The sequence below is a fragment of the Afipia clevelandensis ATCC 49720 genome, from assembly GCF_000336555.1.
GTDB lineage: Bacteria > Pseudomonadota > Alphaproteobacteria > Rhizobiales > Xanthobacteraceae > Afipia > Afipia clevelandensis.
The window spans coordinates 1-57,671 of record NZ_KB375281.1; the positions used below are offsets into that span (position 1 = coordinate 1).

Sequence of the window (57,671 nt, forward strand, 5' to 3'; positions counted from 1 at the left end):
CGATTCCGCCGGTCTCGGCGGAAGCGGAGGCAACGGCGGCGAGGGCGGTCACGCCAGCGCGGTTGCGGTCACGCTCAACGGGTCCGTCAGAACCAGCGGTTCAGACGCAAACGGCATCAGCGCAGTGAGCCGCGGCGGCGCGGGCGGATCGGCAGGCGATTGCGCCGGAATTTATTGCGGATCGAGCAGCGGCGGCGGCGCGGCCTACGGCTCCAGTGTCAATGTCACGACGCTGTCCGGCTCGGCCATCGAAACCTTCGGCACCTATTCCAACGGCATTTACGCTGCGAGCATCGGCGGGTTTGCCGGGAGCGGCGGCAGTTCGTATGGCGTTGTCGCGTTCGGCAGCAGTGGCGCCAGCGCCGGTGATGGCGGCACGGTTACGGTCAACAATGCCGGCTCGATCACGACACATTCGGCAAGATCGTACGGCATCTTCGCACAGAGCATCGGCGGAGGCGGCGGCGGTGGCGGCAGTTCCGGCGGCCTTGTGTCGCTCGGCGGCAGCGGATCGAGCGGCGGCAATGGCGGCAATGTCTCGGTGACCAACAGCGGCGCCATCACCACCAGCGCCGCGAATTCGATTGCGATTTTTGCCCAGAGCGTCGGCGGCAGCGGCGGCGATGGCGGAAACTCGGGCGGGCTTGTTTCATTGGGCGGCAACGGTGCATCCACCACCCCCGGCGGCATCGTCACGGTGAGCAATACGGGCACTCTCAGCACTCAGGGCGCGGATTCGCAGGGTATTCTTGCGCAGAGCATCGGCGGGGGCGGCGGCAATGGCGGAACGTCGAGCGGCACCTTTTCCTTCGGCGGCACCGCCGGCGGCGGCGGGAACGGCGGCAACGTCACCGTGAGCAATGGCGGCTCCATCACGACGCTCGGCGTGAATTCGATCGGCATTCAGGCCCAGAGCGTGGGCGGCGGCGGCGGCAACGTCGTGTCGGGAGGCATTGGACTTTCGATTTCGGTGGGCGGCAACGGTGCATCGTCCGGCAACGGAGGCGCCATCACTATCGACAACTACGGTGCGATCCGCACGAATGGTGCGATTGCCCTTGGCATCTTTGCACAGAGCATCGGTGGCGGCGGGGGCAACGGCGGCACCTCCGGAAGCTACGGCCTCGGTGCACCGGTGGGAATCGGCGTTGGCGGCGGCGGCGGCTCGAGCGGTGACGGCGGCGATATCACGATCACCAATCGTTCGACCGGCACGATCACAACCACGGGCGCTGGATCGACCGCGATTTTCGCTCAAAGCGTCGGCGGTGGCGGCGGCAACGGCGGCGCGGCGCTGACCGTTTCCGGCACCGCGGGCGGCGGCACGGTTGCCGTGGGTGGCACGGGCGGCAACGGCGGTAACGGCGGCACTATCACGGTCACGAACGATGGCGCTATCACCACAACGGGCATCAATTCGGTTGCGATCTTCGCGCAAAGCGTCGGCGGCGGTGGCGGCTCGGGCGGCTCGGCTATCGCGGCGACGATCGGCGCCGTGGTTCCGATCGGTGGCGGAAGCGGTTCGATCGGACGTGGCGGCGATGTGACCGTCACCAACACGTCGACCGGAACGATCATCATGACAGGCGCGGGCTCTGTGGGACTGTTCGCACAGAGTGTCGGTGGCGGCGGCGGCATCGCAACCGCGGACAGCGCCGCGACCTTTGCGCTTCAGGCGCAGGGCAACGGCAATGGCGGCACAGTGAGCGTTGTCAATCACGGGTCCATCATCATGACGGGCGATAATGCTGCTGGCGTCTTCGTGCAGAGTGTCGGTGGCGGCGGCGGTGTCGTCGGAAAGTCAGGCGATCTGCTCGGCCTCGATCCGATGTTCCAGGGCACGGCGGGCGGCACGGGCACCGGCGCGAGCGTGTCGCTGATTCAGGACCGCGATGTTGCGGCCATTGGCCTGAACTCGGTCGCTTTGTTGCTGCAGAGCGCGGGCGGCACGGGCAATGGCAACATCGACCTGACCGTAACAGCCGGCACAACGATTACCGGCGGCAGCGGCACCGGTGCCGGTGTCGGGTTCCTTGACGGTGTGACCAACACCCTGACCAACTACGGGACAATCACGTCGATCAACCAGATCGCGGGTAATGCGATGACAGCGACCGGCGGCAACGACACGGTCGATAACTACGGCATTATGACCGGCTCGGTAGACCTCGGCGCGGGTCTCAATGCGATCAACAACAAGGCGGCTGCACTCTTCAACATGGGCGCCAATGTCATGGTCGGCACCGGAAATGTCTTCACCAATGACGGAACGATGTCGCCGGGCGCAATCAACAACGTCTTCACCAGCGCGGTCACCGGAAAAATCGTTCAATCGTCCGGGGCGTCCTATCAGCTCGATCTCGATTTCGGGCCGAGTACTGCGGACCGGATCAATGCGACGGGCACAGGTTCGATTTCCGGAAAAGTCGCCATCAATTTCCTGAACAAGTATCTCGTGCTGCCCGGCGACCATCAGATGACGATTGTCTCTGCGGCTGGCGGCGTTGCCCATCCGGGATTGAGCCTCAACGTGGCGCCGTCAGCAATTGTCTCTTATGGGCTGATGTATCCGAACCCCAACGACATTGTGCTCGGTTACAGCGTTACGTTCAATCCGGTCGGTCTTCCGCCGCAGTTTGCTTCCATCGGCAACGCCATCAACGCGATCCAGACCGCGCGCAGTTCGCCAGGGTTTGCGCCGATTGCATCCGCGTTGTTCGACTTGCCGGATCAGAAGTCGCTGTCGACGTTCTACAATGCAGTGGGTGGCGGTGGCGCGGCCGCCGTGCAGCAAGCCGCGTTTACGGCCGGTACAGCCTTCACGTCGGCCATGTTCGATCAGGTCGGATCGTGGGTCGCAGGAGCAGCAGGCGGCAATGGTGTCGTTTTCGATGACAGGGCGCTGGCGTATGCGGCCGTATCGCCCGCGGACGTTATTGCCAATTCGGCTTTCCGAACGCCTGCGCCTCTCGCATTCTCCGATCGCTGGCGGGCGTGGGGCGCGCCGTTCGGCTCAAGGCAAACAATCGACGGCAACACAACGCTCGGAACGCCGGGCGCGGCCATAACCAGTGTCGGCGGCGGCTTCGGCGTTGAACGGCAATTCGGCGACAACGCGGTTTTCGGATTCAGCGCAGGCGGCAGCGGCGCGACCTACTCCGTGCCCGATCGCTCGACCAATGGCCGTACCGAAGGCGGGCATCTGGGCGTCTACGGCGCCTATCGTGACGGTCCATGGTATCTCAGCGGCAGCGTGGCTTATGGCCGGTTTGATAACAGCACAACGCGGTCGATCAACGCAGCCGGATTGCCGAGCGAATTCGTCATGGGGCGATTTGCCAGCGATCAGCTCTCCGGACGCCTCGAACTCGGATGGCGGCAGACCATTGGCCGTTTCGCGTTCACGCCCTTCGCGGCGATGCAATTCGCAAGTACATGGCAGCGCGGCTACACCGAGACGCCGGTTTACGGGAGCCCGGCCAGCCTGCTCGGGCTGACCTATCAGGCGCAGGCGACGACGTCCTTGCCGTCGTCGCTCGGCCTGCAATTCGACAGCAAGTTCATGCTTGAGAACGGGATGACCTTCGCGCCTTATCTGCGCGCCGCCTGGGTTCATGACTTCATGCCGGACAGACACATTACTGCGTCGTTTAATGTTGCACCGGGTTTTCTGTTCAGCACGGTAGGGACGCCCGCTCTGGCGGATTCGGCTCAGATCGTCATTGGAAGCGAACTCGCCATCGATCGTAAGTTATCGCTGTTCAGTTCGCTGGCGACACAGGTCGCCTCGCAAAGTCTGGCTTATTCAGGAATGGCCGGTATGAAGGTTGCGTGGTAACCATGCGCCGTGGCTGCGACAGAACATCCGGCGGGGAGATCATGAGCAAAGTAGCGCGAGCGTTCTTTCTGATGTCGGGCATTGTCGCAATGGCTCTGCCGGTTACGGTCAAGGCCCAGCAGCCGCAGCACAAGCAGGTCAAATCGGCACCGAAAGCAGCAGCTCCGGCTGCTGCATCGGGCAACACCGCACAGGCCGCACCCGCCGATGGCCACGCGCCGCCGCAACCGGTCTGGACCTCGCGTTGTTCCAGCGAGGGCAGGAAGGCCGCGTTGCTGTGCGAGATCGAACAGAGCCTGTTCATCACCAAGACCGGTCAACTGGTTGCGTCCGTGAACGTCAAGCTCCCGCCCGAAACACGTCAGCCGGTGATGATGATCCAGCTTCCGGTCGGGTTGTTTCTGCCGGGCGGCGTCAATCTGCAGATTGACGAGAGCAAGCCGCAGGCACTTGTAATTCAGACCTGCGACCTGAAGGGATGCTATGCCGCGACGACCGTTTCGCCGGAATTGCTGGGCGCGATGAAGGGCGGGAAGCGGCTGTTGGTGACCTTTCAGAATCTCAACAAGGAAAACGTCAATCTTGCTTTCGTGCTTTCCGGCTTTGCGGAAGGCTACGACAAGATCAACTAGCTTGCGGGAACGCGCGCGGGTGGTATCGACCAGAAGCCGCGCGTGATCGTTCGCGTTCAGCGGTCACTACGGCGCGATGCGATTAACGGGCCGCGCTTTTCCGCCGGCGCGCGGCCGGTGTTGCAGGTGCCGAGGTGGCGGTCGCGTCGTTGTCAATCGTTCCGGCGAGGTGTTCCGCCAGCTTGACGGCGTGATCGCCGCCAGCGGCGAGCCGGGCAAGCAGTTGCGATAAGAGCTTGAACTCCTCGCGGCTCAACGATCCGAACAGCGCATCGTTGACCGGCCGTTGGAACGCAGCGAGGCGTTTCAAGCGATCGAGGCCTTCCCGCGTGGCGGTCAATTGCACGCGGCGGCCGTCGTTTGGATGGACGCTCTTTTCGATCAGGCCACTGGAAACCAGTTTGTTCACTTCGATCGTGACAAACGCGCCGCTCAGATACAGCCGCGCGGCGATCTGGTTGATTCCCATCGGCTCCTTGTCCGTCGAATGCGCGACGGCGATCAGGATCAGATACTGGGTCGGCGACAGGTCGACGTAGCTCGCGAATTGCGCGCGCGCCGCCTCCAGGCTGCGGCCAAAGGCAAAGTAATCGTACAGAAGGCCGCGCAGCGTGCGGTCGCTGTCGCCGTCGAGCAATTCAGGTTTCGACGCCGTCAACAGTACGTCAAGCACCGCAAGCCTCTCATTCTCTTTGATTTCCATAACCGTACCACAGTGCGTCAAACAAGCCACGGCCGCCTTGACGGATTCGGTTGACAGTGCGTAATAGCTTTGTCATAAAGCTAAATAACAAAGATAAAAAGGGTTGGGATCGTCAAATGTCGGGTGCTTCATGGACGGCCGTGCTTTCAGACAGTCTCTTGGGGAATTTGCCACCGGGGTTGCGGTTGTAACCGCGCGCGGGAAGGGCGGCGAGCTTGTCGGCATGACCATGAGTTCGTTCAACTCGGTCTCGGTCGATCCGCCTCTCGTGCTTTTCAGTGTCGACCGAAAGGCTCTGAGCCTCCCGGCCATGCAGGAAGCCAAGGGCTTTGCGGTCAATGTGCTGGCCCGCCAGCAGGAAAACGTTTCCAACCAGTTTGCGCGCGCCCTGGCCAACAAGTGGGATCAGGTGAAGACCAGCGTCGGCCATGCCGAAGCACCCCTGATTTCCGGCGCACTCGCGCACTTCGAGTGTGAGCCTTACGCAAGTTACGACGGTGGCGATCATGTCATTTTCGTCGTCCGCGTCGTCCGCCACACCGTTCATTCCGATGCGCCTGCGCCGCTGATCTTCTTTCGCGGCCGATACCGCGACCTCGTCGACGAAACCGAACGCGAGCCGACCTGGCCGCTGCCCATTCACTATTGATTTCACCGGAGGATTGATGATGCGCTCTGCAAAGGACTATCTGTCGAGCCTGAACGATGGCCGCACGATCTACATCAATGGGTCTGCGGTGGACGATGTCACGACGCATCACGCATTCCGTAACGTCGCGACCTCGATGGCGGGCCTGTTCGATTTCGCAAGCGCGCCGGCCAACCAGGAACTGATGACGTTCGACAACGACGGCGCGCGGGCAAATCGCATCTGGCAGTTGCCGACGTCCTACGCGGAACTGGTCGAGCGGCGCAAGGCGCTCGAAGCATGGGCGTCGCTCCATGGCGGCTTCATGGGCCGCGCTCCGGATCACGTCGCATCCTGTATCTCCGGACTTTACATGGGTCTCGATGTGTTCAAGGCATATGATCCGGCGCGCGCCGGAGCGCTCGAATCCTACTATCGCTACGCTCGCGATAACGACCTCTATTTGACCTATGTCATCATCAATCCGCAGGCGGACCGCTCGAAGGGCGCGGCGGAGCAGGCCGATCCGTTCCTGACGGCCGGCGTTGTCGACAAGGACGCGGAAGGAATCACCATCCGCGGCGCCAAGATGCTCGCCACCGGCGGCGTCGTTGCGGACGAGGTGTTCGTCACGACGATCCAGCCGATGCGTCCGGGTGAAGAGCGCTACGCGATGTCCTTCGCCATTCCGATGAACACCAAGGGCCTCAAGATGCTCTCGCGCAAATCCTACGAGGATGCTGCCGGAGCTGTTTTCGACAACCCGCTCTCAAGCCGCTTCGACGAGAACGACTCGGTACTCTATTTCGATGACGTGAAGGTTCCGTGGGATCGCGTGTTCATCGAGGGCAATGTCGAGATGTGCCAGAAGCAGTTCCATGCGACGCCGTGCCATGTCTATCAGAACTATCAGGCGATGGTCCGTTTGAGCGTGAAGCTCAAGTTCCTGGCGGGCCTCGCGCATCGTACCGCCGAGATGAACGGCGTGACGCAATTTCCGCAGGTGCGCGAAATGCTCGGACAGCTTGCGGCGGAGACCGGGATGGTCGACGCGCTTGTGGCCGCGATGGAAGCCAAAGGCGCGCATATCGGTCCGTACTTTATTCCGCACCGTCACACCCTGTATGCGGCCCAGGTTCTGACCCAGCAACTCTATTCCCACATCGTGAATACGCTGCGCGAGCTGGCCGGGGGCGGCATGATCATGCTGCCGTCGTCGATCGCGGATTTCGCGAATCCCGAGATTGCGAGCCTGATTGAGAAGACGCAGCAGTCGCCGAAGGCGAATTCGCACGACCGCGTGAAGTTCTACAAGCTCGCCTGGGATGCTGTCGGATCCGAGTTCGGATCGCGGCATCAGCAGTACGAAATGTTCTATGCCGGCGCGACCTTCGTCACCAAGGGCCACTCCTACCGCACCTATGATTGGGCGGGCTCGGATGCGCTCGTGCAGCGGATGCTCGACTCCTATGACATGAGCGGTGGAATCGTCTCTCCAAGCAAAGCTGCCTGACATATCGAAGAAGGAGATAGAAGATGCCAGTAAACAAGAAGCACGATGAATTCTACACACTCGATATGAACTCCGGCTGGGAAGTCCCTGCGGGCTATCCGGCAGGCATTCAGCAGAAGATTCTTTCCGGCGGACTGGACGAAGAGAACAGGCGCGGCACGCGCACCCGGCTTCTCCGCTTCGAGCCCGGTGTCTATACGACGGCACCGTTTTCTCACGAGTACTGGGAAGAAGTGTATCTCGTCTCGGGTGACCTGATCGTTGGCAACGATGCGAAGGGCGAGGGCGGCAAGAGCTTTCCGCCGAACACCTATGCATGCCGTCCGCCTCACGCGCAGCACGGCCCGTTCAAGTCGGTGAATGGCTGCATGCTGATCGAAATTCACTACTTCGATCCGGTCTGATCCAGCGGCACTACCAGAATTCCATAGCCAACAGCGCACCATAAGACGGGGGATGTCATGAAAATCACCACTTGTATGTCTGCACTTGCACTGACTGCGGGCCTTGCCTTGTCCAGCCCGGTTGCCGCGCAGGAAAAGCCGGCCTCTGTCGGACTCGGCATTTTCACGTTCACGTCGGGTCCGGCCGCCGCTTACGGGATGCCAGGCAAGAATGCTGCCGAATTGATGATCGAGCAGATCAATGCCAAGGGCGGTTTCGGCGGCGTGCCGATCACGCCGACCTATGTCGATGAAGCCCAGGGCACCCAGGGCATCATCGCGGAATATCGCCGTCTCGCGGGCGATCCGAAGAACCAGGTGATGATGGCCGCGCTGTCGAGCGCCAACTGTCTTGCGCTGGCGCCGATTGCCGATCAGCTCGAAGTGCCGACCGTCGGCTGGAACTGCGATACGCATCAACTGCTGCTGGATGGCAAGAGCAAGTATGTGTTCCGCCCCAACGGCAACACCGTTCCGGAGTTCATCGCCTACGCGATCTATCTTCTTGCGAAGAAGCCGGACATCAAGACCGTTGCCATCATCAATCCCGATTATGCGTTCGGCCATGACGCGGCGAAGATCTTCAAGGCTGCGTTGCAGGCGCTGAAGCCGGACGTTCAGGTTGTCGCCGAGCTGTTCCCCAAGCTCGGCTCGCCGAATTATCAGACCGAAATTTCCCGTCTCGCCACTACGCGTCCCGATGTGATTTTTTCCAATCTCTGGGGCGCTGATCTTGAGAACTTCGTGCGTCAGGCCTCGCCGCGCGGCCTGTTCACCTCGAGCCAGGTCGTTCTGGCGCTCGGTGAAACCGTGCTTCAGCGCGTCGCACTTCCAGACGGCGTGATCGTCGGTGTCCTTGGCGATGGCTGGTGGATGTCGCCGGACGCCAGAGCCAATGCGGAGACAAAGAAGTTTGCCGATGCCTACAAGGCGCGTTTCGGAGAATATCCGGTATTCCCGTCGATCAAGATGGCCAATACGCTTCTCTATGTTCAGGCGGCCTATAGCGCGGCCATGAAGAAGAACGGCGGCAAGTGGCCGAGCCGCGCCGAACTCGCGGAGGCGATGAAGGGCAGCACCGTCGCGACGCTGACCGGAACGACGAAGACACGCACAGACAATGACGGTGTGGTCGACCAGATCGTCGGCGTCACGGCGAAGTCTGCGGATCAGCCGTTCCCCGTGATCGGAGACATGGTTCGTTACAAGGGTGACGCCCTGATGCCAAAGGAAGGGCAGGATCCCATTGCATGGATTTCGACCCTGACGCCGGACTTCGCGAAGTCTCTGCCAAAGCCCGGAAGCTACAAGTAATCGCGCTTGTCGCTTTGCCGCAGTCCATCTGACAGGTGCATGAATGTCGACCACCATCATTCCTCTGTTACTGGATAGTCTCGCCAGCGCCGCGTTGATCTTCTTCGCGGCGGTGGGCCTGACGCTGGTGTTCAGCGTTCTGAGGGTCCTGAATGTGGCGCATGGGAGCCTTTACTCGATCGGCGCCTATGCGGCGGCCTCGATCTGCCTGTTCATCGCAAGCAGGCAGCTCAGTCCGTATCTGTCATTCTTGGCGTTGCTGTTCAGCGCGGTGTTTGTCGCTGCGATCTTCGGTCCGCTGATCGAGCGGACCCTGATCCGATGGACCTATGGAAAATCCGAAGCGGTTCAGATTCTGATCACATTCGGACTTTTCCTGATCCTCGAAGATGTCCAGCGCATGATTTTCGGCGTGCAGTCCCTGTACGAGGATGCGCCGATGCGGCTTCTCGGCACCTCGTCGATTGGCGGCGTGGTCTATTTGAACTACCAGATTCTTCTGATCGCGATGGCCGTGCTTGTCATCATCGGCCTGCGCCTGCTCATCAAGCACACCCGGCTCGGGCGGCTGATCACCGCCGTCGTCGCCGACCGCGAAATGGCGCAGTCCATCGGAATTGATACCAACCGGATATTCGTTATCGCATTTTCGCTCGGCGTGTTTCTCGCAGCACTCGGCGGCGCACTGGCGGTTCCGACATCCGGTGTTGCGCCAGGCCTCGGCGCCGACACGATGGTCCTTGCCTTCGCCGTCGCCGCCATCGGTGGCCTCGGTCAGATTGAAGGCGCAGCGCTTGCATCGCTGATTGTCGGTTTCGCGCGCGTGCTGGCCATCTATTTCGTGCCGTCGCTCGATGCCGTCGCTCCCTACGCGGCGATGCTGATTGTTTTGTTGATCCGTCCTTACGGGCTGTTCGGCTCGGTCACGGCCCGGAGGATATGATGCGCACAGGTCTTGCCATTGCGGCCGTTCTCGTTCTCGCGGTTGCGCCGGTGCTGGCGCCCTGGCTGGAGTTCGTTCTCACGTTGGCGATTGCCAAGGGTTTTGCAGCGCTTGGCGTGGCGATCCTGCTGCGTGCAGGGCTGATTTCGATCGGCCATGCCATGTTCTTTGCGGCAAGCGCTTATGGCGTCGCGTTCCTGGCGCGTGCCGGAATTCATGACTTCGGCGCTCTGGTTCTGCTCTCCGTTCTGGTTGCCGCGATCGCCGGCGCCGTGGTCGGCGCGTTCATGGTGCGCTATCGCGCGATCTTTTTCGCGATGCTGAATCTTGCGGTGTCGATGGTGTTTTATGCCCTGTTCGCCAAGCTGTACGGCGTGACCGGCGGCACCGACGGCATGGCGGTTCCGATTCCAACCGTCTTCGGGATTGTGTTGAGCGAACCCGCTTTCAAGAACGCGCTGTTTTACGGCAGTCTCGCGCTGATGATCCTGGTCGGTCTTGGCGTGCATCGCTATCTGGGCAGTCCGCTCGGTCACGCTCTTTCGGCTGTTCACACCAACGAGGTGCGCCTCGAGTATCTCGGAATTCCGGTCTGGGCCGTGCTGTTGATCGCCTATGTTGTGTCGGCTGCGCTGGCGGGTCTTGGCGGCGCGATTACGGGCTTCGCCATCGGACGTGTGGTGCCTGACTTTGCCTTCTGGACGGCTTCGGGACAACTCGTCCTTGTCGCGGTTCTTGGTGGCGTCGGCGGCGTTCCGGGCGCCTTCATCGGCGCGCTGTTTCTTGAGCTGCTTCACACCGCGGCGGTCACGGTGACCGACGCCTGGAATCTGATTGTCGGCGCCGCGCTGATCATTGTGATCATGTTCCTCCCGAAGGGGCTTTACGGACTGCTCGCGCGGAAAGAGGCGGTGGCAAAATGAGCGAAGGCATTCTTCAGGCGCGCGACCTTCATGTCGGCTTCAACGGCGTCAAGGCTGCGGATGGCGTCAGCCTCGATATTCATCCGGGCGAGTTTCTTGCGGTGATCGGGCCGAACGGGTCCGGCAAGACGACTCTTCTCAACCTTTGCACAGGTTATGTGAGGCCGGCTTCCGGCAGTGTTCATCTGGCCGGAAAGGACATCACGCGCCTTACGCCGCGTGCGATTGCGCGTCTTGGCGTTGCGCGAGCATTCCAGATTCCACAGCTCTTCTCCGATCAGCGTGTGATCGAGAACATGATGCTCGCGCTTGCCGCAAAGGATGGTCTGTGGACGGTCGTTCGTCCGCTCGAGACGGAATCGCGAAGCAGGGAGGCCAAGGCGCTTCTCGAACTGGTCGGGCTTGCGGACGACGGCAATCGCATCAGCAGCACCTTGCCCGAGGGGCATCGCAAGCTGCTCGACATTGCCATTGCGCTGGCGTTGAAGCCGCGCCTCGTTCTGCTTGACGAGCCGACCAGCGGGGTCAGTTCGCTTGAGCGTTTTCCGTTGATGGAAGCCTTGATGGGGGCGCTTCGCCAGCGCCAGATGACCGCGCTGTTTGTCGAGCACGACATGGATGTTGTTGCCCGCTACGCCAATCGCGTCCTCGTCTGGAACGCAGGAAAGATCATGGCAGAGGGGCATCCGGACGTTGTCTTCAAGGATGAACGGGTTCTGCAAAGCGTCGTGGGAGTGGCGTGATGCTGAGTCTCGACAAGGTTCAGGTTTCCATCGAAGGTGTCCGCGTGCTGCGTGATATCAGTTGCGACATCGTCGAACGCAAGACGACAGTTCTGATCGGCCGCAACGGCGCGGGAAAGACCACGACGCTGCGGGCGATCATGGGACTGATCGCGCTCGACAGTGGCGCGCTCAGGCTCGACAGGGAAGATCTCAACCGGTTTCCCGCCTATTATCGCGCGCGCGCCGGAATCGGCTATGCGCCTGAAGACCGCAGGCTGGTTGCGGACATCAGCGTTGAAGAAAATATCATTCTGCCCGGTCTGGCGCTGAAACTCGACAAGGGCGAAATCAAGCGCCGGCTTGACGAGATTTACGCGCTGTTGCCGCAGTTGCATGTGATGCGCGAGCGGCCGGGCGGCGGAGTCTCCGGCGGTCAGGGCAAGATGGTGGCGCTGGGGCGCGCGCTTCTTATCGCCAGAAAAGTGCTGTTGCTCGACGAGCCGTTTCAGGGATTGGCTCCGGCGTTGGCGCTGGATTATGCACGCACGCTCGGCGATTTGCGCAAGCACAGGCCCGAGCTTGCCTTGCTGATCACCGAATCGAGCCCGGTTCTGCTCGACAGCATCGCCGACAGGACATTTCAGATCGAACGCGGCGAAATCATCACAAAATCGGCGGAAGCCTGAAGGAACGCAGATGTTTCTGGAATTCAATCGCATCGCAAGCAATGGAACCGACCTTATCAGGATCGACATTCATTCGCTGATCATCGCTGGATGGGCCGGCCGGGACGAGGCCGCAATCGAGCATCACATCGAGGAACTCGCGGCCATCGGCGTTCCGCGCCCATCCACCACGCCGCTTTACTACCGTGTCGCCGCGCAGACGCTGACGCAATCGGACGACCTTGTGGTTCTCGGGCCGGATAGCTCGGGCGAGGTGGAGCCAGTCGTCGTTGCGATGGCGGACGGCCTCTGGATCGGCATCGGTTCGGACCACACAGACCGGAAAGCGGAAGCCGCCGGGATTGCCCTGTCGAAGCAGCTTTGCGGAAAGCCCGTCGGGCGCGACCTGTGGGCCTATGCCGATGTCGAAGGTCATTGGGACCAACTGATCCTTCGCTCCTGGGCGACGATCAACGGCGAGCGGGTTCTCTATCAGGACAGCCCGGTATCGTCCCTGCGGACGCCCCGCGACCTTATTCGCAGGCACACCGGCTTGGACACGCTCCCGGCGGGGACGCTGATGTTTTGCGGCACACCGGGCGCCATTGGCGGCATTCGCCCGGCAACCCGCTTTGAAATGGAATTGAAGGATCCCGTCCTTAACCGTTCGCTCATGCACGGTTATGATATTCCGGTGCTTCCCGTTATTTCCTGATCGCTCGTCTTCATTCCGGCAGACTGAAATGACCTCCAGCTCCGACAAGATCAAACTCTCCGCCGTCGAACGACTGGAGGTCGCGTTGAGCCTGATTCAGTCCGCAGGCGGGAATGGCGGCAAAGCCTTTACGGACGTGTTTGCCGAGAGCGCCCGGAGGGAAGCCGAAGCATCGGATCGGCGTGCGGCGGCGGGACAGACGCGCGGACCGCTCGACGGCCGGATCGTTTCGATCAAGGATTTGTTTGACGTGGCAGGCCAGGTGACCGGCGCTGGGTCGGCCGTTCTGCGCCAGTTGGCTCCGGCTGCGGCGGATGCGGTCGTCCTGAAGCATTTACGTGCGGCAGGTGCTGTCGTTATCGGCAAGACGCAGATGACGGAATTTGCGTTCTCTGCGCTCGGGACCAATCCGCATGACGGCGTCCCGGGAAATCCAAGAGATCGCCAACGTGTGCCAGGCGGGTCGTCATCCGGCGCGGTTGTGTCTGTTGTCGACGGGATGGCGGAGATTGGCATCGGTAGCGATACCGGCGGTTCGATCCGGATTCCGGCGGCGCTTTCGGGAGCGGTGGGCTTCAAGCCAACGCGCGGCCGGATATCGACGGACGGTGCATTCTCGCTATCCTCCAGTCTCGACACTATCGGGCCGATTGCCACGAGCGTTGCGGAATGCGCCGCGACGGATCGCGTCCTGTCCGGAGACCTGACCTCGGAGCCATTGCTCGCAGCATCTCCCGGCAGTTTTCGTCTGATCGTTGCGCGTGGCCGGCTGCTCGACCGGTGCGAACCGGAGGTGCTGGACGGTTTTGAGGACGCTGTAAGGCGGCTTCGCGCCGGAGGTTTGCAGATCGAGGACGGTTCGATCGACCAGGCTCTCGATGATGTGGCCCGGATTGACACGATTGGCACGTTTCCCTCGATCGAGGTAGGTGCGACGTTGCGCGGGCTCGGCATTACCAGTCTGGACGGCGTCGATCCGAAAACCCGCGTTCGTATCGAGGCCGGAGCCGGCATTCTCGCGACCGACTATGTGCGCATGACGCGGCTGCGCAATGCGGCCGTCAAGGCGTTTGAGAATTCATTCGCGCACGGCGATGTATTTATTGTTCCGACGACGCCGATCCGGGCGCCGCTTCTCGCATCCGTGCAGGAAGATGCGGCTTTTCACGAAGCCAACGGGCTTGTCCTCCGCAACCCGCGCGTCGCGAACATGCTTGACTGCCCCTCGATCTCGCTTCCGCTGCCGATTGAAGGCCTGCCCGCAGGACTGATGCTCATTGGCCGGAGAAATGCCGATCGCCGCCTGCTCGAAATCGCAGCGCGGATCGAAGCAATCCTTCGGGGAGTATAGAATCGCGGAGGCAGGATAGTCCTGCCTCTCAGCATCCATTAGACAAACACATATAGGCGCAGCGATCTGCCCTTATCGCGGCTTGCTCTGCTTGTGCTCCGCGGCGCGGCGAAGCGCCTCAGCGAGTGCGCCGCCGCCCGACGTTCCGGCTTGCGCGGGCTTGCGCTGGGCGGGTGTGCTGGATGACGGCGCGCGCGAGTTGCTGCGCGGCTCATTCCTTGCTCCACGATCGGGCTTTGCTCCGATTTCATCGTCCAGACGCAGTGTCAGTGCAATGCGCTGACGCGGCACGTCGACCTCAAGCACCTTCACGCGCACGATGTCGCCAGGCTTCACCACTTCCCGCGGGTCCTTGATGAAGGATCGCGACATCGCCGAGATATGGACAAGGCCGTCCTGATGGACGCCGACGTCCACGAATGCGCCGAACGCGGCAACGTTCGTGACCGCGCCTTCCAGAACCATCCCCGGTTTGAGATCGCTGACTTTCTCGACTCCGTCCTTGAAGACGGCAGCCTTGAAAGCGGGCCGAGGATCGCGGCCCGGTTTTTCAAGTTCGCGCAGAATGTCGGTCACTGTCGGCAGGCCAAACGTGTCGTCGACGAACGCCTGTGGCTTGAGCTGCCGCAACGCGTCGGAGTTTCCGATCAGCGCTTTGATGTCGCTCTTGGTCGCAGTGAGAATCCGCCTGACGACGGGATAGGATTCCGGATGAACGCCTGAGGCATCGAGCGGATCTTCGCCGCCGGTGATGCGCAGGAATCCGGCACACTGCTCGAATGCCTTGGGGCCGAGGCGCGGCACGTCCTTGAGCGCCTTGCGCGATTTGAACGGACCGTTCGCATCGCGGTGCTGCACGATGCTTTGTGCGAGGCCGGACCCAATTCCGGACACGCGCGCCAACAGCGGCGCCGACGCGGTGTTGGCATCGACCCCGACGGCATTCACGCAGTCTTCAACCACGGCGTCGAGCGAGCGAGAGAGCTTCGCTTCGCCGAGATCGTGCTGATACTGTCCGACACCGATGGATTTTGGGTCGATCTTTACAAGTTCCGCCAGCGGGTCCTGAAGCCGCCGCGCAATCGAGACCGCGCCGCGCAGGGTCACATCGAGTTCAGGCAATTCCTCTGAAGCGAAGGCTGAGGCCGAATAAACCGAGGCACCCGCTTCGGAGACGACGATTTTCGACATCTTGAGTTCGGGGAGAAGTTTCACCAGCTCCGTCGCCAGCTTGTCGGTCTCGCGGGAGGCCGTGCCGTTACCGATAGCGATCAGTTCGACGCGGTGTTCGCGGGCGAGCTTGCCGAGGATCGCAAGGGCCTCATCCCATCGGCGCTGCGGCTCGTGAGGAAAAATCGCGGTCGTCGCAACGACTTTTCCGGTTGCATCGACGACGGCGACCTTGACGCCTGTCCTGTATCCCGGATCGAGCCCCATCGTGGCGCGCGCACCGGCGGGCGCGGCCAGCAAAAGGTCGCGCAGGTTCGATGCGAAGACACGGACGCCTTCTTGTTCGGCGGCAGTCCATAGCCGCAGCCGAAGGTCGATGTTGAGATGCACCTGTATCTTGGTGCGCCAGGCCCAGCGGACGGTTTCCATAAGCCATTTGTCGCCCGGACGCTTCTGATCCGAGATGGAAAAGCGCTGCATGATGCGGAATTCATAGGAACTGACAGCAGCGGGCGTCGCCGGAACCGGCTCGGGCAGCATCTGAAGATCGAGGACTTCTTCCTTTTCGCCACGAAACATCGCAAGAATGCGGTGCGACGGCAGCTTGTTCAGAGGCTCGCTGAAATCGAAGTAGTCGGCGAATTTCGCGCCGGCTTCCTTCTTGCCGTCGCGCAGTTTCGAGGCGAGCAGTCCGTTCGACCACATCTGCTCGCGCAGCCCGCCGATCAGATCAGCGTCTTCGGCAAAGCGCTCAACCAGAATGGCGCGGGCGCCATCGAGCGCCGCTGCGGCGTCCGCGACTTGCTTGTCCGCATCGACGAAGGGCAGGGCGGCCGTCTGCGGATCGTTCTGCGGCTGCGTGAGCAACAGCTCTGCCAGCGGCTCAAGACCGGCTTCCCTGGCGATCTCGGCCTTGGTGCGGCGCTTCGGTTTGTACGGCAGATAGATGTCTTCGAGGCGGCCCTTGCTGTCCGCCGCGAGAATGGCTGCTTCGAGGGTCGCATCGAGCTTGCCTTGCTCGCGGATGGAATTGAGGACAGTGACGCGGCGTTCTTCAAGCTCGCGCAGATAGGTCAATCGCTCTTCAAGCGTACGCAGTTGCGCGTCGTCGAGCGCGCCGGTGGCTTCCTTGCGGTAACGCGCGATGAACGGAACGGTAGCGCCGCCGTCGAGCAGACCGATGGCGGCTTCGACCTGCTGTTCGCGGACGCTGAGTTCATCGGCGATTTTTTGAGAGATTGTTTTGGCCACGCGGGAATACCTTTCCAGGCAAGAAATCGCGATCCTGAATCAGGCAACGCAGGGAGTGGGCTTATGGACCAGGCACCGGTGATTCATCAATCCCGAGCTTGGTGAAAATGGATCTGTGGATGACCTTCCGCAACCTTTGCGGTCAACAAATCTGTCTCACCAGGCCGCGTAGGGAGCACGCAGACACCATAATATATAGTGCCTGCGGACATATGGCTCTGATCTACGTGGATCACCGTTCGCGTCCCGGGGAGCCGCGGATCGCCGAATCCGCTATTTTTTCAGGGCCAAACGATCGCTCCGCGAAAGAACGGCAACCCCGGTTCAGGGCGGCAGGCCCCATTTTATGCGAAAATCCCCGGTAAAACCTCAACAAAGCTGTGCAAACGGCTAACCAGCAGCGCTTTTTGATGGAATTATCAATAGTGTGTTCTCACTCGAATCAAAGGAGTGACTATGGCAGTCCAAATGACGAAATCGCAGTTGATCGAAAAGATCGCTACGGAGACCGAAATTTCCAAGAAGGAAGTGAAGGGTGTTCTCGAGACGCTCGCATCGGTCGGCTACAAAGAACTCAAGAAGTCCGGCGTTTTCCTGCTTCCCGGCTTCGCAAAGTTTGTCGTGATCAAGAAGCCTGCGACCAAGGCCCGCAAGGGGACCAATCCCTTCACCGGCGAGCCGATGACCTTCAAGGCAAAGCCTGCCCGCAAGATCGTCCGGGCCCGCCCGGTCAAAGCTGCCAAGGACGCAGTCTAAGCCTTCAAAGCCCCTTCGGGGGCTTTTTTGTTTGCGTGCCGGCAAAGGCCGCTGAACGATGTGCCAGTCTACCGGGCGGCTTGCGCCGCCGGAGGCAGTCTCCTAGTTTGCCGCACTATCGTGATTTTGGTGCATCCATGAGACCGCGACTGGCTGATGTGGCCCGCATGGCGGGCGTGGACGTTTCCACCGCGTCGCGTGTGCTTCGTGGCGAAACGAGCCAGCGCATCCGCGAAGAAACCCGCCAGCGCATCCTCAAGAGTGCGCGCGAACTCGACTACTCGCCCAATACCCTCGCGCAGGGGCTGCGGACATCGCGCAGCCAGACGCTCGGCCTCATTGTGCCTCAACTGGACAATCCGGTTTTTGCCTCCGCGATCCGTGGCGCGGAAAAGGCGTGCGCGCAGCATGGATACTCATTGCTGATCGCGCATCGTGAATCGGGAGCGACCGACGCAGTCTATCATCGCCTGTCGCATGGGAACCGTGCCGACGGTCTGCTGGTGGCGAGCCTTGATGATGATCGCTTGCTACGCGCGGAACTCGAATCCACGCATACGCCTTTTGTGCTTCTGAACCGTCGGCTCAAAGGCAGTCCCTACTGCGTTGTGCTGGACAGCCGCGCCGCCGCGGCCATCGCAGTGGACCACCTGGCGCAGATGGGACATCGGCGGATCGCGCATCTGGCAGGGCGTCCCGGTGGATTCAACGCCGGCGAACGTCTTGCGGGATATCGCGACGGTCTCAAACGTCATGGCATTGCCTTCGATCCGAAACTCGTGGCTGTCGCGGGCTACACCGCGGAGGGGGGCGCAGACGCGATGCGCGTTCTGCTCGCGCAAAAGCCGACAGCGGTTCTCGGCGCGACGCTGGTGACTGCGGCTGGTGCGATGGCCGTGTTGCATGAGGCTGGACTGCAAATTCCGCGCGATGTTTCGGTGATGGGACTGCACGACGCGCCTGTCGCCACGATGCTCTATCCGCAGTTGACTTCGGTGAAGATGCCGACCGAACTGATGGGCGAGATTGCCTCCAATCTTCTTATTGATCTTCTCAAGGGAGGCGCGCCACAGCCGGTCGCGCCACTGGCGCCCGACGGTCTGGTCCTTCGCGCCTCCACAGGCCTGGCTCCCCGTTAAATTTTGACTTGACCTGCCTGGAAGTTTGTAAGACGTTTGAACAAACGATTGCGCAAACCGTTTGTTCAATCTCAGAAACGAAGCGGCCAGGGAGTACGTCGAGTGAGCGTGGCGAATTTGGCCTCTGAACAGGGGCTGTCATGACCGCAACCACCATTGCTGCAGTTCGCGACGCGGATCGCGTCGATGAAAGTCTGGCGCAAGCCTTTGGCGCGCTTGTCGGACCTGCCAACGTTTTGACCTCATTCGATCAGCGGCTTGGTTATTCGCGCGACCGGCTGCCGTTTGCGGTTTTCCGTGAACGAGCCGGAGAACTCGCCGGTGCTGTTCCCCAACTTGTTGTGCGCCCTGCGAACCAGGACGAAATCATCCGGATTGTGCAGCTTGCGAAGGCGCGCAATGTCGCGATCATTCCCTACGGCAACGGCTCCGGCGTGCTCGGCGGGGCTATTCCGCTGGGCGGCGAGGTCATGGTGGACACGCGCCGTCTCGACAAAATCGTTTCGATTAATCCTGTCGACGCGGTGGTGACGGTGCAGGCCGGCATGAACGGCGCTGATTTCGAGCGGCACCTCAATGAGGCCGGCTACACCAGCGGGCATCTGCCGCAGTCGATCGAGATATCGACGGTCGGAGGCTGGCTTGCCTGCCGAGGTGGCGGACAGTTAAGCAGCCGCTATGGCAAGATCGAAGATATCGTTGTGGGTCTCAAGGCCGTGATGCCGGACGGATCGCCGCTTGAAGTGCGGCCGGTTGCGCGCCGCTCGGTCGGTCCGTCGATTCGCGATCTCATGATCGGCAGCGAAGGCACCCTAGGAATCATCACCGAGGCGACCTTGCGCATCTTCAAGAAGCCTGCGGTCGAGCGCGGTGTCGTGCTGGCATTTCCGTCGCTGCAGGCCGCGCTGGATACTGCGCGCCTGATTATGCAGGCGGAATTGCGCCCGGCCATCGTGCGTCTCTACGACCGGGTCGAGAGCGACGAGCGCACCAAGGACATTCCACTCTTCAAGACCAAGCCATTCCTCGCGGTACTGCAGTTTACCGGCAGCGAGCCGCTGGTCACCGCCGAGCAGGGCATGGCGCTGGAAATCGCCAAGGCGCAGGGCGGTGAAGTCGGGCCGGATGGTCCCTATGAGCACTGGAAGCAGAACCGCTACGTCGCGTATTCACAGAAGTGGCACGACGCCGGCTACTTCAACGATACAATCGAAGTGACGGGCAACTGGTCCGCAATCCCTGCGATGTATCAGGCGATCGGCGCTGCGGTGCAGGCCATCCATCCCGGTACGCATTTCGGTGCGCACTGGTCGCATGTCTATCCGGAAGGCGCTTGCCAGTACATGACCGTACGCTTGCCGCCGATGCCGAAAGAGCAGGCCTTACCCATTCATGAGAAGCTGTGGGATGCCGTGCAAAAGCTGACGCTGGATCATGGCGGCTCCATCGCGCACCATCACGGCGCGGGTCTGTTCCGCAATCCGTGGATGCAGCGCGAACTCGGGACCGGCCTTGCGGTTCTGCAGGCGATCAAGGATGCGCTCGATCCTGGTAATCTGTTCAATCCCGGCAAGATCGGACTGCGGCCTGGCGCAGGCGCGAAAGACATCCGCCGTGACTGATCCAGCGCACATTCGTGTCTTCGCCAGGGAGGATGCCCATTATGGCAGCGTCTGATCCCCTTCTGGTGGGCATTGATCTTGGCGCGGGCTCGCTCAAGATCAGCATTATCAAGGCCGATGGGTCGCTGGTGAGCGAGGCTTCGGCGCCGGTTGTGACATCGTCGCCGCATCCCGGCTGGAGCGAACAAAATCCGGAGGACTGGTGGCTGGCTGCTTGCGACGCCTTGCGCCGCGGGCTGAAAGCGTCCGGCCGTCCGGCTTCCGATATCGCGGCCATCTCGTTTTCGGCAGGCGCGCATACGCAGGTGCTTGAAGACGCCGACGGTCATGTCATTCGTCCGGCCATTCTGTGGAACGACCAGCGCAGCCGCGAGGAGACCCAGCAGCTTCGCGACAAGGCCGACGCGCGGATCCTCGAGATCGGGGCAAACCGCGCCAACCCGACCTGGACGCTGCCACAGATGTTGTGGCTGCGGCATCACGAGCCGGAATCGTTTGCGCGGGTGAAGCGGCTCTATGTCGCCAAGGACTGGCTCCGCGCACAGTTTACCGGCACATGGGAAACCGACACCATCGACGCGCTCGGCACCTTGATGCTGGATGCACAGACCGCGGAATGGTCCAAAGAACTGTGCGACATGATCGGCTGGCCGATGGCCACGCTGCCGCCGATCGTTAAGCCCAGCGCTATCGTCGGCAAGGTGACGGCGAGGGCGGCGCAGGCGACGGGGCTTGCGGAAGGCACGCCGGTGGTTTGTGGCACGTCGGATACCGCGGCCGAGACGTTTGGCGCAGGCATGGTGCGCGAGGGCATCGGCGTCGTGAAGCTGGCAACCGCGGCCACGGTCAATGTGCTGTCGCCCAAGGCCCGGCCGGATTTCTCGCTGATCAATTACTATCATGTGGTGCCGGACCACTGGTATGTGATCGCAGCCACGAACTCCTGCGCCTCGGCGCATAAATGGTTGCGCGACACGTTCTTCCGCCGGGAAGGCGAGGATGGCAGCGCGGTTTTCGATGCCATGGACGCGAAAGCATCCGTGGTGCGGCCCGGCTCGGAGGGGCTGTTCTTCCATCCCTATCTCAACGGCGAGCGCAGCCCATACTGGGATCCGCTGCTGCGGGCGGATTTTGTCGGGGCCGGCTTCAATCATGGCGCGGGTCATTTTGTCCGCGCGCTTTATGAAGGCGTTGCCTATTCGCTGCGCGATTGCCTTGAGGTCATGAAGTCGAAGGACCTTGGCTTCACGACCGCGCGGCTGACCGGAGGCGGTGCACGCAGCGCGCTGTGGCGGCAGATCGTTGCCGACGTGCTGAACATCACCGTCGAGCTTCCTGCCGTTGCGGATGCGTCATTCGGTGCTGCGCTACTGGCCGGGGTCGGCGTCGGGATTTTCAAGGACGAGCGCGCGGCCGCCGAGGTGGTCCAGATCGTGTCGCGTGCGACGCCGGATCCGGCGCGTGCTGCGGTCTATGATCAGGGCTTCCCGATCTACCGCGACATTCAGAAGGCGCTCGCGCCGATCAACCATCGCATTCACGCCTTCGTGGCCGGTCAGAACAAGTAATCCATGTCAGAGATTAGGCTCGAAAAGGTTCGCAAGGCTTACGGCCCAGTGGTCGCTGTTCACGGCGTCGATCTGACGATTCACGACGGCGAATTCGTCGTGTTCCTCGGGCCTTCGGGCTGCGGGAAATCGACAACGCTGCGCATGCTGGCAGGGCTTGAAGACATCACCTCCGGCAAGATCTTCATCGGCGATCGCGACGTCACCGCGCTTGAGCCGAAGGACAGGAACATCGCGATGGTGTTCCAGAACTACGCGCTCTATCCGCACAAGACGATCTACGAGAATCTCGCATTCGGTCTGCGGATGCGGAAGATGGATCCGGCGCAGATCGACATGCGGGTCCAGCGCGCCGCCAAGATGCTCGGACTCGATGAATATCTGCAGCGCAAGCCGAAGCAATTGTCCGGCGGACAGATGCAACGCGTCGCCCTCGGTCGCGCTTTGGTCCGCGAGCCCGAAGTCTTCCTGCTCGATGAGCCCCTGTCCAACCTCGATGCGAAACTACGCGTACGCATGCGCGAGGAAATCGCCCGACTGCATCAGGAGGTCGGCACCAGCATGGTGTATGTGACCCACGATCAGGTCGAGGCGATGACGCTGGCCAACCGGATCGTGATCATGCGCGACGGCCATGTGCAGCAGGTCGGTGCGCCGCTCGAGGTTTACGACCGTCCGGTCAACCTGTTCGTGGCCGGCTTTATCGGTTCGCCTGAGATGAATCTGGTCGAAGGCCACGCCGCCAATGGCATGTTCACGAGCGGTGCGCTGCAGGTTGCGCTTCCCGGGCAATATCAGAACACGAATGAAGAGATCGTTCTCGGTATCCGGCCCGAACACATCGCGCTGGGCGAGGGGCCGGATGGGCTTTCTTTTGAAGTGGGTGTCATCGAACAGCTTGGCGCGCAGACTCTCACCATCGGTGAGATCGGCGGCGCGCGTCTGCGGATTCTGACGGACCGCGTGGATAATTGGTCATTCGGTCAGAAAATTCCGGTCCGGCTTCAGCCGGGACGGCTGCATCTGTTCTCGAAGGCGACAGGACAACGAATCTAGACGGCCAAGAAACCAAAACGAACATTCAAAGGAGTGAATTGCCGTGGGAGACAAGGAAATGGCTAACAAATCAGGTATCGACCGCCGCACGCTGATCAAGGGCGCCGGCGCGGTGGGCGCAGGCATTGCGGCGGGCACCCTCGGCGCACCGGCCGTATGGGGGCAGGGCAAGAAGACCATCCGCTTCCTGAATACCGAAACGTCGATCGACAGCATTCGCGCATTGAAGGTGGCTTGCGCGGAATACGAGCGCATGACCGGCACCAAGGTCGTTGTCGACTCGGTGCCGCTCGACGATGCCTTCACGAAGGTGACCACATCGCTGCGCGGCGGCCAGCCATACGATATCGCGACGTTCGCGTTCGTCGGTCACGTTCTGCTGCTGCAGGCTGAAGGCCACCTGATGCCGCTCACCGAACTGACCGGCAAGTACAAGTGGGGCCCGAAGATCCTGTTCCCGATCAAGGGCGAAACCTACTGGTATCCCTACGACTACAATCTGGCCTGGATCTACTACCGCAAGGATTTGTACGAAAAGAAGGGCCTGAGCGTTCCCAAGACCTGGGCGGATATGCTCAAGAATTCGCAGGCGCTGAACGAGGACGGCCGCTCCGGTTCTCTGTTTCCGATCGGCAACAACGGCGCAACCAACTGGCTGTCGCCCGGCTTCATGTGGGCTGAAGGCGTCAAGCTGTTCGACGACAAGTGGAATGTGGCGATCGACAACGCAACGAATGCGCCGAAGGTCGCGGCCTATCTCGACTTCTTTGCCGACCTCTACAAGACCATGCCGTCGGGCACCAGCCAGGCGAGCTTCGGCGAAGTGCTCTCCAACTTCTCCTCGGACAAGGTCGGGCACACCGCCTATGCCGGCCGCATTATCGAAGCGCTGGAACGCACCTCGCCAGCTCTCGCGACCAAGTATGGCATCACGCCTTATATGGACAGCGCCGGCAAGGCGAAGGCGGTCAACCACGGCTACGACGGCTGGGTCGTACTGAAAACCCCGAACTCCAGCGAGTCGATGAAGTTCATGAAGTGGTTCACCGAGAACCAGTACATCAACTTCCTGCACACTGCGCCGCTGCACTTCCAGCCGCCGCGCCTCGATGTCTACGAGGATGCCCGCTGGCGCGCGCATCCGCTGATCGAGAAGCACAAGGAAGCAGTCGAGACGATGAAGGGCTTCATTGTCGACAAGTCGATGATCCTGACCTCGGTCGATACTGAAGGCCCGGCGCCTGACCTGCGTCCCGGCAAGGTGTTCGAGGGCTTTGTGATCCCCGAAATGCTGCAGAACCGCATCCTGAAGAACATGCCGGCTGCCGACTGTGTCAAGGCGGCGGGCGACAAGATGCGCAAGCTCACGGCATAACAAAAGCGACTGCCTAACTGCCTGGCCGGATGCTCCCGGCCAGGTTTTTCCCACGGATGAAATGTTTTGAGTTCAAAGGCGACGATATACACCTTTCTGGTGATCGGACTTCTCGTGACGCTCGCGTTGATCGTCGCGCCGGTGGCCTATGCCATCAGTCTGAGTTTCTACAAACTCGACTCGTTTGTCGGCCAGGCGAAATGGGCCGGCTTCGATAACTACATTGCCATTGTGAAGCTGCCCGAATTCTGGCGCGCGCTGTGGAATGGCGTGGTCTATTCGCTCGGCTCTATCGTGCTTCAGGTGGTGCTTGGCATTGGTTTCGCGCTGATCCTGAACGAGACATTTCCGGGCCGGAACTTCGTACGCGGCCTGTCGATCCTGCCGTATCTTCTGCCCACAGTCGTGGTGATCCTCACATTCAAGTGGATGGTGGACGGCAGCATCGGAATCATCACCAAGGCGATCGCGGCCATGGGGCTGCCGCCGGTGAACTGGTTCGAGAGTTCCGGCGCGGCCATGAGTTCGACGATCCTGGTCAGCGTCTGGATGTGGACGCCGTTCGTGACAACCTGCTTCCTTGCGGCGCTTCAGACCATCCCCGTCTCGCTCTATGAAGCGGCCAAGGTCGATGGAACGACGGCGGTTCAGCGCTTCTTCCATATCACGCTGCCGATGCTGAAGCCGATCCTGACCGTGGTCGTGCTGCTGCGCGCGATCTGGATGTTCAACAAGTTCGACGTGATCTGGCTGTTGACCAAGGGCGGCCCGGTTGGCTCGACGGAGAATCTTGCGATCCTGTCCTATCGCCACGCCTTCAGCCTGTTCGACATCGGCGGCGGAGCCGCGATTGCGACCATCTCGTTCGCGATCCTGTCGGTGGCCGTGTTCTTCTATTTCCGGTTTTTCCCGCTGGAGGATGATTAATGGCCATCGCCCGCCGTTCGCTTCCCGCGCGTCTCGGACTTTATCTCGCCGCCGCGATCATTGCCGTCTATTCGGCATTTCCGATCTATTGGATGGTGATCTCGAGTCTGCGCGAGCCGACAAGTCTCCTGAGCCGCGTCTCGCTGCTGCCGGGACCGTTCACGCTCGAATACTACAAGAATCTGCTCGAACTCACCGATTACCCGACACACTTCGTCAACAGCGTCATTGTTGCGGTGGTCACCGTCATGGTCACCATGGTGTTCTCGGTGATGATCGCCTATGCGGTCACGCGCCAGCGAATTCGCGGCAAGAAGCTGATCGTGGGCGCGATGCTTTATGCTTACATGTTCCCGCCGTTGCTGATTGCGATCCCGATGTTCACCATTTTCGCGCAGCTGGGCCTGAGCGATACGTTGACCGGTCTGATCGCGTCACACCTGACGCTGACCCTGCCGCTCGGTGTCTGGTTCCTGTGGGGCTTTTTCAAAGGCATGCCGTTCGAGCTGGAAGAGGCAGCCATGGTCGACGGCTGCACGCGGCTCGGCGCGTTTCTGCGTGTCGTGCTGCCGCTGTCACTCCCGGGATTGATCACGGTCGCGATCTTCTCGTTCCTGCTGTCGTGGACGGACTACACCTTCGCACTGATCATGATCGGAAGCGATGCCAACAAGACGCTGCCTGTCGGTCTGGCATCCATGGTCGGATCGTTCGATCTTCGCTGGGGCGAGATCATGGCTGGCTCAACGCTGATTGCGCTGCCGCTGTTCGCTGCGTTCGCGCTGCTCACGCAATACTTTATTCAAGGTCTCGGCGCTGGCGCCGTGAAGGGCTGATCATGGATCTCGGACTTAAGGGCAGGGCCGCGCTTGTCACTGGCGCCGCGCGAGGCATCGGCAAGGCGGAAGCGCTGGCACTCGCGGCGGAGGGTTGCTCCATCGCCATCAACGATATCGATCGCGAGGCCGCCGAAGCCACGGCTGCGGAATTGCGAGCCGGGGGAACGAGCGCGGTCATTGCCATTGGCGATGTCTCCGAAGAAGCGGGAGCGGAAGCCGTTGTCCGCGAGGCGCATCGCGGCCTCGGCAGGCTCGATATCCTGGTCAACAATGCAGGCGCTGGTGGCCAGCATCTCGGAGCTCACGCTGAGAACATGTCTCTGGATGACTGGGACATCATTGTCCGGACCCATCTGCGCAGCACGTTCCTTTGCAGTAAATATGCCGTTCCGCTGATGCGGGAAGGAGGTTTCGGCAGGATCGTCAATACATCGTCGATGAACGTGACCGGCGGAGGCCGTCCCGGCGTGACGAACTACTCGGCGGCGAAAGCGGGCGTGATTGGTTTTACGCGCACGCTGGCCAAGGAAGTCGGCAGCGCCGGCATCACCGTGAATGCAATCGCGCCGGGTTATGTCGAGACGGCGTTGATCGCCGGATTCTCGCCGGAGAAGCGTGCCGTCATCGCTGGGCAGAATCCACTGGGGCGGTTTTGCCAGCCGGAAGAGGTGGGCGCGCTGATCGCGTTTCTGTGCTCCACTCAGGCGGCCTTCATCAACGGCGCCCTGATCTGTATGGACGGCGGCAAGCGTGATTTCTTCTGGGGTGACCAATGACCATTCGAGCCTTCGGCGGTCCGCATCGTTACGTTCAGGGGCCGGGTGCCCTCGGCGAACTTGCCACGCTGGTGCCTCTCTATGGAAGGCGGCCATTTGTGGTGATTGATGCGGCCGTGATCGGCGCTCTGCGTGATCAATTGGCCGCTTTGCTGAACCCTTGCGTGAATCATATCGAATTTGCCGAATTTTCCGGCGAATGCTCCGCGAGCCAGATCGACGCGATGACTGCCAAGGCTGATGCCGCCCAGAGCGACGTCATCATCGCGATCGGCGGTGGCAAGGCGATTGATACCGCGAAGGGTGTGCGGATTCTACGCGGCGGAGCGATCATCGTTGTTCCGACGGTCGCGTCCAACGACGCGCCGACCAGCCGGCTGGCGATTGTCTATACTGACGACCATGTGCTGAAAGAAGTCCGGTTGATGCCGACCAATCCGGACGCGGTCGTGGTGGATACTTCGATCATCGCCCGCGCGCCGCGCCGCTTCTTTGTCGCGGGCATTGGTGACGCGCTGTCAAAGAAGTTCGAGGCAGAACAGTGCTTCAATTCCGGCGGCATGAATTTTTACAAGGCGCGGCCGGCGGGTCTTGCGGTGTCGATCGCTGACCAGTGTTATCAGGTGATCCGGCGGGATGCCGTTGCATCGCTTGCGGCTGCGGATCGCAAGGAGCCAGATGCTGCATTCGAGAACATCGTCGAAGCGACGATTCTCCTGAGCGGTCTCGGTTTTGAAAGCGGCGGCCTGTCGATTGCGCACTCGCTCACGCGCGGTTTTTCCGCGCTTCCGGCCCTGAATGCGTCGCTTCACGGCGAACAGGTGGCCTTCGGGCTTCTGGCGCAGCTCTGCCTTGAGCAACGCTCGGCAGATTTCCTGGCCGACATGGTCGGCTTCTATCGGCGGCTCGGGTTACCCACGTCTCTAAAGGACCTCGGTTTCTCTGGCGATCTTCAGGAGGGTATCCGCACCATCGCCGAGCGTTCGGTGGCCGATGCGCCGTATCTCAGGCAGTTTGTCGGGACGGTCACCGTCGAAACCATCGCTGCGGCACTGACGAAGGCCGACGGACTGTCCAAGACCGCCTAGTCGCTTCGCCGACCAAGGCCGGCAGGAGCAATCTCGGCATATTTTACTTCAGCCGCTTTATCCAGGAATCGAAGATCCCTGGGCAGGCACCCTGTCGCCGGCGCTGAATATACGCGTATTTTCAAAGCCTTGTCGTGGATTCCTTCTCTTTATTTGCTCTTTATGTGCCGTTCCGGCAATTCGCATCGCTTCCTTATGTCCAGCGGTCTATCTGCATCGAAACCTCAACGCTGTTTGCGGGAGTTTCCATGCTTGATCTGCTCATGCTGGCCATTGGTTTTGGCCTCTTCATTCTGACGGTGGGCTACGCCGTCGCCTGCGACCGGCTCTGAGAGGCGCGCCATGTCATTCGACTACACACTGGCCGCGCTCACCACGGCGGCACTGCTCATCTATCTCACCTACGCCTTGCTGCGTCCCGAGCGCTTTTAGGAGGCCGCCATGACATTGATCGGCTGGGCCCAGATTTTTGTATTCTGCGCCATCATCGTCGCCCTCACGCCTGTCGTCGGCGGCTACATGACCCGCGTGTTTGCGGGCGAACGGACATTTCTCTCGCCCATCCTGCGGCCTGTTGAGGCCGTGCTGTATCGGCTGGGTGGCGTCGACGAGAAGCACGAGCAGCATTGGCTGACCTATACCGTCGCCATGCTTCTGTTTCACGTCGGCGGCTTTGTCCTGCTTTATGCGTTAATTCGCCTGCAGGGTGTGTTGCCGTTTAATCCGGCCGGCCAGTCGGCTGCTGCGCCGGACCTGACGTTCAACACAGCAATCAGCTTTCTCACCAATACCAACTGGCAGAACTACGGCGGCGAAAGCACGATGTCCTATCTCGTGCAGATGCTCGGCCTGACCCCCCAGAACTTTCTTTCGGCGGCCACCGGCATTGTACTCGCACTCGCCTTGATCCGCGGATTTGCGCGGACGTCGATGCAGACGGTCGGCAACTTCTGGGTCGATATGACCCGCTGTACGCTCTACGTGCTGTTGCCGATCTGCGTGTTGTTCACGCTGTTTCTGGTCTGGCAGGGCATTCCGCAGACGCTTGGCCCGTATGTCGAAGCAACCACGCTTGAGGGTGCCAAGCAGACCATCGCTGTCGGGCCTGTGGCGTCTCAGGTGGCGATCAAGATGCTCGGCACCAACGGGGGCGGCTTCTTCAATGCGAACGCTTCTCACCCGTTCGAGAACCCGACCGCGCTGTCCAATTTCATCCAGATGCTGTCGATCTTCGTGCTCGGCGCAGCCCTGACCAATGTCTTTGGCCGGATGGTCGGGAATCAACGTCAGGGTTGGGCGATCCTGGCGGCGATGGGCGTGCTGTTCGTTGCCGGCGTCGCGGTCTGTTACTGGGCGGAGGCTCACGGGACGACCTTGCTTCAGTCGCTCGGCCTGACCGGCGGAAACATGGAAGGCAAGGAGGTCCGGTTCGGCATCGTCGCTTCGGCTCTGTTTGCTGTCATCACAACCGCAGCATCCTGCGGTGCGGTCAACGCGATGCATGACTCCTTCACAGCCCTCGGCGGCATGATTCCGTTGATCAACATGGAGCTTGGCGAAATCGTGGTCGGCGGCGTCGGAGCAGGCCTTTATGGCATGCTGCTGTTCGTCATTGTCACAGTGTTCGTCGCGGGCCTGATGGTCGGCCGGACTCCCGAATACGTCGGCAAGAAGATCGAGGCGCGCGAGGTCAAGATGGCGATGCTCGCTATCTTGATCCTGCCGCTGATGATGCTGGGCTGGACGGCAATCGCTGTGGTTTACGAACCTGCTGTCGCATCGATGGCCAATGCGGGTCCGCATGGCTTCAGTGAGGTGCTTTACGCCTTCACCTCGCAGGCTGCGAATAATGGATCGGCCTTCGCTGGCCTGACAGGCAACACGCCATTCTACAATCTTGCCGGCGCGATTGCGATGTTCATCGGCCGCTTCTGGGTGATCGTACCTGCCATGGCGATTGCCGGCTCGCTGGCTGCCAAGAAGACCGTGGCGGCATCGAGCGGCACCTTTCCGACCACGGGCGGCCTGTTCGTTGGACTTCTGGTGGGCGTCATCCTGATCGTTGGAGGCCTGACGTTCTTCCCGGCGCTGGCTCTTGGTCCGATCGCAGAGCATCTCGCGATGCTCGCCGGCGGCTCGTTCTGAATTTTCCGGAGATAAGTTATGGAAACCGCAAAGTTACGCAAGCGCATGCCGGCAACGACACTGCTGGACCCGGCCATTGTGATCCCCGCTATCGGCCAGGCCTTCGTGAAATTGAATCCGCGCACACTCGCCAAGAATCCGGTGATGTTCGTTCTCGAAGTCGTTACCGTGCTCACGACAGCGTTGCTGATCCGGGATGTTGTCATTGGTCAGTCGAACATCGCGTTTGAACTGCAGATCACTGTCTGGCTGTGGTTCACCGTTCTGTTCGCCAATTTCGCCGAAGCCGTCGCCGAAGGGCGCGGTAAGGCGCAGGCCGACACGTTGCGGCAGACACGCACGGAGACCCGCGCCAAGCGGCTTCTCTCTGCAGACAACGATGAACTGTATGAAGGCGTCTCAGCCGACCAGCTCGAGGCGGGAGATCTCGTTGTCTGCGAGGCAGGCGACATCATTCCCGGTGATGGTGAGGTGATCGACGGCATCGCTTCGGTCAATGAAGCGGCAGTCACCGGTGAATCCGCGCCGGTGATCCGGGAATCCGGGGGCGACCGTTCGGCAGTGACCGGCGGAACGACCGTGATTTCCGATCGGATCGTGGTTCGCATCACCTCATCGCCGGGGTCGTCGTTCCTCGATCGCATGATCAAGCTCGTGGAAGGCGCGGAGCGGCAGAAGACTCCCAACGAAATTGCGCTGAATATCCTGCTGGTGGGTCTGACTATTATCTTCGTATTCGCAACGGCCACCATCCCGAGTTACGTTACCTATGCGGGCGGTGCAATTTCGATCGTCGTCCTTGTCGCGCTGTTCGTGACACTTATTCCCACTACGATCGGAGCGCTCCTGTCGGCGATCGGCATCGCCGGTATGGATCGCCTTGTGCGTTTCAACGTGCTGGCGATGTCCGGGCGGGCGGTCGAGGCGGCGGGTGACGTTGATACGTTGCTGCTGGACAAGACCGGAACCATTACGTTCGGCAATCGCTTCGCGACTGAGATCGTCGTGGTCCCGGGCGTTTCCGAGCGCGAGGCGGCTGAAGCAGCCTTGCTGGCAAGCGATGCGGACGAGACCGCGGAAGGCCGCTCGATTATCACGATGGCTGCCGAGAAATACGGCGTGCAGCAGGAAAAGCCGGCGGATGCCTCCAACTTCATTCCGTTTTCAGCCGTCACCCGGCTTTCAGGCGTCGATATTGGAACCCGCAAGCTCCGCAAGGGTGCGATCGAGTCGATCCTGAAATTTGTGCGCGAACAGACTGGTGGCGATGTTGCCGAGCCGCCCGCGTTCCGCGCCGCGGTCGACAAAATTGCGCGGTCCGGCGGCACTCCGCTCGGGCTTGCGGATGGTGGACGCATCCTGGGCGTGATCCATCTGAAGGACGTGGTGAAGCCGGACGTCAAGGATCGTTTCGCTGCGTTGCGCCGCATGGGGATCAAGACCGTCATGATTACCGGCGACAATCCGGTGACCGCTGCTTCCATTGCATCGGAAGCAGGCGTTGACGATTTCATCGCGGAAGCGACGCCGGAAGACAAGCTGCGCTATATCCGGAGCGAGCAGGCCAATGGCCGCCTGATCGCGATGTGCGGTGATGGCACCAACGATGCGCCTGCGCTGGCGCAGGCCGATGTCGGCGTTGCGATGCAGAGCGGCACCCAGGCCGCGCGCGAAGCCGGCAATATGGTCGATCTCGATTCCGATCCGACCAAGCTGATCGAGGTGGTAGAGATCGGCAAGCAACTGCTGATGACGCGCGGTGCGCTCACGACATTCTCCATCGCCAACGACGTTGCAAAATACTTTGCAATCATTCCGGCGATCTTCGTGGCGTTTTATCCGCAACTTGGCGTGTTGAACGTGATGCAGCTCTCGACCCCGCAGAGCGCCATTCTGTCGGCCATCATCTTCAATGCGCTGATCATCATCGCGTTGATCCCTCTGGCCCTGAAGGGTGTCAAATATCGTCCCGTGGGCGCCGCCGCGCTGCTCCGGCGCAATCTGCTGATCTATGCCCTGGGCGGGGTCATTCTGCCCTTCATCGGGATCAAGGCGATTGATCTTGCGATTACAGCCCTGCATCTGGCTTGAGAGGTCACGGTCATGTTGAGAGAAATCCGCCCCGCCATTGTTTTTCTGGTCGGCCTCGTGGCGATCACCGGCCTCGTCTATCCGCTCGCGATGACTGGCGCCGCCCAACTTCTGTTCCCTTATCGTGCGCAGGGAAGTCTGATCGAAAAGGATGGCAAAGTGATCGGCTCGTCACTGATCGGCCAGCAGTTCTCGGATGAGAAGTATTTCCGCGGCCGGCCTTCGGCAACGACAGCGCCGGACCCGCAGGATTCGTCCAAGACAGTCTCGGCTCCCTACAATGCGGCTAATTCCGGAGGATCCAATCTCGGGTCGACCAGCAAGGCACTGGCTGAACGCCTCAAGGAAGGCGTCGAAACCCTGCGAAAAGAAAACCCCGCCGCCGCCGTGCCGGTCGATCTTGTGACCACATCGGGAAGCGGGCTTGACCCGGACATCTCGCCGGAAGCCGCGTTGTTTCAGGTGCCAAGGGTGGCCAAGGCCAGGAATCTGCCCGAGGCGCGGGTCCGGTCGGTTGTCGAGGGCATGATCGCGCAGCGGACCCTTGGCTTCCTTGGAGAACCTCGCATAAATGTGCTGCAGCTCAATCTCGCCATGGACAGACTCGGGTCCTGAGCGACAACGTCCGGGAGCCGGATGCCGCACGAGGAAACGAAACGCGCATCGCCTGATGCCTTGCTAGCCCGCGCTGGCCGGGAGGGGCGAGGGAGGCTGAAGATATTTCTCGGCGCCGCGCCCGGCGTCGGCAAGACCTATGCCATGCTGACCGCGGCCCGGAGCGAGAAGGCGGGCGGAAAGGATGTAGCCGCTGGCCTGATCGAGACGCACGGCCGTCGCGAAACCGAGCAGCTTGTCGAGGATTTCGAGGTCCTGCCTCGCAAGCCGATTGTTTATCGCAATCAGGTCATGCGGGAGTTCGACCTTGACGCGGCCCTCGCACGCAGGCCGGAGATCCTGCTGGTCGATGAATATGCGCACACCAACGTGCCCGGCAGCCGCCATCCCAAGCGCTGGCAGGATATCGACGAGTTGCTGCGCGCCGGAATCAATGTCTGGACGACATTGAACATCCAGCATCTCGAAAGCCTCAATGACGTTGTCCAGAAGATCAGCAAGGTCCGCGTTCGAGAAACCGTACCGGACAAGGTGTTCGACAATGCCGATGAGGTCATTCTTGTCGATTTCCCGCCGGATGAGCTGTTGCGGCGGCTGGCGGAGGGGAAGGTCTACGTTCAGGATACCGCCGCGCGCGCCGTCGACAATTTCTTCAAGCCGCAAAATCTGACGGCGCTGCGTGAGCTGGCGTTGCGCCGCGCCGCGGAGCGCGTCGACGCGGCGCTTGTCGAGAGCATGCAGGCGCAGGCGATCGAAGGGCCGTGGGCGGCTGGCGAGCGTATTCTGGCCTGTGTCGGGCCTGATCAGATATCGCCGAGTGTGGTGCGCGCGGCCAAGCGGCTTGCGGACCTGATGGATGCGCCCTGGATGGCCGTGACGGTCGAACGGCCGGGCGCCTATGCGGATAGCGCCACGCGCCGGCGGCTGGATGACATCATGAAGCTGGCCGAGAGTCTCGGCGCGGAAACCCAGACATTGACCGGGACCGATTTGCCCGCCGAACTCCTGCGCTTTGCAAAGTTCGAGAACGTCACGCAGATTGTCGTCGGCCGCGCGCCCGGAGGATTTTTCAGCGAACTGCTGCGCCGGTCCCTGCCGCACGAACTGGTGCGCCGAACCCGGGACATCGCGATTCACCTCGTCACGCGCGAAGCCGACGGTACGGTAAAGCCTGTGCCGTCATCACGGCGCTGGATTTCGGAAACCTTCAATTGGCAGCATTTTATCTACGCGGCCCTGACGGTCGGCGCCGCCGTCGGGGCGGGAGAAATTCTCACCAGACTGACGCCTATTCCGAATCTGTCGATCGTGTTCCTTCTCGCGGTCCTGTTCATCGCCATGAACTTTGGCATTTGGCCGGCTGTCTTTGCATCTTTGCTGTCTTTTCTGGCCTACAATTTCTTTTTCATTTCTCCGGTTCATACGCTGACGGTCGCGGAGCCATATGAGCTTCTTGCGCTTCTCATCTTTCTGGTTGTCGCAATCGCCAGCGCGGCGATGGCCGCTCGCGTCCGCGAGCAGGCGCGTGTGTCGGCCGACCGTGTGCGCGCGACGCGGCGTCTTTATGAATTCACGCGCCGGTTGTCCGGGCTGGCAAGTCCGGAGGACGTGGCTGAAGGCGCGGCCAGTGAGATTCATATCAGCTTGCGGCGGCCCGTCGTTGTGCTGTTGGCAAGGAATGACGACATCGTCCTGACGGCGGCTTGGCCGCCGGAGGATGACCTTGACGCGGCGGCGATGACGGCTGCCCGCTGGGCCTATAATCACGGCGAGGCCGCCGGAACGAACACCGGAACGCTGCCGATCATTCCCTGGCTTTTCACCCCGCTGAAGATAGGGGACAAGGTGCTGGGAACCATCGGTGTCGCGACCGCCAAAGACACCCCATCGCTGGATTCCGAGGAGCGCGCCTTGCTCGACACATTGTGCGAGCAGGCCGCGGCTGCGCTCGAGCGCGCATCGCTCGCCGGCGAGATGGTGGACGCGAAGACGGCGACCGAGGCGGAGCGCGTTCGCAATACCTTGCTTGCTTCGATTTCCCATGATTTCCGCACTCCTTTGTCGTCGATCCTGGGAGCGGCGACCAGTCTGCTTGACTATGACGACAAGCTGGATGCGGCGTCGAAGAACGACCTGCTCGGGCAGATCAAGGAGGAAGCCGAAGGCCTTGACGAGATGGTGCGCAATCTCCTTGCGATGACCCGGATTGATGCCGGCGCGCTCGAACTGCGGAGCGACTGGATCGACCTGCGCGAGGTCGCCGCACGGGTTGTGAATGCCGCGCGTCGCCGTGGTGCGCTCCAGACATTCGAGATTGAATTGCCTGCCGAACTTCCTCTGGTGAGAGCGGATGCGATTTTGATCGAGCAGGCGATAGGTAACATTGTCACCAATGCGGTGCTGCATACGCCGCATCAGGCCCGCATTGTGATCGACGCCGAAACGGGAGCTTCCGAAGTCCGTCTCCGCTTCACCGATGACGGACCGGGTATCGCGCCCGATATCTTGCCGCGAATTTTCGAGCGCTTTGTAAAGGGCGAGGCCTTGAAAAGCGCGAGCGCCGATGGAGGGCAGGGAACAGGACTTGGCCTTGCGATTGCCAAGGGCATCATGGAGGCTCATCACGGAACGATTGTGGCTGAAAGTCCGGTGGCCCATGGTCATGGCACGCGTTTCACGATGGTTTTTCCGCAAAAGGAACTGGCCGCATGAGTGCCAAGACCCAGGTTCTGGTCGTCGATGACGAAGCCGCGATCCTGCGCTTTCTCAAGCCTGCGCTGGAAGCGAACAGCTATGACATGACGAGCGCCGGCACCGTGGCTGAGGCGGTCAAACGGATTGCTGCGGAGACGCCCGATATCGTCTTGCTCGATCTCGGTCTTGCCGATGGCGATGGAAAGGATGTGATCCGGCGGGTTCGCGAGTGGTCGGACGTACCGATCATCGTCCTGTCAGCGCGGGACCGGGAAGCGGAGAAAATCGATTCTCTCGATCTCGGTGCCGATGACTATGTCAACAAGCCGTTCAATGTGGGTGAACTGATGGCGCGGATGCGGACCGCGCTTCGCCATCGCCTGCAGCGCAAGTCGGAAACGCCGGTTCTTCGCGTCGGCGACCTGGAAGTCGATTCCGTGCGCCACCGCGTCACCCGCGGGGGAAACGAACTGAAGCTCACGCCCAAGGAGTTTGAGCTGTTGTCCTTTCTGGCGCGGCATGCCGGCCGTGTAGTGACACACCGGCAGATTCTCGCGGCGGTCTGGGGGCCAGCGCACACGGAAGACACCCAGTATCTGCGGGTCTATATCGGACAGTTGCGGCAAAAGATCGAAGAGAAGCCGGACGATCCGCGCGTGGTTTTGACGGAGCCAGGAATTGGCTACCGGGTGATTGAAAAGTAAGCCGCGTAAACGGTTACGACTCGGTCTGGGGAATTGGCTGCGCTCCGGCTTTCTTTTCCTTACGGCTGTTGAGCCAATTCTCGAACTTCTGAACCATGACAAAGAAGGTTGGAACGAAGAGCACCGCCAGGCAGGTCGAGGCAAGCATTCCGCTGAACACAGTGATGCCAATCGACTTGCGCGCGCTGGCGCCGGCTCCCGTGGCGAAGACCAGTGGCACCACGCCGAGAATGAAGGCGAACGATGTCATCAGGATCGGCCGGAAGCGCGCACGCGCCGCCTCGATCGCCGATTCCAGCAGTGGCTTCCTGTCGCGGACATGCAGCTCCAGCGCGACTTCGACAATCAGAATGGCATTCTTTGCGGAAAGTGCGATCAGCAGGATTAATCCAATCTGGGTGTAGAGATTGTTCTCGATCCGTAAGCCGGTGAGAACGGCCATGGGGCCGAGCAGGGACAACGGCACTGCCAGGATAACGGCAATCGGCGCGTACCAGCTCTCGTATTGTCCCGCCAGAACGAGATAGACCAGCAGCAGTGCAAGGCCGAACACGTAGTAGATTTGGCTCCCGACCGCCTTCTCCTGATAGGACATCGCCGTCCATTCGTATCCCGTCCCCGGCGGCAGCGTTTTGTCCGCGATGCTTTCCATCAGCGCCATCGACTGGCCGGAACTGTATCCCTGCGCCGGCAGTCCGATGACGGTCGCGGAAGGATAAAGATTGTACAGGCTGATCAGCGAGGGGCCGACTGTCGGCGTGATCGTCGCAATCGTGCCAAGGGGGATCATCGCGCCCTGCTGGTTGCGCACCGTCAGGTTTTCAATGTCTTTTGTTGTGAGACGAAACTGCGAGTCGGCCTGGGCGTAAACCTGGAATGTGCGCCCGAATTTGTTGAACTGGTTGACGTAGGAGGCGCCGAGATAGGACGACAGGGTCGAGAACACCTGATCGGTAGTTACATGCAAGGTCTGGGTCTTGATCCGGTCAACCTCGATATCGAATTGCGGCACCATCGAACGGAATGGCGAACTCACCCGCTGCAAGGCGCTTTGCGTCTGTGCATTGGCGACAATGGCCTGTGCAACGGCCTGCAGCTTGCCGAAATCTGAATTTCCGTCGCGCAGCTCGATCTGCATGGCAAAGCCAGCGGCATTGCCGATGCCCTGGATGGGTGGCGGCGGAATAACCAGAATCCTCGCTTCGGGAATCGTGTCGAGCTTCTTGTTCAAGCCAAACACCAGCGAGCGCAAATCTTCCCCGGGGCCGCGCTTGTCCCAATCTTTCAGGATGAGATAGGAGACGCCCGCGCTGGCAAGGCTCGAACTGTTATCGAGCGCCGATATGCCGGCAATGCTGATCACCTGAGCCACCCCCGGCGCCTTGCTGGTCATTTCGGTGACCTGATCGAGGACGCGCTGGGTCCGGTCGAGCGAAGCGCCGTCCGGCAACTGGACGGCTGCAAGCAGATATCCCTGATCCTCGATCGGGATGAATCCCGTCGGCACGCGCGAGAGCCCGTAGCCGCCGATGCCGATCAGGATCAGCGCGAGGATGACCGAGAAGCCGCTATGCGCCACCATGCGCGAAATCAACGCCGTGTAGCGCTTCTCAAGCCGTTCATAAGCGGCGTTGAAGCCACGATAAAACCAGTTGCGTTGTTCGAGGGGAACAGGGCGGCGCAGCCAGAGGGCACATTGTGTGGGTTTGAGCGTCGCCGCATTGATGGCACTGATCAGGGCCGTCGCGGCGATTACGAGTGCGAACTGCGCATATATTCTGCCGGTCATTCCCGGCAGAAATGCCGCGGGCAGGAAGACCGATATCAACACCAGCGTTATTCCGATGATCGGTCCGAAGAGTTGGTCCATGGCCTTGATCGCAGCGTCATGGCCGGACATGCCCTGTTCGATGTTATGCGCTGCGCCTTCGACGACGACGATCGCATCGTCGACCACGATGCCAATCGCCAGCACGATTGCGAACAGCGTCGACAGATTGATGGTGAATCCGAGCGCGGCCATCGCAGCGAATGCGCCGATAATGGTGACCGGCACCGTTGTCGCGGGGACCAGCATGGCGCGCCAGTCCTGCAGAAACACAAGAATCACGACAAGAACGAGAAAGCCTGCCTCGATCAGTGTTTTGTAGACTTCATGGATCGAGGCCGAGACGAATTTCGTCGTGTCGAAAGGAATGTCGAATTTGATATCTTGCGGAAATCCGCGGGCCAGTGCGTCCATTTTCTTCCGGACGGCCTGTTCGACCTCGAGCGCATTGGCGCCCGGGGACTGGAATACGCCGATGCCGGTGGCGGGCTTGTTGTTCAGCGAGAATATCTGGCTGTAGGTCTGTGCGCCAAGCTCGACGCGGCCGACATCGCGGACGCGCGTGACGTCGCCGTTGGTGCCGGTTTTGACAATGATATCGTCGAATTCCTTGGTGTCGTCGAGCCGCCCGTTGATATTGAGCGTGTATTGGAAGGCCTGCCCGGCGGGGGTGGGCGGCATCCCGACCTGACCTGCGGTGACCTGCTGGCTCTGCTGCTGGATCGCCTGAATCACGTCCTGCGGCATAAGTGACAGCGCCTGCAGCTTGTTTGGATCGAGCCAGATGCGCATCGAATACTGGCCGGCCCCGAACACCGTCACATTGCCGACGCCGGGAAGCCGCGACAGTTCATCGCGGATGTTGATGGTCGCGTAGTTGCTGAGATACAGGCTGTCGTAGGTTGAGTTTGGCGATGTCAGGGTCACGAACAGCAGGATCGCCGTGGACTTCTTCTGTACCGTGACGCCCTGCGTTTGAACCGATTGCGGCAGGGACGACAGTGCGCTGGACACGCGGTTCTGCACCAGTACCTGCGCGAAGTTGAGATCGGTGCCGATCTTGAACGTCACGGTCAGTGAATAGCTGCCATCGGCGCCGCTATACGACTGCATGTAGAGCATGTCTTCGACGCCGTTGACCTGCTGCTCGATCGGCAGTGCGACGGTGTCGATAACGGTCTTGGCGCTGGCCCCCGGATAACGTGTCGTGACCTGGACGGTCGGCGGAACGACATTCGGATACTGTGCAACGGCAAGACTCAACAGGGCGACGCCGCCGATCAAAATCATCAGGATCGCGATGACATTCGACAGAACCGGCCGCTCGATGAAGAATTTCGAGATCATGGCCCTGTCCTAGTTCGCGGATGCGCGGGGTTGTCCGATTGTCTGCAGTTGCGGATCGACCTTTTGACCCGGAATCGCACGCAGCAATCCTGCGATGACGACACGGTCGTCCGGTTTCAGGCCGCTCTCGATGACACGCAGATCGCCATCGAGAGGACCGGTCACCACCTTGCGTTGTTCGACGATATTCTCGCCATTGACCACGAGGACATATCGGCCCCCTTGATCGCTGCCCAACGCAGCGTCGGGGACAAGCAGCGCATCCTTCTGCTGATCGAGGGGCACGCGGACCCGGACAAAGTAGCCGGGCAGCAGGACGCGGTCGGCATTCGTCAGGACACCGCGAACCGCGAGCGTGCCGGTCGCCTGATTGACAGTGGGGGCAGCGTAGTCGAGCTTGCCCTTGTGGGGATAGCCGGTTTCGGTCTGAAGTCCGACCTCGATTGGTGTTTCCTTGAGATCCTTGGACGTCAGCCCCTTCTTTGCGGCGGCGGCGCGAATGCGCAGAACGTCCTGCTCATTGACATTGAAATTGACGTAAATCGGACTGAACTGCACGATGGTTGCAAGCTGGGTCGGCGATGACACGCCGACGAGTTCGCCGACCGAAACCAGATGCGCGCTGACGATTCCGTCGAACGGCGCGATGACATTGGTATAGCCGTAATTGACCGCGGCGATCTTGGTATTGACCTGGGCCTGCTGCAAATTGGCTTGCGCATTGTCCCGTGACGATGTGGACTGATCGAGGGTCGCCTGCGATACGACCTGCCGCGTTACCAGATCCGATTGACGTTTGAAGTCGGCTTCGGCTTGCTTCACGGTGGATTGGGCGCCGGCCTCCGCAGCTTGCGCCTGCTCCAGCTTCAGCTTGTAGGTTTCAGGTTCGACGGTGAACAGGGTGGTGCCTTGTTTGACGAATGCGCCATCCTCGTAATTGATCGACTGCAGCACACCTTGAACGCGGGCAACCAGATCGACTGTCTTGATGGGAGCGGTGTTGCCGGTTGCGGTGAGATACCGGGTTACGGTGCGTTGCACAGGCATGCCCACATCGACCTTGGCGGGCGGCGGCGGAACAAAAGTATTTTGGTCGCAGGCAGTTAGTGTGAGAAGGACGAATGCGGCGGATAGCATTCGCGGCATCTTGTGTGCCTTGCACCCAAGACCGGGTGCCGGTGAAATTTGCAATATGGGACACGCAGGCTTCATTCAGATGCCTCGTCTCAAATTTCAGCGGACACAAAATGATCGTCCGCTCTCCATGAATAGCAACAATAGGCTTGCGGCGGAACTCAAAAGCGAAAATGATGGCCGCCGAAGATTAATCCAGAATATTTTGATTTCATTTTAATTGCGCGGGCCGGTTCGGCAACGGGAAAGAACAGACCTAAAATAGGGAATTTTTCAATGAGCGCGTTGAAACGTGTCGTAAGTCACCTGGCTTTCGCGGCGACGATCGCTTGTGTTTTTCCTGCCATCGCACAGCAGCCGACCGACGAGCAGCGCAATGCGATCCGCTCGGCTTGCCGCTCTGACTATGAGGCCAACTGCGCAAGCGTGCCGCCTGGCGGCGCGGCCTCGTTGCAATGCTTGCAGAAAAACATGTCGAAGCTCTCCGGTGCCTGCAAGCAAGCCGTCACTGCTATTGAGCCGGCTGCTTCGCCGCCGAAGGCCGAGACAACAACAACTGCACCTGCAGCACCTGCGCCCGCGAAGCCCGCCGCTGCGGCGGCTGCGCCCAAGGCTGCGGCGGCAGGCCAGAAACCGACCGATGCGCAGGCCGCTGCCATCCGGAGCGCCTGCCGCTCCGACTATCAAAAGAACTGCGCCAGTGTACCGCCCGGCGGCGCGGCTTCCTTGCAATGTTTGCAGAAAAGCATGCCGAAATTGTCATCAGGCTGCCAGAAGGCGGTGAGCGCAGTCGGCGGCGGAACTGCGGCTCCGGCGGCCGCTACGGCCGCTGCGCCTGCAGCAGACGCACCGGCGGCTGCTCCGTTGGTGTTGCGGCCGATGCGTCCGCGCGAGGAGATGTTTGTGCTCCGGTCGGCCTGCGGCGCGGATGTGCGCACGTTATGCGGCGGTGTCGCACCCGGAGGCGGACGTATCGTGCAATGTCTGGCTGTACGGGCGGCCTCTCTGTCGCCCGCCTGCAAGGATGTGCTTGCCCAGTTCGCCGCGCAGTAGAGTGATGCGCCGATTGTTTACTCGCCGCGGAAGGCCAGGATCAACTGGACAAGACGCACGCTCAACGCGACGTAGCAGAAGGTCATAAGGAGCTGATACGGAATGTGCCATTTCAGTTTTGAGAGTTTGTAAAGTCCGTCGAGAAAATTCAGGGCAAGGAGGAAGATTCCAAAGAGCTCGACGCCGCGCCCGACGAGGCTGTGACGCAAATAGCCGAAAAGAAGGATGGCCGGATCGGTGCTCGAAACATGGGCGCCGGCGGAGATGATCAAGGTTGCGACGATCATCTTCTCGATGTGACCGAAAAGTTCTTTTGAGAGCTGTTCGACGTTTTCCGTATAGAACGACTGCCACTTGCTTCTGATGTCCTGCATGATGGGCCCCGAAGATCACAATTGGTAAAGAAACGCTACGCTAGGGACTACGCGAACGCGGCGCAACGATCTCCGCTCGGATCGGGCATGACCGTGCGGTGCGAATACTCATTGTCTGGCTGATTATTGATGGAAGGAGTTTTGATATGCGGACGATCATCCTACTGGCTGCCTTTCTCTCGCTTTCCGGCTCGGCCGGCGCGCAGGAATTGACTGCCGAACAGCGCAGTGCCTGCATGGGCGACTACGAAAAGTTCTGTAAGGGGGTCGAGCCGGGCGGCGGCCGGATCATTGCCTGCCTCTCGAAGTCCAGCGACAAGCTCACGCCAAGCTGCAAGAAGGTCCTGGCGGCCGCCGAGAAGAAATAGTTCAGGAAAAGACGACTTTGCGTTGGCCGGTCGTCTGCGCGAAGGATCAGCCACAATCATCCGGGAGGTAATCATGCGCTCACTTTTGTTTGCTGCTGCTGCCTTGATGGCGTTTTCAACCGCCATGACCGTGGGCCCGACCGATGCGAACGCCGTGGTTTGCGCGAAGGGAGTCTATCGTGCTGGCTGCGCAGGCCCGCGCGGCGCCGCCGTTGTGCGCAAGCCGGCGGTGGTCTGCCGGACGGTATGGGTGAATGGCGTCAAGGTTCGCCGCTGCACCTGATATACCAGCAGACTCGCGATTACGGTCAGGACAGGGCCAGCGTTGAACGCGCTGGCCAGCGACATCGTATGGGCGTGGTGAGTCCATATCCTTTGGCGCGAGCGGGAACACTTTCTTTAGACGCTGCGTCCAGCAGGGATGCAATGCGCCTTGCGTCCTGCGTCGATCTCGGGAAGTCGCGGCCCTCGCGGGCTGGATGAGCTGGAAGTGCGTCCACGAGCAGGTGATGGCGTGGCTCGTGGATATATACACAATGTATGACGCGCGCACCGTCACCGAGATTGTGACAGAAAGGCCGGTCAGCAGCTCTTCCGCGGAAGAGGACCTGATGCGGCGTGAATACCGGATTCTCAATCGCGCCTTTGGTCGGACGGCTGCGCGGACCCAATTGACGCCCGCGGACTGTTTCCCTGAAATGCACGAAGTGTCTCTGGCATCATCCGACACATAGTCTTCATCTACGCTCATGCATCGGCGCGCGCCTCCCGGCATGGTTTCGGCGGCGGCAATGGCGCACCTTTGGATAGCTGCAATGCGCTGGCGGCAGCCAGAAATGCGCGCTAACCTGACCGCTCGGCAGGCCCTGCGCTGCGGGTCCAGTTGCAGTTGAGACGCCGGGGGCTCCACGATGAGATCGAAAGCGGGTTTTGGTGATTTTCGGCGGCGCGGGCGAGAACTGTCTCTTGCATGCGGAGTTGGCATCCTCGCATCTCTTTTGACTGGATGTGAAAAGCCGTCTCAACCGCCTGCCGCCAGCGCCCCTCCCGTTACAGTTGCCAATCCAACCAAACGCACGGTGACGGACTGGGATGAGTTCACCGGCCGCTTTGATGCGATCGAGCAGGTTCAGGTGCGGGCGCGGGTGACGGGCTTCGTAACGAGCGTCGAGTTCAAGGACGGCGCTTTCGTCAAAACCGGCGATCTGCTTTACGTCATTGATCCCCGCCAGTATCAGGCCGTCGCCGAGCAGGCGCGGGGACAACTGGCTGACGCAAAGGCAAAGGTCGATCTGGCCGAGCGCGAGCTGGCTCGCGCTGAAACGCTGGTGAAGACCTCCGCGGTCTCCGAGAGCGTTGTCGATCAGCGGCGCCAGCAGCTTCAGTCGGCGCAGGCTTCCGCCATGCAGGCGGAAGGCGCGCTGGAACGGGCTGATCTCGACGTCGAATTCACCAAGGTGAAGGCGCCGATCGACGGGCGTGTCAGCCGGCATCTCGTCACGGTCGGCAATCTTGTGCAAGGGAGCGAGAGCGGGGCGACGGTGTTGACCAATATTGTGTCGCTCGATCCCATTCACGTCTATTTCGACATGGATGAATCCATCTATCTGAAGAACAATCGTCTCTGGTTCGAGGGTAAGCGGCCCAGCTCGCGCGACACGGCGAATCCGGTTCAGATCACCCTGTCCGGCGAGACAAAGCCGTCTCATGACGGCGCGATGGATTTTCTGGATAACCGGCTCGATGTCGGCACCGGAACGCTCCGGGGGCGGGCTATTGTCAAAAATCAGGATCTGTCGATTCTTCCGGGGCAATTCGCGCGTGTCCGGGTGCTCGGCAGCGCGCCTTACGAGGCTCTGCTTCTGCCTGACACGGCGATTGCAACCGACCAGTCCCGCAAGATCGTCTTTGTCGTCAAGGCGGACAACACGGTCGAGGCAAGGCCGGTCGTGCTCGGTCCTCTGGACGATGGCCTGAGAGTTATCCGCGAAGGGCTTAAAGCCGATGACAAGGTGATTGTCGACGGGCTGCAGCGTGCGCGGATCGGCGCAAAGGTGACGCCGCATCCACCGGCAGCGAGTGGCGGTGCCAAGCCATGAATCTCGGGCGCCTGTCGATCAACCAGCCGATATTGGCGATGGTCCTTTCGATTGTGCTGCTTATCGTCGGCGCAATCGCATACACTACCCTGCCGGTCGCGGAGTATCCGCAGGTCGCGCCGCCGACGGTTGTCGTCACGACACAATATCCGGGGGCATCGGCGCAAACCGTATCGGACACCGTGGCGACGCCGATCGAGCAGGAGATCAACGGCGTCGAGGATATGGAGTATATCTATAGCCAGGCGACATCGAACGGCCAGTTGAACATCACCGTCACGTTCAAGCTGGGAACAGATCTCGACAAGGCGCAGGTGCTGGTTCAGAACCGGGTTGCCATCGCGCAGCCCCGGCTGCCGGAAGAAGTGCAACGCAACGGCGTTGTCACGCGAAAGAACAGCCCCGACCTGATGATGGTCGTGTTCATGCTGTCGCCGGACGACACATACGACCAGCTTTATATCTCGAACTATGCGCTGCGGCAGGTGCGCGACAAGCTGCTGCGCCTCGATGGCATCGGCGATATCCAGATATTCGCCGCGCGCGACTATTCGATGCGGTTGTGGCTCGACCCCGACAAGATCGCGACCCTCGGTATGACCGCGGGCGACGTGCTCGCGGCCATCCGCGCCCAGAATCTCCAGATTGCGGGAGGGCAGATTGCCGAACCGCCGATCGCCGACCGCGCATTTCAGCCCAACCTGACCTTCACCGGACGCCTCAAAGACCCTCAGCAGTTCGAGAACATCGTCATCAAGGCCGGCGCTGACGGCCGTACCGTCCGCCTGCGTGACGTGGCGCGTATCGAACTTGGTGCGCTCAGTTCCACAACCAACGGCTTTCTGCTGCGAAAATCCGCGGTCGCGCTTCTGGTGTTCCAGCGGCCCGGCTCGAATGCTCTAGCCACCGCGAAAAACATTTTCGACGAGATGGCACGGCTGAAGACGGAATTTCCGAAGGGGCTCGAATACAACATCGGTTACAATCCAACCGAATTCATCGCGGAATCCGTCAGCGAACTCATCAAGACCATCTACGAAGCGATGGTGCTGGTGGTCATCGTGGTCCTGGTCTTCCTGCAAGGCTGGCGTCCGGCCATTATTCCCATTCTCGCGATCCCGGTCTCGCTGGTGGGCACGTTCGCGATCATGGCGGCGCTGGGCTTCTCGATCAACAACCTGACGCTATTCGGGCTGGTGCTGGCAGTCGGCATCGTGGTCGATGACGCGATCGTTGTTGTGGAGAATGTGGAGCGGCATCTGGCGGCCGGATTAAGCCGGCGCGAAGCGGCATTGCTGACGATGCAGGAGGTGGGCGGCGCGCTGGTTTCGATTGCGCTTGTTCTGTGCGCCGTATTTGTGCCGACGGCCTTTCTTGGCGGCATTTCCGGCCAATTCTTCCAGCAGTTCGCGGTGACAATCGCGGTCGCTACCGCCATTTCCTGCTTCTGTTCGCTGACGTTATCCCCGGCGCTGGCATCCATCATTCTACGGCCGCACGAGGAGAAGAAGCCGCCCGCGAGCTGGAACCTCATTGCGCGCGGCTGGGAAAGATTCGTCGGTGCCTTCAATCGCGGATTCGACAGGCTTTCGCATGGTTACGGCAACGCCGCGGGATTTGTGATCCGCCACTCGGCAGTGATGCTGGTGGCCTATGTGCTGTTGATCGCATCGGCGGCGTGGCTCATTGTCACGACACCGCAGGGATTCATACCGGCGCAGGATCGCGGCTATGTGATCGTTTCAGTCCAGCTTCCTGGTGCGGCGTCGCTTGCCCGTACAACGGAGATCGTTCGCCGGATTGAAAAGATTGCCCTGGATACACCGGGCGTTGTCCGCGTTCCTGCGCTGGCTGGTCTTTCCGGCGCAACGCGGACGCAGTCCAGCAATGCGGCGGCATTGTTTCCCGTGTTTGCGGACCCGGAGGAGCGTCACAAAAAGGGTCTGACGGCGAATGTCATCACGGCCGAATTGCGCAAACGGCTTTCGGTGATTGAGGGCGCTTTCGTCATCGTCGTTCCGCCGCCGGCGGTGCCGGGCATCGGCACCGGCGGCGGATTTGCCATGCGCGTGCAGGATATTCAGGGCCGTGGGCCTGAACTGCTTGCGGCTGCGACCGATGAACTCGTTGCGGCTGCTCGCAAGGCGCCGGGGCTGACGGCGGTCTTCTCGCCGTTTACGGCGAACACGCCGCAGGTCTTTGTCGAGATCGACCGGCAGAAGGCCCAGATGCTCAACGTGCCGATCCAGAATGTGACTGAAGCGATCGAAACCTATTTTGGCTCGACATACGTCAACGACTTCAACATTCTCGGGCGCACCTACCATGTCACCGCGCAAGCCGATCTTCCTTTCCGCAAGGAAACGGCGGACCTCGCGCGCCTGAGAACACGCAATACGGCCGGCGAGATGGTGCTGCTCGGCAGCGTCATAAATTTCAAGGACACGTCGGGCCCGGATCGCGTAGCGCGCTATAACCTCTATCCGTCGGCGGAAATACAGGGCGACACGCTGCCGGGGACGAGTTCGACGACCGCGATCAACATCATGCAAAAGCTGGCGCAGGACGTTTTGCCCAGCGGCTTCGCCTATGAATGGACCGATCTTTCGTATCAGCAGGTGAAGGGCGGTAATTCCGGCCTGTATGTGTTTCCCATCTGCGTGCTGTTCGTCTTCCTCGTTCTGGCGGCGCAGTATGGTAGCTGGAGCCTGCCATTCGCGGTCATCCTGATCGTGCCGATGTGCCTGCTTGCTGCGACGATCGGCGTGCGCATCATGGGACAGGACGTCAATATCCTGACCCAGATCGGATTTGTCGTTCTTGTGGGACTGGCCGCCAAGAATGCCATTCTGATTGTCGAATTTGCGCGGGACATCGAACGTGAGGGCCGCGATCAGCTCGAGGCTGTCGTTGAAGCCTGCCGGCTGCGCTTGCGGCCGATCCTGATGACCTCGTGCGCTTTCATTCTCGGCGTGCTCCCGCTGGTGATCTCGTCGGGTTCCGGATCGGAGATGCGTCAAGCCGTCGGTGTCGCCGTATTCTTTGGCATGATCGGTGTCACCGTATTTGGCCTGATCTTCACGCCGATCTTCTACATTCTGGTGCGCCGGCTGTTTCCGGGCAGCGTGACGATGGAGGAGCGCACCACGCAAAGCGCTCCGGGCTAGTCTTTCTGCTCTCTCATCCGGTCCACGAGCAGTTGTGCCACCCGAAGACTTGAAGGCGTGGTGTTCCTCGCGGCCTGTTGCACCAGCGTCACCTGGGTCGCTTCCAGCCGCTTGTCGCGCAACGGCACAGCGACCAGCGTTCCGGCCAACAGTTCAGGCATTGCCGCGTTGCGTGGGAGAAAGGTCCCCAGACCAGTCTTGGCGGCAATCGTCCGCAGGAAGGCGATGGAGTTCGTCTCGCCATAGGGATCGAGCTCGATTTTCGCCTTGGCGCAGGCGCGATCTATCTCCTGGCGGATACCGAACGACGGATCCGGCAGAATGACCCGAAGGCCGGCCAGTTCCTTGATGGTGCATTGGCTCTTTCCGGCCATCGGGTGCTGCGGCGAGACCATCAGGCACAACGATTGCCGCATCCGGGCCAGTTCGATGAGGTCGCGGCGAGGTGCGCGGCCGAACACCATTCCAAGATCGGCTTCGTGACGTCCGACCATTTCGGCCACGCCACGCGAGCCGACGGTGGTGACGGTAATCGAGATGCCCGGATAGTCCCTCGAAAGATCGACCACGAAGTCCGACACAAAACTGGCCAGAAGACCCTCGACGGTTGCCAGCTTGACGTGGCCGCGCTGCAGCGAGTCGAATTCTTCCACCTGCGCACGCACGCGGTCCAGTTTCACCTGGCTCTCTTGTGCATAGCGATAGAGCAGTTGACCGGCGTTGGTCAGGTTCATTCCGCGCGCGCCGCGCTCGAACAGCTTCACTGAAAGCTCGTCCTCAAGGCCCTGAACCTGCCGGCTGATCGCGCTGGGCGCAATCCGGAGGGATTCCGCGGCCCGTTTGATCGAGCCGCGCTCGGTGACCTCACGAAAATACCGCAGCGCCGTGGATTCAATCATGTTTCTCAAAGCCGTCCGTTCGCGGTGCGAATGCTTTCTGAAAGGGCATGCCCTGCACAGAGTTCTAATTTTCAGACCGTTTGCTTCTAAATTCAATGCTTTTATTCGACCCCTGATTTTGCCAAGATTTCCATCAGGTGCACCCTCGGTCTTTGATGGAGAATCTGGATGGCTCGCTCCCGGCTCGTCTCGCGTGGTTTGAATTCGCTTTTGCTCGCTGCTTCGCTCGGATTGTCCGCAACCGCCGCGATGGCGCAGGACGTGATCAAGTTCGGCGCGCCGCTTCCGCTCACCGGGCCGCTGGCGCCTGAAGCGATCAAGCAGCAGCAGGGATATGACCTGTGGGCCGAGCTGGCCAACAAGGCCGGCGGCATTTCGGTCGGCGGCAAGAAGTACAAGGTCGAGATCGTTTACGCCGACTACCAGTCGAATACGCCCCGCGCGGTCCAGACCACCGAGCAGATGATCACCCAGAACAATGTGAACTTCCTGTTCAGTCCGTTCGGCTCCGGTGCGGCCAAGGCCGGCAGCAGCGTTTCCGAGAAGTACAAGGTGCCGACCATTGCCGCGACCGCGTCGTCGTCGCAGGTCTACGATCAGGGATACAAATATCTGTTCGGCACCTTCACGCCGAACGACACGCTGACAACGCCCCTCACGCAGATCGTCAAAGCGAAAGCTCCGGATGTGAAGAAGGTGGCCATTCTGGCGCGTAACGATCTGTTCCCGCTCGCGATCGCGCAGGAAATGGAGAAGTCGGCGAAGGGCAACGGGCTGGAAGTCGCTTACTTCGAGAAGTATGCGATCGGCACGCTCGACCATTCCGCGACGCTGTCGCAGATCAAGTCGCTGGCCCCGCAGTGGATCTTCGTGACCGGTTACATCAACGATCTTCTGCTGGTGAAGAAGCAGATGGCGGATCAGCAGATCAAGGCCACCGTGGTCTCGATGATCGCGGGCCCCGCTTATCAGGAATTCATTGATGCCGCCGGGCCGGGTGGTGAAAACATCACCAGCGCCGCGTGGTGGCACCCCGCCGCTCAATACTCCGGCAAAGACATTTTCGGCACGACCGCGAACTACGTGAAGCTGTTCAAGGAAAAGTACAAGTCCGAGCCTGATTACGCCCAGGCCTCGGCGTCTGTATCGGGCGCGCTGTTCCAGATGGCGATCGAGAAGGCTGGATCGCTCGACAGAGACAAGGTGCGTGACGAACTGGCGAAGATGGATGTGATGACCTTCTTCGGGCCGGTCAAGTTCGGTCCCACGGGCCAGATCAACTCGCTCGAGCCGCCGGTTTTCCAGCTTCAGGGCGGCAAGCCTGTCGTGCTTTCGCCGGCGCTGATCAAGCAGGGCGAATTCAAGCTCGGCGTGAACTGAACAAGAGCGCGGGAGGCGAGGACATCACATGCTGGCGGCCCAGGTTCTGATCAATGCTTTGGTGCTGGGCTGCCTGTATGCCTGTATCGCAATCGGCTTCTCGCTGGTTTGGGGCGTTCTCAACGTCATCAACCTGATCCATGGCTCGTTCATCGTTCTCGGGGCCTATCTGGCCTGGGGACTTTATCAGTCGCTGCATATCTCGCCGTGGTATGCGCTCCTGATCGCCGCGCCGCTGTTCTTCGTGTTCGGTTATCTGATCCAGCGCCTGATCCTCAATCGGGTGATTACAGCGCCTGTGCTGGTGACACTCACGCTGACATTCGGCCTCGACCTGATCCTCAACAATGCGATGATCTACTTCTTCAAGGCTGACTATCGGAAATTGACGCTGACACCGCCAATGGGATCGGTCTCGTTGTTCGATGTGGTTGTTCCGGTGGATCGTCTGATCGCGACCGCATCGGCATTGGCGCTGACCGGCGTGCTTTACCTGATCCTGCGGCGGTTGCGTGTCGGCCGCGCCATTGTCGCGGTCCGTCTGGATCGTGACGCCGCGACACTGATGGGCGTGGATGTGAATTCGATCTACGCGATTGCATTTGGTCTTGGTGCGGCGCTGGCCGGATGCGCCGGCGTTCTGATGGCGCTGATTTTTCCGATTTCGCCGCTGACCTCCACGGCCTATCTCGGCAAGGCTTTCGTCGTTTGCGTGCTGGGCGGCCTCGGCAGTGTGTCGGGAGCGCTTGCGGGCGGAATCTTGTTGGCGCTGATCGAGGGCATAGGGTCGACGCTGATCGGTCCGGCGCATGCGACGACGCTGTCATTCGTTCTTCTGATCATCTTCCTGATCGTTCGCCCACAGGGCCTGCTCGGCCGGAAGGGCTTTGAATGACCCGCTCGAATGTAATCTTGCTGATACTGGTTGCCTGCATCGCGGCGTTGCCGTTGTTCGGTGGCCCTTACGCCTTGCGGCTCGGCACCATTGCCTGCATGTATGCGATCCTGGCATTGTCCTGGAATATCGTCGGGGGCCTAGCGGGATATCCGTCATTCGCGACGGCTGCCTTCTTCGGATTCGGCGCATACACGACGGGCGTATTGATGTCGCGCGGCGTGTCTCTTGGGGTTGCTGTGCCGATCACATGGATCGCGTCGTTCGCCCTGGCCGCCCTTTTGGGGGCTGCGCTGCTCCGTCTGCGCGGGCACTACTTCGCCATTGCCAGCCTTTCGCTGATCGAAGTGTTCCGCGAACTCGTCAACAACGCCACCGACCTGACCGGGGGCGGTATGGGGCTGAACATTCCGCTCTCCGCCGGGTCGGGCGTGATGTCGGATGCGACGTTCTTCTTCTATGCGATGTGGGCGCTGCTGCTCGCGACCGCATTGATGGTGATCATCGTTGCGGGATCGAAACTCGGTTTCGGGCTTGGCTGCATCCGGCAGAATGAAACCGCCGCCAATATGATCGGCCTCAACGCGACTCTCTACAAGAGCATCGCTTTCGGCCTGTCGGCGTGCTTCGTCAGCGTTGCCGGCGGGATCTATGCGGCATGGGTGCATTACATTGATCCATCCGACGTGTTCGACATTCTCTATTCGGTCAAGCCGATTGTGATGGCGCTGATCGGCGGGTTGGGTTCGCCGCTTGGTGTGGTGGTCGGTGCGCTGGTCTATCTCGGGCTGGAGGAGGTCGTCTGGCGCAACTACATCCAGATTCACAGCGGAGTTCTTGGTGTTCTGATCGTTGCGCTGCTGCTGTTCCTGCCGCACGGATTGATGTCGCTGCGCGACCGGCTGCTGTCGTGGAGGCCGAAGCGTGTCTGAGATTCTTAGGCTTCAGTCGGTCTCCCGCCACTTCAGCGGCCTGAAGGCCCTGAGCGATGTGTCGCTCGGCATCAACAAAGGCGAGGTGCTCGGGCTGATCGGCCCGAACGGTGCCGGCAAGACCACGCTCGTCAACGTCGTCACCGGCGTGACCCCCGCAAGCTCCGGAACGGTGACGTTTGCCGGGCAGGACATCACGCGCGTCAAGACCTACCAGTCCGCGCGCCTCGGCCTGTCGCGCACGTTTCAGATCGTGCAGCCGTTTGCCGAGCTTTCCGCACTCGATAACGTGGCGGCAGCCGCGCTGTTTTCGCAGCCCGGTGAAAGCCTGAAGTCAGCGCGCGAATCGGCGCGCGAACAACTGGCCTTTGTCGGGCTGGAGGCGCAATCCGGGCAGCCGGCCGCGACGCTGACCCTGGCGATGCGCAAGCGCCTTGAACTGGCGAAGGCGCTAGCGATGAAGCCCAAGCTGCTGTTTCTGGATGAAGTGAATGCCGGCCTGAACAGCGCCGAGGTGGAGCGCGCAACCCGCCTGATTCACGAGCTTGCCGCCAGTGGCATCACCATCGTGATGATCGAGCATCTGATGAAGGTCGTGCTGAATGTCTGCACGCGGATCGTCGTGCTGCACAATGGCAAGCTGATCGCGGATGGCATGCCGCGCGACGTGATCAAGAACCCCGCGGTGGTCGAAGCCTATCTTGGCCAGCAATATGCCCAGAGAGCCGCGTCCCATGGCTGAAGCTGATCTCATCCTCGAATTGCAGGGTCTTCGCGCCGGGTATGGCGAAGTCCAGGTGCTGTGGGGCATCGACCTTGCGGTGCGCAGCGGTCAGATCACCGCGCTGATCGGCTCCAACGGCGCGGGCAAGACGACATTGATGCGCGCGCTGTCCGGTCTCATTCCGGTGCAGTCGGGGTCGTATCGCTCGGACGGCGAAAATCTCGCGGGTGCGACGGCGGCGGCGATCCTTGCACACGGCATCGTCCATGTGCCGGAAGGCCGGCGTCTGTTCGGCGCCATGAGCATCGAAGACAACCTTCTGATGGGCGCTTACTCGCGCAAGGCCTCGCGTGCCGACATCAGCCGCGACATGGACAGGGTCTACGCAACATTCCCAAAACTGTTCGAGCGGCGCAATCAGGCCGCTGCGACGCTCTCCGGTGGCGAGCAGCAGATGTGCGCCATCGGCCGCGGTTTGATGAGCGCGCCGAAGCTGCTGATGATCGACGAACTGTCGCTGGGTCTTTCACCGCTGCTGGTCGAGCAACTTGTCGCCTCGCTGCGCACGTTGAATAGCGAAGGCATGTCGATCCTGTTGGTGGAGCAGGATGTCACGACCGCGCTCGATCTGTGCCACGAGGCCTTCGTCATGGATATGGGCCGGATCGTCAGATCCGGCTCGGGCAATGAACTGCTGGCCGATCCGATTATCCGGGATGCCTATCTCGGCGTTCTGGAAGAGTAATCGCTGCCCTGGGCCGTATCGGAAAATTCTCTCAAGCTGGAAGAGGTAACATGATCAAGACTGTTGACGCGCCGAACGGCGGTTATCGTTTCATGCCAGGCGTCAGCCAGTATTCCGCCGGTGTGGCGGCGCTGCCCGGGTTTGCCCTTGAGCGGGTGCGCTTCACGAAGCCGGTACCGCTGCGTCTGGGATTTGAGCGGATTGCTCAGACATTGAAGGATGCTGGCCGTCCGCTGGCGGCTTTCGCTGCATGTGAACTGCGGTCTCCCGCGCCGTTCACCGAAAGCGGGTTCGTGGCCTTCAATGAAATCTATACCGGAACTCTGAAGGCTTGGGGGCTGATGCCGGATGGTGTCAATCCGGTGGCCCGCAGCAATGTGTGTCCCAAGATCGACCCGCCGTCGGAGCCGGGCTTTTATGCGTTCACCTATGCGGTGCCTGCTGTGAACGCGCCAACGTCCTTTGTGATCGCCGGAAGCGGCGAAGCGCCGGAAGGCAAGGGGAATTATCGCGATCATGCCGTGCGCCTCGGCGAGACGTCACCGGCTGCGATGCTTGAGAAGGCGCAGTGGGTGCTGGGCGAAATGGAGCGGCGCATGAGCGCGTTCGGCGGTGACTGGAGCCAGGTGACGGCGACCCAGCTTTACACCGTCCATGATATCTACCCATTTATCGAAACCGAACTCGGCAAGCGCGGCATTTTCCGTCAGGGTCTGACATGGCATTTCAACCGGCCCCCGGTGCAGGACCTCGAATACGAGATGGACTGCCGCCGCGTTTATATGGAGCGGGTTCTCGAGGCCTGAGTTTCAGGATCAATCAGACAAACAGCACGGCCCGGCCGCTTATCCTGCGGGGCCGTGTCCCTTTTCCGGATCGCCGTCAAGATCGACAGCCGCCCGATCACCGGCTAACAATTTGAGCAAGAAGGATACCGCGCCAACACCCTGGGGAGGGCCATGCCAGTTTCACTCGATCCCGATGCCGCCGCCGTACTCAACGCCTTTCGCGAGGCCGGGCGTCCGCCATACGAAACGCTGTCCCCCGCGGAAGCGCGCCAGATGTATCTGGCCGGCCGCGTTGTCACCAATCCCGAACCGCCGCCGCTCGCGTCCGTCCAGTCCTTGTCGATTCCGGGGCCGGCAGGCTCCATCCCCGCGCGTGTCTACAAACCGCTGAAGTTGCGCGCAGCGAGTGGCCTGTCGCCATGTCTGGTCTTTTTCCACGGCGGGGGATGGGTGATCGGCGACCTCGACTCTCATGATGTGGTGTGCCGGACGATTGCGGATGAAGGCCAGCTCATTGTGGTCTCGGTCGACTATCGGCTCGCACCGGAACATCGCTTTCCATCCGCCGTGGACGATGCGATCGCGGCCACACAGTGGATATCGGCGAATGCATCATCTGTCGGCGCCGATCCGGCGCAGCTCTTTGTGGGTGGCGACAGCGCGGGCGGCAATCTTGCGGCGGTGGTGGCGATCAATGCGCGGACGGAAGGGCCGAAGCTCGCGGGTCAGGTGTTGATCTATCCCGCCACGGACTTCTCGATGTCTCATTCCTCGCACAGCGAGCCTGAAACCAGCGCACTCCTGACCCATTCCGTGATCCGGTGGTTTCGCGATCACTATCTCAATGGCGCTGACGGAGTTGGTGACTGGCGCGCATCGCCGGCGCGCGTGCAAAACCTGTCCGGCCTGCCGCCTGCATTCGTGCTGACCGCTGGCGCCGATCCGTTGCGCGATGAAGGCGACGAATTTGCCGTTCGTCTCGGGAACGCCGGCGTGCCCGTCGTGTACCGGACATATCCCGGCCAGTTCCATGGATTTCTCACCATGGGCAAGCTGCTTCCGAAGGCCAGCGAAGCCATGCGGGAAATCGGTAGCTGGCTCAAGGCCATAGGATAGGTCCAATTTTTGCGTGGCCGTATGACGGCCACGCAGCCCCCTATGTGTTGTCTTTGTCCGTTTTTCAGGGTCAGATTTCACAACGAGGGTTGAGGCAACAGCCTTCCAAAAGAAAATCGGGAGGCCGCGACGTGATCGAACCGCAACAAGGCTCAACCGCCACTCACGCAAGCTATGATGCCGTTGTCGTGGGCGCGGGGTTCGCGGGCCTCTATTTGCTTCACAGGTTGCGCGGCCTCGGTCTGTTTGTGCGCGTCTATGAACAGGGCGGCGACGTCGGCGGGACGTGGTACTGGAATCGTTATCCGGGTGCGCGCTGCGATGTCGAAAGCATGCAGTATTCTTATTCGTTCTCCGAAGAATTGCAGCAGGAATGGGAATGGAGCGAGCGTTACGCGCCGCAGCCCGAGATTCTGAAATATGCCAATCATGTTGCGGACAGGTTTGACCTGCGCCGCGATATTCAGCTCAACACCCGTGTTGAGGCTGCGATATTCGATGAGAATGAAAACCGGTGGTCGGTCACCACCTCGGACGGCAAGATCGTTTTGGCGAGTTACTTCATTCTGGCGACCGGTTGCCTCTCGAATGCGCGTGTTCCCGATTTCAAGGGCATGGATCGTTTTGGCGGAGCCACCTATCACACCGGCCATTGGCCGCATGAAGCCGTTGACTTCACGGGGCAGCGGGTTGGAGTGATCGGGACCGGTTCGTCGGCGATCCAGTCGATTCCGATCATTGCCGATCGGGCCAGCCACCTTTTTGTTTTTCAGCGCACCGCGAATTTCAGCGTCCCGGCTCACAATGCGTCACTGACGCCGGAGGTCACGCGGGACTGGAAATCCAACTATGCCGACCTGCGGCGCCGGGCACGCGAAGAATCGCGCAACGGGATTCTCACGGTCGTTCCCGAGAAGGGCGCACTCGATGATGCGGACGAGGCGCGCCGCCGCGAGTACGAGGCGGGCTGGGAGCGCGGCGGCATCAGCTTCATGGCGTCGTACAATAATCTGCTGATCGACAAATCCGCGAACGAGACAGCCTGCGAGTTCGTGAGATCGAAGATCGCCGAGATTGTCGACGATCCCGCGATCGCCGAACTGTTGCAACCTCGCGATCACCCCATTGGCTCAAAGCGAATTTGCGTCGACACCGGCTACTATCAGACCTTCAACCGGCCAAATGTCACTCTGGTTGATATCCGCTCCGCGCCAATCGAGGAGATACTGCCGGATGGGCTACGCGCCGGCGGTGTAGATTACGAACTCGATGCGATCGTATTCGCCACAGGCTTCGACGCCATGACCGGATCGGTCGCGAAGATCGAGATCCGGGGCAGGGCAGGTATCGCGCTCAATCAGAAGTGGGCTGAAGGTCCAAAGACCTATCTTGGCCTGATGAGCGCCGGCTTTCCGAACATGTTCATCATCACGGGCCCGGGAAGTCCGTCGGTGTTGAGCAATATGATCGTGTCCATCGAGCAGCATGTCGACTGGATCAGTGACTGCATCGGCTACATGCGGCAGCGCGATCTCGGCTGTGTGGAAGCGACGAAGCCTGCTGAGGACGGATGGGTGAAGCAGGTCAATGATGTCGCGAGCGGTACGCTCTATCCGCAGGCGAATTCCTGGTACATGGGAGCCAACATTCCCGGCAAACCACGGATTTTCATGCCGTATATCGGCGGGGTCGGCGTTTATCGCCAGATTTGCAGCGACGTTGCCGCCAACGGATATGAAGGCTTCGCCATGACCGGTCGCGGGCGCGCTGCCACCTCGGTCGCTGCCGAATAGCCGCTTGGTGGCTTGCTGTCGGCGCTGGCCGCCGTTACGCGACGATGCGCAAAGTTATCGTCTGCATAAAATTTTTGCAGCTATTTTTCATGGCTAAATTATTGTGCAATCTAGCGACTTTGTATGCAATCATGACGGGGACAATGACGACGATACCTTGGTGAAAGTCAGCCGTTTTGGCGTGATTTCAGTATCTTAGGCCGATTTTAGAGTTTCGTTAAGTCTTGGCACGAAGATTGCGAAGTCCTCTCCAGCAAAGTCTCAATGGCTGGAGAGCATGATGAAACGTCGCGATTTCCTGAAGACTGTCACTGCAGCCGCGGCAGGTGCCGCCATACCGGGTCCGGCGATCTGGTCGTCCGCCAAGGCGGATGCGCGATCCGAGTCACTTCTCATCGTTTCGGAGAGCGGACCAAACAATCTCGACATCCACGGCGTCGGCACCAACGTGCCGGGCTACGAGGTGTCGTGGAATTGCTACGACCGGCTCATTAGCCATGAAATGAAGACCGGCGCCAATGGCGTGCCGTACTACGACCGCGACAAGTTCAAGCCCGAACTCGCGGAAGACATGAACGTCGGCGACATGTCGGTGACGTTCAAGCTCAAGAAGAACGCGAAGTTTCATGACGGTGCGCCGGTGACGGCGAAGGACGTGAAATGGTCGCTCGATCGCGCCGTCAGCGTCGGCGGCTTTCCGACCTTCCAGATGGCGGCGGGTTCTCTCACCAAGCCCGAGCAGTTTGTCGTGGTTGACGACAACACCTTCCGCGTGGATTTCGCCAAGAAAGATCGTCTCACCATCCCCGACCTCGCGGTG

At 60.8% G+C, this 57,671-nt stretch carries 50 protein-coding genes (1 of these 50 running past the window's edge); 44 read left to right on the forward strand and 6 right to left on the reverse strand.

Annotated features, from left to right (window positions below; translation table 11 throughout):
* On the forward strand, positions 1–3,838 hold a 3,838-nt coding region (locus HMPREF9696_RS22095; protein ID WP_002710867.1), incomplete at its 5' end, for an autotransporter domain-containing protein.
* Positions 3,839–3,879: 41 nt separating this feature from the next.
* The gene (locus HMPREF9696_RS00015) at positions 3,880–4,470 is read left to right on the forward strand and encodes an invasion associated locus B family protein (protein ID WP_002710868.1); all 591 of its coding nucleotides are present in this window, start codon (positions 3,880–3,882) and stop codon (positions 4,468–4,470) included.
* Positions 4,471–4,552: 82 nt separating this feature from the next.
* On the opposite strand, the gene HMPREF9696_RS00020 is transcribed toward HMPREF9696_RS00015, so the two are convergent.
* Positions 4,553–5,107: a MarR family winged helix-turn-helix transcriptional regulator gene (locus tag HMPREF9696_RS00020; RefSeq protein WP_245259176.1), complete on the reverse strand. Its 555-nt coding sequence runs from the start codon at positions 5,105–5,107 to the stop codon at positions 4,553–4,555.
* A gap of 196 nt (positions 5,108–5,303) precedes the next feature.
* Here HMPREF9696_RS00020 and HMPREF9696_RS00025 point away from each other — a divergent pair, with 196 nt between their 5' ends.
* The 10 genes from HMPREF9696_RS00025 (at position 5,304) to HMPREF9696_RS00070 (ending at position 14,393) form a co-directional block, all read left to right on the forward strand.
* Positions 5,304–5,822 (forward strand): flavin reductase family protein, encoded by a 519-nt coding sequence (locus HMPREF9696_RS00025; protein WP_002710870.1) that lies wholly within the window; start codon positions 5,304–5,306, stop codon positions 5,820–5,822.
* Positions 5,823–5,838: 16 nt separating this feature from the next.
* Positions 5,839–7,314, forward strand: a complete 1,476-nt coding sequence (locus HMPREF9696_RS00030) for a 4-hydroxyphenylacetate 3-hydroxylase family protein (protein WP_040301027.1) — start codon at positions 5,839–5,841, stop codon at positions 7,312–7,314.
* Between the two features lie 23 nt (positions 7,315–7,337).
* Positions 7,338–7,718, forward strand: coding sequence for a hypothetical protein (locus tag HMPREF9696_RS00035; RefSeq protein WP_002710872.1), 381 nt, complete (start codon positions 7,338–7,340; stop codon positions 7,716–7,718).
* 75 nt (positions 7,719–7,793) lie between these two features.
* Positions 7,794–9,071: an ABC transporter substrate-binding protein gene (locus HMPREF9696_RS00040; protein ID WP_009735571.1), complete on the forward strand. Its 1,278-nt coding sequence runs from the start codon at positions 7,794–7,796 to the stop codon at positions 9,069–9,071.
* Between the two features lie 43 nt (positions 9,072–9,114).
* Positions 9,115–10,014 (forward strand): branched-chain amino acid ABC transporter permease, encoded by a 900-nt coding sequence (locus HMPREF9696_RS00045; RefSeq protein ID WP_002710874.1) that lies wholly within the window; start codon positions 9,115–9,117, stop codon positions 10,012–10,014.
* Complete coding sequence (locus tag HMPREF9696_RS00050) at positions 10,014–10,937, forward strand: branched-chain amino acid ABC transporter permease (RefSeq protein ID WP_002710875.1); 924 nt, start codon at positions 10,014–10,016, stop codon at positions 10,935–10,937. Before HMPREF9696_RS00045 ends, HMPREF9696_RS00050 begins: the two co-directional genes overlap by 1 nt.
* On the forward strand, positions 10,934–11,680 hold the full coding sequence (locus HMPREF9696_RS00055; RefSeq protein WP_002710876.1) for an ABC transporter ATP-binding protein: 747 nt from the start codon (positions 10,934–10,936) through the stop codon (positions 11,678–11,680). Before HMPREF9696_RS00050 ends, HMPREF9696_RS00055 begins: the two co-directional genes overlap by 4 nt.
* On the forward strand, positions 11,680–12,348 hold the full coding sequence (locus tag HMPREF9696_RS00060; protein ID WP_002710877.1) for an ATP-binding cassette domain-containing protein: 669 nt from the start codon (positions 11,680–11,682) through the stop codon (positions 12,346–12,348). The genes HMPREF9696_RS00055 and HMPREF9696_RS00060 overlap by 1 nt, the downstream gene beginning before the upstream one ends.
* A 10-nt stretch (positions 12,349–12,358) precedes the next feature.
* Positions 12,359–13,042 carry a DUF2848 domain-containing protein gene (locus HMPREF9696_RS00065; protein ID WP_002710878.1) on the forward strand — a complete coding sequence of 228 codons (684 nt, stop codon included), beginning with the start codon at positions 12,359–12,361 and terminating at the stop codon, positions 13,040–13,042.
* Between the two features lie 28 nt (positions 13,043–13,070).
* Positions 13,071–14,393, forward strand: a complete 1,323-nt coding sequence (locus HMPREF9696_RS00070) for an amidase family protein (protein ID WP_002710879.1) — start codon at positions 13,071–13,073, stop codon at positions 14,391–14,393.
* A gap of 72 nt (positions 14,394–14,465) precedes the next feature.
* On the opposite strand, the gene HMPREF9696_RS00075 is transcribed toward HMPREF9696_RS00070, so the two are convergent.
* Positions 14,466–16,814, reverse strand: coding sequence for a Tex family protein (locus HMPREF9696_RS00075; protein ID WP_002710880.1), 2,349 nt, complete (start codon positions 16,812–16,814; stop codon positions 14,466–14,468).
* Positions 16,815–17,270: 456 nt separating this feature from the next.
* Between HMPREF9696_RS00075 and HMPREF9696_RS00080 the strand changes: the two genes are divergently transcribed.
* The 17 genes from HMPREF9696_RS00080 (at position 17,271) to HMPREF9696_RS00155 (ending at position 36,209) form a co-directional block, all read left to right on the forward strand.
* The gene (locus HMPREF9696_RS00080) at positions 17,271–17,570 is read left to right on the forward strand and encodes an HU family DNA-binding protein (protein ID WP_002710881.1); all 300 of its coding nucleotides are present in this window, start codon (positions 17,271–17,273) and stop codon (positions 17,568–17,570) included.
* 137 nt (positions 17,571–17,707) lie between these two features.
* Entirely contained in the window at positions 17,708–18,709 is a 1,002-nt protein-coding gene (locus tag HMPREF9696_RS00085) for a LacI family DNA-binding transcriptional regulator (protein WP_002710882.1), read from the forward strand.
* Between the two features lie 140 nt (positions 18,710–18,849).
* A complete protein-coding gene (locus tag HMPREF9696_RS00090; RefSeq protein ID WP_002710883.1) occupies positions 18,850–20,331 on the forward strand; it encodes an FAD-binding oxidoreductase in 1,482 nt (493 codons plus the stop codon).
* A gap of 41 nt (positions 20,332–20,372) precedes the next feature.
* On the forward strand, positions 20,373–21,899 hold the full coding sequence (xylB, locus tag HMPREF9696_RS00095) for a xylulokinase (protein ID WP_002710884.1): 1,527 nt from the start codon (positions 20,373–20,375) through the stop codon (positions 21,897–21,899).
* 3 nt (positions 21,900–21,902) lie between these two features.
* Positions 21,903–22,955, forward strand: coding sequence for an ABC transporter ATP-binding protein (locus HMPREF9696_RS00100; RefSeq protein WP_002710885.1), 1,053 nt, complete (start codon positions 21,903–21,905; stop codon positions 22,953–22,955).
* A gap of 58 nt (positions 22,956–23,013) precedes the next feature.
* Entirely contained in the window at positions 23,014–24,330 is a 1,317-nt protein-coding gene (locus HMPREF9696_RS00105; RefSeq protein ID WP_002710886.1) for an ABC transporter substrate-binding protein, read from the forward strand.
* Between the two features lie 66 nt (positions 24,331–24,396).
* Positions 24,397–25,257 carry a carbohydrate ABC transporter permease gene (locus HMPREF9696_RS00110; RefSeq protein ID WP_002710887.1) on the forward strand — a complete coding sequence of 287 codons (861 nt, stop codon included), beginning with the start codon at positions 24,397–24,399 and terminating at the stop codon, positions 25,255–25,257.
* Positions 25,257–26,093: a carbohydrate ABC transporter permease gene (locus tag HMPREF9696_RS00115; protein ID WP_002710888.1), complete on the forward strand. Its 837-nt coding sequence runs from the start codon at positions 25,257–25,259 to the stop codon at positions 26,091–26,093. The genes HMPREF9696_RS00110 and HMPREF9696_RS00115 overlap by 1 nt, the downstream gene beginning before the upstream one ends.
* Before the next feature lie 2 nt (positions 26,094–26,095).
* Positions 26,096–26,872: an SDR family NAD(P)-dependent oxidoreductase gene (locus HMPREF9696_RS00120; protein ID WP_002710889.1), complete on the forward strand. Its 777-nt coding sequence runs from the start codon at positions 26,096–26,098 to the stop codon at positions 26,870–26,872.
* Positions 26,869–27,960 carry a glycerol dehydrogenase gene (locus HMPREF9696_RS00125; RefSeq protein ID WP_002710890.1) on the forward strand — a complete coding sequence of 364 codons (1,092 nt, stop codon included), beginning with the start codon at positions 26,869–26,871 and terminating at the stop codon, positions 27,958–27,960. The genes HMPREF9696_RS00120 and HMPREF9696_RS00125 overlap by 4 nt, the downstream gene beginning before the upstream one ends.
* 134 nt (positions 27,961–28,094) lie before the next feature.
* A complete protein-coding gene (locus tag HMPREF9696_RS21515) occupies positions 28,095–28,292 on the forward strand; it encodes a hypothetical protein (RefSeq protein ID WP_157169980.1) in 198 nt (65 codons plus the stop codon).
* A 10-nt stretch (positions 28,293–28,302) separates the two neighbouring features.
* Entirely contained in the window at positions 28,303–28,392 is a 90-nt protein-coding gene (locus tag HMPREF9696_RS00130) for a K(+)-transporting ATPase subunit F (RefSeq protein WP_002710891.1), read from the forward strand.
* Positions 28,393–28,401: 9 nt separating this feature from the next.
* On the forward strand, positions 28,402–30,105 hold the full coding sequence (kdpA, locus tag HMPREF9696_RS00135; RefSeq protein WP_002710892.1) for a potassium-transporting ATPase subunit KdpA: 1,704 nt from the start codon (positions 28,402–28,404) through the stop codon (positions 30,103–30,105).
* 18 nt (positions 30,106–30,123) lie between these two features.
* Complete coding sequence (gene kdpB / locus HMPREF9696_RS00140; protein ID WP_002710893.1) at positions 30,124–32,196, forward strand: potassium-transporting ATPase subunit KdpB; 2,073 nt, start codon at positions 30,124–30,126, stop codon at positions 32,194–32,196.
* Positions 32,197–32,208: 12 nt separating this feature from the next.
* Entirely contained in the window at positions 32,209–32,811 is a 603-nt protein-coding gene (locus HMPREF9696_RS00145; RefSeq protein WP_002710894.1) for a K(+)-transporting ATPase subunit C, read from the forward strand.
* Between the two features lie 21 nt (positions 32,812–32,832).
* The gene (locus HMPREF9696_RS00150) at positions 32,833–35,523 is read left to right on the forward strand and encodes a sensor histidine kinase (protein ID WP_002710895.1); all 2,691 of its coding nucleotides are present in this window, start codon (positions 32,833–32,835) and stop codon (positions 35,521–35,523) included.
* On the forward strand, positions 35,520–36,209 hold the full coding sequence (locus HMPREF9696_RS00155; protein WP_002710896.1) for a winged helix-turn-helix domain-containing protein: 690 nt from the start codon (positions 35,520–35,522) through the stop codon (positions 36,207–36,209). Before HMPREF9696_RS00150 ends, HMPREF9696_RS00155 begins: the two co-directional genes overlap by 4 nt.
* A 13-nt stretch (positions 36,210–36,222) precedes the next feature.
* Here HMPREF9696_RS00155 and HMPREF9696_RS00160 read toward each other — a convergent pair whose 3' ends face one another.
* On the reverse strand, positions 36,223–39,384 hold the full coding sequence (locus HMPREF9696_RS00160; protein WP_002710897.1) for an efflux RND transporter permease subunit: 3,162 nt from the start codon (positions 39,382–39,384) through the stop codon (positions 36,223–36,225).
* Between the two features lie 9 nt (positions 39,385–39,393).
* Complete coding sequence (locus HMPREF9696_RS00165; protein ID WP_174309428.1) at positions 39,394–40,530, reverse strand: efflux RND transporter periplasmic adaptor subunit; 1,137 nt, start codon at positions 40,528–40,530, stop codon at positions 39,394–39,396.
* Between HMPREF9696_RS00165 and HMPREF9696_RS21880 the strand changes: the two genes are divergently transcribed.
* On the forward strand, positions 40,430–40,738 hold the full coding sequence (locus HMPREF9696_RS21880) for a hypothetical protein (protein WP_174309426.1): 309 nt from the start codon (positions 40,430–40,432) through the stop codon (positions 40,736–40,738). The two genes, HMPREF9696_RS00165 and HMPREF9696_RS21880, sit on opposite strands and share 101 nt — an antisense overlap.
* 56 nt (positions 40,739–40,794) lie before the next feature.
* Complete coding sequence (locus HMPREF9696_RS00170; RefSeq protein WP_002710899.1) at positions 40,795–41,571, forward strand: hypothetical protein; 777 nt, start codon at positions 40,795–40,797, stop codon at positions 41,569–41,571.
* A gap of 17 nt (positions 41,572–41,588) precedes the next feature.
* Here the strand turns inward: HMPREF9696_RS00170 and HMPREF9696_RS00175 are convergent, their stop codons facing one another.
* Entirely contained in the window at positions 41,589–41,945 is a 357-nt protein-coding gene (locus HMPREF9696_RS00175; protein WP_002710900.1) for a hypothetical protein, read from the reverse strand.
* A gap of 146 nt (positions 41,946–42,091) precedes the next feature.
* On the opposite strand from HMPREF9696_RS00175, the gene HMPREF9696_RS00180 reads away from it, so the two are divergent.
* The 4 genes from HMPREF9696_RS00180 (at position 42,092) to HMPREF9696_RS00200 (ending at position 47,579) form a co-directional block, all read left to right on the forward strand.
* Positions 42,092–42,313 carry a cysteine rich repeat-containing protein gene (locus tag HMPREF9696_RS00180; protein WP_002710901.1) on the forward strand — a complete coding sequence of 74 codons (222 nt, stop codon included), beginning with the start codon at positions 42,092–42,094 and terminating at the stop codon, positions 42,311–42,313.
* Positions 42,314–42,386: 73 nt separating this feature from the next.
* Entirely contained in the window at positions 42,387–42,596 is a 210-nt protein-coding gene (locus tag HMPREF9696_RS00185) for a hypothetical protein (RefSeq protein ID WP_002710902.1), read from the forward strand.
* A gap of 628 nt (positions 42,597–43,224) precedes the next feature.
* A complete protein-coding gene (locus HMPREF9696_RS00195; protein WP_002710904.1) occupies positions 43,225–44,412 on the forward strand; it encodes an efflux RND transporter periplasmic adaptor subunit in 1,188 nt (395 codons plus the stop codon).
* Positions 44,409–47,579 (forward strand): efflux RND transporter permease subunit, encoded by a 3,171-nt coding sequence (locus tag HMPREF9696_RS00200; protein WP_002710905.1) that lies wholly within the window; start codon positions 44,409–44,411, stop codon positions 47,577–47,579. The genes HMPREF9696_RS00195 and HMPREF9696_RS00200 overlap by 4 nt, the downstream gene beginning before the upstream one ends.
* On the opposite strand, the gene HMPREF9696_RS00205 is transcribed toward HMPREF9696_RS00200, so the two are convergent.
* Complete coding sequence (locus HMPREF9696_RS00205) at positions 47,576–48,478, reverse strand: LysR family transcriptional regulator (protein WP_002710906.1); 903 nt, start codon at positions 48,476–48,478, stop codon at positions 47,576–47,578. The genes HMPREF9696_RS00200 and HMPREF9696_RS00205 overlap by 4 nt on opposite strands.
* A 168-nt stretch (positions 48,479–48,646) precedes the next feature.
* Here HMPREF9696_RS00205 and HMPREF9696_RS00210 point away from each other — a divergent pair, with 168 nt between their 5' ends.
* The 9 genes from HMPREF9696_RS00210 to HMPREF9696_RS00250 all read left to right on the forward strand — a co-directional run.
* Positions 48,647–49,858, forward strand: coding sequence for an amino acid ABC transporter substrate-binding protein (locus HMPREF9696_RS00210; protein WP_002710907.1), 1,212 nt, complete (start codon positions 48,647–48,649; stop codon positions 49,856–49,858).
* Between the two features lie 28 nt (positions 49,859–49,886).
* Positions 49,887–50,753 carry a branched-chain amino acid ABC transporter permease gene (locus HMPREF9696_RS00215; protein ID WP_002710908.1) on the forward strand — a complete coding sequence of 289 codons (867 nt, stop codon included), beginning with the start codon at positions 49,887–49,889 and terminating at the stop codon, positions 50,751–50,753.
* Entirely contained in the window at positions 50,750–51,685 is a 936-nt protein-coding gene (locus tag HMPREF9696_RS00220) for a branched-chain amino acid ABC transporter permease (RefSeq protein WP_002710909.1), read from the forward strand. Before HMPREF9696_RS00215 ends, HMPREF9696_RS00220 begins: the two co-directional genes overlap by 4 nt.
* Positions 51,678–52,427: an ABC transporter ATP-binding protein gene (locus HMPREF9696_RS00225; protein WP_002710910.1), complete on the forward strand. Its 750-nt coding sequence runs from the start codon at positions 51,678–51,680 to the stop codon at positions 52,425–52,427. Before HMPREF9696_RS00220 ends, HMPREF9696_RS00225 begins: the two co-directional genes overlap by 8 nt.
* The gene (locus tag HMPREF9696_RS00230) at positions 52,420–53,154 is read left to right on the forward strand and encodes an ABC transporter ATP-binding protein (protein WP_002710911.1); all 735 of its coding nucleotides are present in this window, start codon (positions 52,420–52,422) and stop codon (positions 53,152–53,154) included. The genes HMPREF9696_RS00225 and HMPREF9696_RS00230 overlap by 8 nt, the downstream gene beginning before the upstream one ends.
* Positions 53,155–53,204: 50 nt before the next feature.
* Entirely contained in the window at positions 53,205–53,960 is a 756-nt protein-coding gene (cnbZ, locus tag HMPREF9696_RS00235) for a 2-amino-5-chloromuconate deaminase CnbZ (protein WP_002710912.1), read from the forward strand.
* A gap of 153 nt (positions 53,961–54,113) precedes the next feature.
* Positions 54,114–55,058 (forward strand): alpha/beta hydrolase, encoded by a 945-nt coding sequence (locus HMPREF9696_RS00240; RefSeq protein WP_002710913.1) that lies wholly within the window; start codon positions 54,114–54,116, stop codon positions 55,056–55,058.
* 131 nt (positions 55,059–55,189) lie between these two features.
* A complete protein-coding gene (locus tag HMPREF9696_RS00245; protein WP_002710914.1) occupies positions 55,190–56,851 on the forward strand; it encodes a flavin-containing monooxygenase in 1,662 nt (553 codons plus the stop codon).
* Positions 56,852–57,131: 280 nt separating this feature from the next.
* A protein-coding gene (locus tag HMPREF9696_RS00250; RefSeq protein WP_002710915.1) for an ABC transporter substrate-binding protein crosses the window boundary here: on the forward strand, positions 57,132–57,671 show its start. 1,074 nt of this gene lie beyond the right edge of the window; 540 of the gene's 1,614 nt are visible here — the first part of the coding sequence; it begins with the start codon at positions 57,132–57,134; the stop codon falls past the right edge of the window.

Excerpts from the sequence above, each read along its gene's own strand:
- HMPREF9696_RS00015 (WP_002710868.1), top strand. The coding sequence starts at position 3,880 with ATGAGCAAAGTAGCGCGAGCGTTCTTTCTGATGTCGGGCATTGTCGCA.
- HMPREF9696_RS00025 (WP_002710870.1), top strand. The coding sequence starts at position 5,304 with ATGGACGGCCGTGCTTTCAGACAGTCTCTTGGGGAATTTGCCACCGGG.
- HMPREF9696_RS00030 (WP_040301027.1), top strand. The coding sequence starts at position 5,839 with ATGATGCGCTCTGCAAAGGACTATCTGTCGAGCCTGAACGATGGCCGC.
- HMPREF9696_RS00035 (WP_002710872.1), top strand. The coding sequence starts at position 7,338 with ATGCCAGTAAACAAGAAGCACGATGAATTCTACACACTCGATATGAAC.
- HMPREF9696_RS00040 (WP_009735571.1), top strand. The coding sequence starts at position 7,794 with ATGTCTGCACTTGCACTGACTGCGGGCCTTGCCTTGTCCAGCCCGGTT.
- HMPREF9696_RS00045 (WP_002710874.1), top strand. The coding sequence starts at position 9,115 with ATGTCGACCACCATCATTCCTCTGTTACTGGATAGTCTCGCCAGCGCC.
- HMPREF9696_RS00050 (WP_002710875.1), top strand. The coding sequence starts at position 10,014 with ATGCGCACAGGTCTTGCCATTGCGGCCGTTCTCGTTCTCGCGGTTGCG.
- HMPREF9696_RS00055 (WP_002710876.1), top strand. The coding sequence starts at position 10,934 with ATGAGCGAAGGCATTCTTCAGGCGCGCGACCTTCATGTCGGCTTCAAC.
- HMPREF9696_RS00060 (WP_002710877.1), top strand. The coding sequence starts at position 11,680 with ATGCTGAGTCTCGACAAGGTTCAGGTTTCCATCGAAGGTGTCCGCGTG.
- HMPREF9696_RS00065 (WP_002710878.1), top strand. The coding sequence starts at position 12,359 with ATGTTTCTGGAATTCAATCGCATCGCAAGCAATGGAACCGACCTTATC.
- HMPREF9696_RS00070 (WP_002710879.1), top strand. The coding sequence starts at position 13,071 with ATGACCTCCAGCTCCGACAAGATCAAACTCTCCGCCGTCGAACGACTG.
- HMPREF9696_RS00080 (WP_002710881.1), top strand. The coding sequence starts at position 17,271 with ATGGCAGTCCAAATGACGAAATCGCAGTTGATCGAAAAGATCGCTACG.
- HMPREF9696_RS00085 (WP_002710882.1), top strand. The coding sequence starts at position 17,708 with ATGAGACCGCGACTGGCTGATGTGGCCCGCATGGCGGGCGTGGACGTT.
- HMPREF9696_RS00090 (WP_002710883.1), top strand. The coding sequence starts at position 18,850 with ATGACCGCAACCACCATTGCTGCAGTTCGCGACGCGGATCGCGTCGAT.
- xylB (WP_002710884.1), top strand. The coding sequence starts at position 20,373 with ATGGCAGCGTCTGATCCCCTTCTGGTGGGCATTGATCTTGGCGCGGGC.
- HMPREF9696_RS00100 (WP_002710885.1), top strand. The coding sequence starts at position 21,903 with ATGTCAGAGATTAGGCTCGAAAAGGTTCGCAAGGCTTACGGCCCAGTG.
- HMPREF9696_RS00105 (WP_002710886.1), top strand. The coding sequence starts at position 23,014 with ATGGCTAACAAATCAGGTATCGACCGCCGCACGCTGATCAAGGGCGCC.
- HMPREF9696_RS00115 (WP_002710888.1), top strand. The coding sequence starts at position 25,257 with ATGGCCATCGCCCGCCGTTCGCTTCCCGCGCGTCTCGGACTTTATCTC.
- HMPREF9696_RS00120 (WP_002710889.1), top strand. The coding sequence starts at position 26,096 with ATGGATCTCGGACTTAAGGGCAGGGCCGCGCTTGTCACTGGCGCCGCG.
- HMPREF9696_RS00125 (WP_002710890.1), top strand. The coding sequence starts at position 26,869 with ATGACCATTCGAGCCTTCGGCGGTCCGCATCGTTACGTTCAGGGGCCG.
- HMPREF9696_RS00130 (WP_002710891.1), top strand. The coding sequence starts at position 28,303 with ATGTCATTCGACTACACACTGGCCGCGCTCACCACGGCGGCACTGCTC.
- kdpA (WP_002710892.1), top strand. The coding sequence starts at position 28,402 with ATGACATTGATCGGCTGGGCCCAGATTTTTGTATTCTGCGCCATCATC.
- kdpB (WP_002710893.1), top strand. The coding sequence starts at position 30,124 with ATGGAAACCGCAAAGTTACGCAAGCGCATGCCGGCAACGACACTGCTG.
- HMPREF9696_RS00145 (WP_002710894.1), top strand. The coding sequence starts at position 32,209 with ATGTTGAGAGAAATCCGCCCCGCCATTGTTTTTCTGGTCGGCCTCGTG.
- HMPREF9696_RS00150 (WP_002710895.1), top strand. The coding sequence starts at position 32,833 with ATGCCGCACGAGGAAACGAAACGCGCATCGCCTGATGCCTTGCTAGCC.
- HMPREF9696_RS00155 (WP_002710896.1), top strand. The coding sequence starts at position 35,520 with ATGAGTGCCAAGACCCAGGTTCTGGTCGTCGATGACGAAGCCGCGATC.
- HMPREF9696_RS00160 (WP_002710897.1), bottom strand. The coding sequence starts at position 39,384 with ATGATCTCGAAATTCTTCATCGAGCGGCCGGTTCTGTCGAATGTCATC.
- HMPREF9696_RS21880 (WP_174309426.1), top strand. The coding sequence starts at position 40,430 with ATGCCCACATCGACCTTGGCGGGCGGCGGCGGAACAAAAGTATTTTGG.
- HMPREF9696_RS00165 (WP_174309428.1), bottom strand. The coding sequence starts at position 40,530 with ATGCCGCGAATGCTATCCGCCGCATTCGTCCTTCTCACACTAACTGCC.
- HMPREF9696_RS00170 (WP_002710899.1), top strand. The coding sequence starts at position 40,795 with ATGAGCGCGTTGAAACGTGTCGTAAGTCACCTGGCTTTCGCGGCGACG.
- HMPREF9696_RS00175 (WP_002710900.1), bottom strand. The coding sequence starts at position 41,945 with ATGCAGGACATCAGAAGCAAGTGGCAGTCGTTCTATACGGAAAACGTC.
- HMPREF9696_RS00180 (WP_002710901.1), top strand. The coding sequence starts at position 42,092 with ATGCGGACGATCATCCTACTGGCTGCCTTTCTCTCGCTTTCCGGCTCG.
- HMPREF9696_RS00185 (WP_002710902.1), top strand. The coding sequence starts at position 42,387 with ATGCGCTCACTTTTGTTTGCTGCTGCTGCCTTGATGGCGTTTTCAACC.
- HMPREF9696_RS00195 (WP_002710904.1), top strand. The coding sequence starts at position 43,225 with ATGAGATCGAAAGCGGGTTTTGGTGATTTTCGGCGGCGCGGGCGAGAA.
- HMPREF9696_RS00200 (WP_002710905.1), top strand. The coding sequence starts at position 44,409 with ATGAATCTCGGGCGCCTGTCGATCAACCAGCCGATATTGGCGATGGTC.
- HMPREF9696_RS00205 (WP_002710906.1), bottom strand. The coding sequence starts at position 48,478 with ATGATTGAATCCACGGCGCTGCGGTATTTTCGTGAGGTCACCGAGCGC.
- HMPREF9696_RS00210 (WP_002710907.1), top strand. The coding sequence starts at position 48,647 with ATGGCTCGCTCCCGGCTCGTCTCGCGTGGTTTGAATTCGCTTTTGCTC.
- HMPREF9696_RS00215 (WP_002710908.1), top strand. The coding sequence starts at position 49,887 with ATGCTGGCGGCCCAGGTTCTGATCAATGCTTTGGTGCTGGGCTGCCTG.
- HMPREF9696_RS00220 (WP_002710909.1), top strand. The coding sequence starts at position 50,750 with ATGACCCGCTCGAATGTAATCTTGCTGATACTGGTTGCCTGCATCGCG.
- HMPREF9696_RS00230 (WP_002710911.1), top strand. The coding sequence starts at position 52,420 with ATGGCTGAAGCTGATCTCATCCTCGAATTGCAGGGTCTTCGCGCCGGG.
- cnbZ (WP_002710912.1), top strand. The coding sequence starts at position 53,205 with ATGATCAAGACTGTTGACGCGCCGAACGGCGGTTATCGTTTCATGCCA.
- HMPREF9696_RS00240 (WP_002710913.1), top strand. The coding sequence starts at position 54,114 with ATGCCAGTTTCACTCGATCCCGATGCCGCCGCCGTACTCAACGCCTTT.